Genomic DNA, 56039 nt, shown 5'->3' with positions numbered 1-56039 from the left:
TGCTGCTGGCGCACGATTACGTAGTCGCCGTCCAGGATACCGGCGTCGATCATGCTGTTCCCGGAAATCCGCAGCATGTACACCTTGTCTGAAGTCACGATATTTTCTGGAAGCGGGAAGTACTCTTCGACGTCCTCAATCGCGGTAATCGGCTGCCCGGCGGTTACTTTCCCGATGACGGGAACGCGAACGACAGAGTCCTCGAAGTTGTCCTGGAAGCGGTCTTCCTCAGACAGCAGTTCGATGGCGCGAGGCTTGGTAGGGTCGCGGCGGATCAGCCCTTTCTTTTCCAAGCGCGCCAGATGACCGTGCACAGTAGAGCTGGAGGCAAGTCCGACAGCTTCGCCGATTTCGCGGACGGATGGAGGATAGCCTTTGTCCCGGACTTCCTTGCGAATAAATTCGATTATGGCTTGTTGTCTGCTGGATAATTTTGACATAGAGAGACACCCCTGATTTCTCGAACATGTTTTCCTATATTATACCATGGGAGCTTGCGTTCGACAAACATAAGTTCGATTTTGATGCGAACAGGAATTTTTGACAGGGTAAATGCATTTGATTCGACAGCATCGGCCAAATCTCGAAAAAAGCGCGGGCGGGCGGCCGGAGCCGTAAGTTGCAGCCGTTCCATTGTAATAGAGCCGGGCTAACTCCAAGTCGGCAAACAGTTCCATCGTCGCGGAGCCGGGCTTACGTCGAGCCACAAGCCGCTCCACTGTCGCAGAGTCGAGCTCACGTCAAACCGCCAGCCGCTCCAGTACCGAAGAGCCGAGCTTACGCCAAGCCACAAACCGCACCAACGCGGCACACTTGGACTTCTGTTCAGGCAGCAAGCAACCAGCTAGAAACGAGCTAAATCCACCCCAATAGAGTCGCCCGGCAGCGTCATCCGAAGCAAAAACGGCTGCGCACAGCAGCTCCGCGCGAATTTGCGAGACGGCGGTTTTTGTATTGACATGAACATATGTTCTCATTTATGATAGGGATACGAACTTATAGAACGTATGTTTGCAGGGGGTCATATTATGAATGCCATGTCTATCCATAACCGTTTCGAGAAAAAGCAGCCTCGCCGCGTCCGTTTGGGCATCACGAGAGGACAAGCTATTTTGTTTTTGCTGACGTTCTCTCTCTTTTTTTACTTGCTTACCGAACTGGTGTTTGCCTCTTCTGCGCATAAAGAGCCGTTAAAAGGAAAAGAAGTGACCGTTCGCTCCGGCGACAGTCTTTGGACGATTGCTGTGCGCCATCATCATTCGGAAAAGGTGGATGTGCGCGATCTGATTTTCGATATCAAAATGGCGAACAACCTCGACAGCAATCTCATTTATCCGGGGCAGACCTTGTTCATCCCGGAAACGGACTGATTCGAGCACTTGCCCGCCATCCGCTCTCTTGCCAGTTCCGACTGATATGATATAATAAAGCGGCATTACTACAGAGTGGGAGGAACCGGAACGTGGTATCTGACGCGGAAATTAAACGAATCAACGAACTGGTCAAGAAATCTCGCGAGGTTGGCTTGACTGACGAGGAGAAGCAGGAGCAAAAAGCTCTGCGCCAAAAGTACATCGATGCGGTCAAGATGTCGCTTCGAGCGAATCTGGATTCCATCCGCTATGTGGAAGATCTTGAGGAAAATCGTCCAAAACAGTAAACTTACTTGTATTGATACGGCAGACATCCTTGCTTGACGCTCGGGTGTCTTTTTGTTCCTGACGACTTCTGCCAGTTTTGCAATTGAGGAGGGGGACCAATGGCATGGGTGGCTGTAGCGGTTGGGGGAGCAGTCGGCTCGTTGCTTCGTTATGTGCTGGCGCTGGTTGCCAATCAGCCGGGCTGGCCTGTAGGCACGTGGCTGGCGAACATCATTGGCTCGTTTGCCATCGGCGTTTTGTTTGTGATCGGCAAGGAGCGGGGAGGCTTCTCGCCTGAGCTGTATCTTTTGTTTACGACAGGTATTATGGGCGGATTCACGACGTTTTCCACATTTTCGCTGGAAGTGGTTTCGTTCTGGGGAGAGGGACAATGGCTGCGCGGGCTCGTTTACGCCCTGCTCAGTATCGTGGTCGGCCTGCTCTCTTGTGCCGCGGGAATCTGGCTTGCCAGACAAATGCAATAACGACCATCACATTGATAAAAGACGAGAGGGGGGATGGGTGTGAGTACCCAACACCGCGATTACGAGGCAGAACAAAACAAGCTGGATGAGACGATTGCATTGATCGATGGGGAGATCGCTCGGCTGCGCGAAGAGATTCGGGAAGCGACCGACGATTACGTCAAGCAGGTCGTGAACGCAAGCAAGGCAAAAGACCTGCGTTATTTGGAGGATCACGGACGCGACAAGCCGTACTTTGGCCGAGTCGATTTTCTCAAGGACGAGGTTTACGAGCTTGACCAGGTGTACATCGGAAAAAGAGGGATCGTCCGCAGCGATACGTTTGATTCGATCGTCGTGGATTGGCGAGCGCCCATTGCCAGTCTCTATTATTCCGGAGAGAGCAAGGATGCGTTTTACCGGATGGGGCGCGAGATCGTGCGCGGCGAGGTGAGATTGAAGCGCAACTTCGCAATTGAGGACGGAAAAATCGTCGGGATTTACGATGGCGCTGTAAAAGAGACGATCAACCGCGAGATGGGGCACCCGGACGAGTTTTTGCAGGAAGGCTTCATCGACGAATTTTTGAACGCCAATCTGAACTTGACGAATGACAGCCGCTTAAAAGATATCGTCGCGACGATCCAGTCGGAGCAAAATGACATCATTCGCGCGGAAAAAGATCGGCCGATCGTCGTGCAAGGGGTTGCGGGCAGCGGAAAGACGACGATTGCGCTGCATCGGCTGTCGTACCTGATTTACAACTACCAGGATACGATGATGTCGAAAAAATTTATGGTGTTCGCCCCGAACCGGATGTTTCTGACGTACATATCAGAGGTGCTACCCGAGCTTGGCGTCGACGATGTTCAGCAATCGACGTTTGTAGACTGGGCGGCGCGGCTCGTGAAGCCGCTCATGCCCAAAGGCTGGCGGATCGTGAGCCCGGACAAACCGCTGCAGTTGTTTTTTGAAGAAGGGCAGGACGAGCGGGAGCAGGAAATCACCCGCCATCGGCTGCGTTTCAAAGGCTCGCTGGCGTGCCGGGAAGCCATGGAAGAGTACATACGCTACGTGATCGAGACGAGAATCCCGTTCAAAAAACTGAGTTTTCTTTACAACAAGACGAAGCAAGTGTTCTCCATCCCGGGCGAGACGATCCGGCAGTTTTTTCTGGAGCAGTTCGGGTCCTTGCCGTACCATCGACGCGTCGATGCGCTGCGCAAGCATTTGAAGCAAGAGATGAACAAGCAACTATTTTCGCATTTGCGCGAGCGAAAAGTCGACCTCGACAAGCAAGGGCTGGCCAAGTTTGAAAAAATGCTGGAGCAAATTTTGGATACGTACCTCGTCTCCTTCCCGCGGCTGGACATTTTCGAGTCGTACCGCGAGCTGATCGCAGAGGAGGAGCTGTTGCGCAAGCTTGTCCCTGCGGACATTTCCGACGAAGTGGTCCGCGATGTGAGCCGGTCTTCTGCGGCGCTGTTTGCCCAGGAGCGGCTGGAAGCGGAGGATATCGCGCCGCTGTTGTATTTGCAGCATATCATCGAAGGGATGAACAAGGCCGGGCATTTCGACCATACCGTCGTGGATGAAGCGCAAGACTTGAGCGCGTTGGAGATTGCCGTGATTGCGCTCGCGACGAAGCGCCACTCGCTGACGATTGTCGGCGACATCGCCCAAGGCATTCACAGCTACCGCGGCATTCACGCGTGGGAGGAGCTGACCCAGGGTATTTTCGAACAGCTTCGTCCCGCCTACTACACGCTGGCGCAAAGCTATCGCTCGACAGTTGAGATCATGCTGTGCGCCAACGAAGTGCTGCGGCAGATTGAGCTGCCGGAAGCCGTCTTGGCGAAGCCCGTCTTGCGCCATGGCGAAAAGCCAATCATGGTCGAGGCCGATTCGCGCGCCAAGCTGTGGACGGAAGTCAGCTCCCGGGTGGCCGCTCTGCAAAAGGAAGGGTTGCAAACGATCGCGATCGTCACCAAGACGATTCAGGCGAGCAAAAAGGCGCACAAGGCGCTTGCAAAGAGCATTGCCGATTTGACGCTGCTCGGCAGCAAAGACAACCAGTTTCCGGGCGGCGTAACCGTGATGCCTGCCTATTTGACAAAAGGCTTGCAGTTTGACGCGGTCATCGTGGTCGATGTGGATGCGTATCAAAACAACGAGTGGGACGCGAAGCTGCTCTACGTGGCGATGACCAGGCCGGTGCATCGCCTCGTGCTGACGAAGATGGCAGGGGAGCAGGCGCCACTGCTGGCTGAGCTTTCGCCCGAGCTGTACACGCAGGCTTGAACGTGGCAAATAGTAAAAACCCCTCTGGCTGAATAAGCAGCAGAGGGGTTTTTGCGTGTGTGGCTCAAAGCGATTAATGGTCGCCTGTGTTTCCTTTGGACGGGTTGGTGATGACGAAGCCTTCTTGCGGCAGATACAGGTAGTCGACGATGATGCCGTCCAGAAGCGGCTCGTCTTTTTTCACGACAACGTCGATTTCCTTGTCAGTGGAGACTACTTCATCCTCTTCGGTCGGTTTGTCCAGCGCCAGGCCGTAGTGTGCATGATCGCCGTGCGCGTGAGTGATATAGACACGCAGCTTCAGGTCTTTGTCTTCTTCCTGCTCCATGATCGTGGTCAGTTGCTTCGCTGCATTGCGAGTGATCTTTACCTTCATCGGTCAAGTCTCCTAACTGTATGTATGTGAGTTTCTTCTCCATCTTAGCAAAGAGGGAATTGCAGTTGCAATGTGGAAAGTGTTCTGGAACATAGAGTTGCTAGACGAACATGCGGAAGGGGACGCTTTTATGAAAATGGATTTGCGCAGCGATACCGTCACGAAACCGACTGAAACGATGCTTCGCGCGATGGCGGAAGCCGAAGTGGGCGATGATGTTTATCGCGAAGACCCGACGGTAAACCGACTGGAGCAGCTTGCAGCGGAACGGCTCGGGAAGGAGGCGGCCTTGTTTGTCACCAGCGGCACACAAGGCAACCAGGTCGCTGTGCTGACCCACTGTGTCAATGGTGACGAGGTGATCGCGGAAGCGGAATCGCATATTTTTTATTACGAAGGGGGAGCGATGTCGGCTCTGGCTGGCGTGCAAACCCGGACACTCGCGGGAGAGCGCGGTGCCTTGCGCCCGGAAGACGTGGAAAAAGCGATCCGCGGCAACAACATTCATTTTCCGCGAACGAAATTGATTTGCCTGGAAAATACGCATAACCGGGCTGGAGGCGCGGTGGTCACTGTCGAGCAGATGAAGGGCGTCTATGACGTGGCGCAAAAGCACGGGATTCCGGTTCATCTAGACGGGGCGAGGCTGTTCAATGCGGCGGTCGCCCAAGGAGTCGACGTTTGCGAACTGAGCCAATACACGGATACCGTTCAAGTTTGCCTGTCCAAAGGGCTGAGTGCGCCCGTAGGCTCCATTTTGGCTGGGGACCGCGCTTTTATCGAAGAAGCGAGATGGTGGCGAAAAAAGCTCGGCGGAGGCTTGCGCCAAGCGGGCTATTTGGCTGCGCCGGGAATCATCGCCTTGACCGAGATGGTCGAGCGGCTGCGTGAAGATCACGAGCGGGCACAGCAGTTGGCCGCAGGCTTTCGCAAGCTGTCCCTGACTGTCGAGCCTGTCGAGACGAATATCGTGCTGGTCAGGACCGATTCGATCCAGGAGACAGCGGTTGACTTTTTGCAGCGGCTCGCAGACAGAGGGGTGTTGGCGGTCGACTTCGACGAATACGTGATCCGCTTTACGACGCACCGTAATATCGACGAGCAAAGCGTCGCCAAAGTGCTGGAAGTCGTAGAGAAGCTGCTGGGAGCAGCGAAGTGTTCCGGGTAACGATACAGGCTGTTTGAGCGAGAGCGAAAAGCCAGTCCAGCACCAGACAAGGGGCGGACTGGCTTGTTGCTTGGGAAGCGCCGAAGAAATAGAACGAATTTTTTGGCAATATGTATAAAAATCTTTCGCCGCTAGCACATGATTTTCTACCAACTCGTCCGATTCCTTTTTTGCGGTGATGCGATAGCATGGTGGAGAGTAAAAGACTGTCAATCAGTCATCTTCGCGAACTCGACACAGACGAGGAGGACGCGAGAGTTGAAGAAACGAACAGGCGCGCTATTGATTGGGTTTCTGATTTTTCAATTCGTTGCAGGCTGTAGTTCGTCCCAGCCGTCGGCAACTGACAACCAGGGCACAGAAACAACGAAATCCGAGCAAGCCAAAACGCAAGAGATGGTCTTGAACTGGAATGCGGAAGGGGGAGAACGCCGACGGCAGACCCGGGCCTGGCATCAGACGGGACTTCCTTTGACGTGATTACGGCCTGTTTTGAAGGGCTGACGCGCTACGGGCCTGACGGAAAGATTGCGGGAGCGCTGGCCGAGAACTACTCCGTTTCCCCCGATATGCTGACGTACACGTTTCAATTGAAAAAAGACGCCCTCTGGTCCAACGGTGATCCCGTCACCGCGCACGATTTTGAATTTGCCTGGAAGCGCAATCTCGACCCGCAAACAGGCTCGGAGTACGCCTACATGCTTTATTTCATCAAAGGAGCGGAAGAATTTAACACGGGAAAAGGAAGCAAGGATGCCGTCGCGGTCAAAGCGCTCGATGACCACACGCTGGAAGTGCAGCTCAATTCGCCCGCGCCGTTTTTTTACGAGCTGACCGCTTTCCCGACGCTGTTCCCGCTGCACCAAAAAACGGTCGAGTCCAATCCGGGCTGGGCGGCTTCTCCTGAGAACTACATCGGAAACGGCCCGTTCAAGATGGATGTTTGGGAGCATAAAAACAAGCTGGTGCTGGTCAAAAACGACAAGTACCATGACAAAGACGCGGTGAAGCTGGACAAGATCGTCTGGAGCATGATTACCGACACCAACACGTTGCAAGCGCTGTTTGATTCCGGCGATCTCGATTGGGGCGGCCACACTGCCTATACGCTGCCTGTCGATTTGCTGCAAAGCTTGCAGGATGAGGGCAAAATTGTGCTCGACCCGTATCCGAATACCGTAGCGGTTACGTTTAATACGACCCAGCCGCCGTTTACGAACAAAAAAATTCGCCAGGCGTTTTCCTACGCGATTGAGCGCCAGCCGTTGGTCGACGGAATTGTCCTGCCGGGTGTTCCCGCTGCCTACGCCTGGGTGCCGCCCTCGATGAAGCTCAGCAGCAACGATTACTTCAAGGAAGATGCCGCCAAGGCGACGGAGCTGCTCGCAAGAAGGCTTGAAAGAGCGAAAAATAAATCCAGAAAGCCCCCGTCTGTCCAAGAGCGGCTCTTGCGGCATGGCGGGGGTTTTTCTCCGTCGTTCGCGTGTATTTCCCTTCTTCCAAAGAAATACTATAGCCATTGACTCTTGAGGGAAAAGAGGGATGAACATGATATCGGCCAAAGAGCGTGAGCGGCTGCAAAACCAGATGAAGCGCGACGAGAGCAAGATCGTCAACATCGTTCTCCAAAATGCGCAGCAGGTAGCAGGAGAAATTGAAAAAGCCACCCACCAGGGCATTTACATGGTAGATGGCCGTTATTACGGATACGAAGAGATCAAGGAAATCAACGGCTCGCTCTAGCCGAAAACGGACACGTCGCCAAGCCAGCCGAGTCTGGAAGCGGCTACAGGCGCGGCGGCGGGAAAAAGTGGCGAAGGGCATCCGGCAGCTCCTTTTGCCACAGGCCCCAGACGTGATTGCCCGGCTTTTCGGCATAGGACAGGTTGGCCTGTTTGGCCGTGAGCAGCTTTTTCGCTTCCCGGTTCCATTCGACGAAGTCAAACGTTCCGATATGCGTCTCCACGGCGGTTTCGTCCAGTCCCACGACCATCCAGATGCGCAGCCAGGACAGGCTCTCGCGGCTTTGGATGGCGTCGAGCGTCGGCTGGAAAAAGGCTCCCGACAGCGCAAGCACCTGCGAAAACAGCTCAGGCTGGTCCAGGGCGAGATGCAGCGCCACAGTGCCTCCGAGCGAATCGCCTGCAAGCACGCGGGACGCTTTGTCGCGCCTAACGGGATAGCGCTCCTCGATGTACGGCAGCAGCTCTTCGCAAAAAAAGCGTTTGTACGCTTCGTTTCTTGCGCCGACGGGGGAGTATTCGCTCGTCCGCTTGCTGCGGTCTACCGAGACGCCGACGACGAGGAACGGCTCGATGCCTTCCTCCAAAATGAGCTGGTTGGCGATGGTAGCGATTCGTCCCATCGTAAAAAAGTCATTCCCGTCCTGGCAGTAGACGACAGGATAGGACAGAAGCTCGTTGTAGCCCGGCGGGAGGTACACTTTGACCGAGCGGGGAGTGTCCACATGAATGCTTGGCACTTCTTCTTTTATGATCGTTCGTTTTACATATTCAGACATCGATTTACACTCCTGTTTGCTCAAATGTAAAACTAAGCCTTGAAAAAAACTGATACAGCTTTTATAGTAAATGATAACAGAGAGGAAATAAACCCTGTAATATCAATACTATAACACATTAAACAGACAATTTGTCTGCAGTATAACAGGGTGGTGCAAACGGCGCTGTAAGCCCTTTCTTGCACGAGACAACTTTTCTTCTGCTTTTTCCATTATTGGGGACACTTCCGACATCGTTCGCACTCGCCGCCATTGATTGAGCATCTGCTCGGTGAAACGCGGCAGGGCGCACGGCAGGCAGGAAGCCCCTTATTCTAGTGACGAGGTGAATGAGATGAGCGTAACCACTGCTGTTGAACAAACAGAGAACAACGCCCCGCTGCAAATTCTTGCACCGGACGGTACGGTTGTTCGTCCTGACTTGATGCCTGAGCTCTCTGATGATGAGTTGCGTGAACTGATGCGTAGAATGGTCTTTACCCGCGTGTGGGACCAACGCGCTATCAGCCTGAACCGTCAAGGTCGTCTCGGCTTTTACGCGCCTGTAGCGGGTCAAGAAGCAAGCATGATCGGCTCCGAGGCAGCGCTTTCCAAAGAAGACTTCATCCTGCCAAGCTACCGCGACATTCCGCAAATGGTATGGCACGGTTTCCCTATGCACAAAGCGTTCCTCTACTCCCGCGGACACATCGAGGGTGGACGGATTCCGGAAGGCGTCAACGTACTGATGCCACAAATCATCATCGCTGCGCAATGTACGCAAGCGACAGGTGTGGCGATGGGCTACAAGCTGCGCGGCGAAAAGCGCGTGGCGATCAACTACTTCGGTGACGGGGCAACCTCCCAAGGTGACTTCTACGAGGGCATGAACTACGCAGGCGTTTACAAGCTGCCTGTCATCTTCTTCTCGCAAAACAACGGTTACGCGATCTCCCTGCCGTTCGAAAAGCAAACGGCTTCTGAAAACATCGCCGTAAAAGCAGTGGCTGCCGGTATCGCCAGCGAGCGTATCGACGGTATGGACATCCTCGCTGTTTACTACGCGGTGAAAAAAGCGAGAGAACGCGGCGTGAACGGCGAAGGCGCGACACTGATCGAAGCGCTGACCTACCGCTATGGTCCACACACCATGGCAGGTGACGACCCAACCCGCTACCGCTCTGGCGAAGAGCAAAGCGAGTGGGAACTGCGCGATCCATTGATCCGCTTCCGCAAATTCCTCGAAGGCAAAGGCCTCTGGAGCGAAAAAGACGAGGAAGCTGTCATTGAAGAAGCAAAAGCAGCAGTTGCGGACGCGATCAAAAAAGCGGACGAAACGCCGAAAATGAAAGTGACCGAACTGATCGATGTAATGTTTGAGACACTGCCGCCTGCACTCGAAGAGCAAAAGGCAGAATTCCTGGCGAAGGAGTCGAAATAAGCCATGGCACAAATGACAATGGTTCAAGCCATTACGGATGCAATGCGCGTAGAGTTGAAGCGCGATGAAACCGTACTTGTCTTCGGGGAAGACGTAGGGAAAAACGGCGGGGTATTCCGTGCGACAGAAGGTTTGCAAGCTGAATTTGGCGAGCAGCGCGTATTCGATACGCCGCTCGCTGAGTCCGGAATCGGTGGACTGGCTGTAGGCTTGTCCATCAACGGCTTCCGTCCTGTAGCGGAAATTCAGTTCTTTGGCTTCGTTTTTGAAACATTCGACGCGATCGCTTCCCAGGCGACTCGTATGCGCTACCGTTCCGGCGGTCGCTTTTCCAGCCCGGTAACGTTCCGCTCCCCATTTGGTGGCGGCGTGAAAACACCTGAGCTGCACGCTGACTCCCTGGAAGGCTTGATGCTGCAAACGCCGGGTCTGAAAGTGGTTATCCCTTCCAACCCGTACGATGCAAAAGGTCTGCTGATCTCCGCGATTCGCGACAACGATCCGGTCGTGTTCCTGGAGCACATGAAGCTGTACCGTTCCTTCCGTCAAGAAGTGCCAGAAGGCGAGTACACCATCCCGCTGGGTAAAGCGAACGTAGTAAAAGAAGGCAGCGATGTTACCATCATCACCTATGGTGCTATGGTGCATACCAGCCTGAAAGCCGCAGAAGAAATCGAAAAAGCGCGCGGCGCGAAGGTAGAAGTCATCGACCTGCGCACCATCAGCCCGCTCGATATCGACACCATCGTCGCATCCGTGAAGAAAACAAACCGTGCGATTGTCGTGCAGGAAGCGCAAAAAACTTCCGGTGTTGCTGCGGAAATCATCGCGCAAATCAACGAGCGCGCCATTCTCCACCTCGAAGCGCCTGTGCTGCGTATCACTGCGCCGGATACAGTCTATCCGTTTGCACAAGCAGAGGATATCTGGCTGCCTGACGTGAAACGCGTGGTAGACGGACTCACGCAAGTGCTCGATTTTTAATCGGAAACAGACATAATGGCGGAAAAGTTGAGAGCTTTCCGCCTTCTTTCCGAAATTTGCAGGCTGTTCATTGAAGCGTAGTGTTTAAAAGGAGGAGATACTGTGAGTCGTTTTACATTCAGACTCCCGGAGCTCGGCGAGGGTATCCATGAAGGCGAAATCGTCAAATGGCACGTACAGCCCGGAGATTCCGTAGAAGAAGACCAAGTCATTATGGAAGTGCAAAATGACAAGGCGGTAGTAGAAGTTCCATCGCCTGTAAAAGGAAAAGTTGTCGAGCTGAAAGTGACAGAAGGGACTGTTTCTGTCGTCGGCGATCCTTTGATCGAGTTCGAAGTAGAAGGCGAAATTCCGAACCTGCCAGACCACGGTCACGGCGATGCGCATGGGGCTGAAGCTGCACCAGCTCCTGCTGCTGACAAAATGGAGCCAGGCTGCGACATCGGCTCCCAGGTGAGCGCAAATGCAAACCAGGCGCTGGAAACGCCAATGGCGCCGCAAGCGACAGCGACAGCGGTTGCCGCTCCAATCGACCGCAAGCACGTGTTGGCTACTCCTTCCGTGCGCAAATACGCGCGTGAAAAAGGCGTGCAGTTGACACTGGTACCTGGTACGGGCAAGCTCGGCCGCATCACCCGCGAAGACGTAGACCGCTTCGTAGCGGGCGGCGCTGTCGCATCCGCTCCTGCCGCACAAGCAGTAGAAACGGCTGCTCCAGCAGCAGTCGAAGCTCCGGCAGCGGCTCCAACTGGTGTTGCCCAAGCAGCATCTGCGCCAACCGTTCACTACAGCGCACAAGCTGGCGAACTGGAAGAGCGCGTTCCGCTGAAAGGCATCCGCAAAGCGATTGCCAAAGCAATGGTGAAATCCGCTTACACAGCGCCACACGTAACGATCTTCGACGAAGTGGACGTAACCGCACTGGTTGCGATGCGCAAAGACGCGAAACCACTCGCAGAAGAGCGCGGCGTGAAGCTGACTTACCTGCCAATGATCGTGAAAGCAGTCGTAGCGGGTCTGAAAAAGTTCCCAGAGCTGAATGCTTCCATTGACGATGAAAAACAAGAAATCATCTACAAAAAATATTACAACATCGGTATCGCGACTTCGACAGAAGACGGCCTGCTCGTTCCTGTCGTCAAAGCGGCTGACAGCAAGTCGATTTTCCAAATCGCTGGCGAAATCAGCGAGCTGGCGAAAAAATCCCGCGAGCGCAAAGCGAGTGCTGACGAGCTGAAAGGCTCTACCTTCAGCATCACCAACATCGGTTCCGCTGGCGGCATGTTCTTCACGCCGATCATCAACTACCCAGAGGTTGCAATCCTCGGCGTTGGTCGCATCAGCGAAAAACCAGTGGTGAAAAACGGCGAAATCGTGGTTGGCCAAATGCTGCATCTGTCCTTGAGCTTTGACCACCGCTTGGTTGATGGCGAACCTGCGCAGCGTTTCGTCAACTACGTGAAGCAGCTTCTGGAAAACCCGACGCTGCTCGTCATGGAGGGATAAGAGACAATGGTAGTAGGTGAATTTACGACAGAAGTAGACGTGCTCGTCATCGGTGCGGGCCCAGGCGGATATGTGGCGGCGATTCGCGCCGCCCAACTGGGGAAAACCGTAGCGGTTGTGGAAAAAGCAGAGCTGGGCGGCGTGTGCCTGAACGTAGGTTGCATTCCTTCCAAAGCGATGATCCATGCGGCACACACGTATGAGCACGCTCAACATACCGAATCCATGGGGATCACCATGGAAAACGTCAAAGTGGATTTTGCCAAAGTCCAGGAATGGAAAAGCGGCATCGTGAAGCAGTTGACAGGCGGCGTTGGCTCCCTGTTTAAAGGTAACAAAATCCAGGTAATCCCAGGTGAAGCGCTGTTCGTCAGCGAAAACGAAGTGCGCGTCTTCCACGGTTATGACGTGAACCGCTATCGCTTCGAGCATTGCATCATCGCGACCGGGTCCCGCCCGATCGAGCTGCCTGCCTTCCCGTTCGGCAAGCGCGTGCTGTCCTCGACAGAAGCTCTGTCCTTGACCGAGCTGCCGAAGAGCATGGTCGTGATCGGCGGCGGCTACATCGGCATCGAGCTGGGTACGGTGTTTGCGAAATTCGGTACCAAAGTGACGATTCTCGAAGGCTCCGATCAAATTTTGCCTGGCTTTGAGCCAGACATGCCGCGTCTTGTGGAGCGCAAGCTGAAAAAGCTCGGCGTGACCATCCATACCAAAGCGCTGGCGCAAGGCATGGAAGAGACCGAAAACGGCGTGATCGTGAAAGCCGAAGTCAAAGGCGAAGCGCAACAAATCGAGGCAGAATACGTGCTCGTCACCGTTGGCCGCCGTCCGAACACCGATGAGCTGGGCGTTCGCGATATCGGCATGAACTTGACCGATCGTGGCCTGATCGTCGTTGACAAGCAAGGCCGCACGAACATTCCTAACGTGTACGCGATCGGGGATATCGTGCCAGGTCCTGCGCTCGCCCACAAAGCTTCCTACGAAGGAAAAGTGGCTGCCGAAGCCATTGCCGGACATCCGGCTGAGGTGGACTACAAAGCGATTCCTGCGGTTGTCTTCTGCGATCCGGAAATCGCAAGCGTGGGTATCAACGAACGAGAAGCAAAAGAAAAAGGCATCGATTATGTGGTGGGACGCTTCCCGTTTGCTGCAAACGGCCGCGCTCTGTCTGTCAACGCAGGCGAGGGCTACGTGAAGCTGATTGCGGAAAAAGGCTCCAACCTCGTCCTTGGCGCGCAAATCGTAGGTCCGGAAGCTTCCAACATCATCGCGGAAATCGGCCTGGCGATCGAAATGGGCGCTACGCTTGAGGATATTGAGCTGACCATCCACGCTCACCCGACACTCGGGGAAGTGACGATGGAAGCGGCTGAGCTGGCGCTGGGTCGTCCGATCCACGTGATGAAATAACAGCGGCACCTGCGAAAAAAGCCTTGTTCCTATACGGATACAAGGCTTTTTTCTTCCACATCTTACCCTTTCCACCTGTTCTTATATAATGTAAAATAGTGGGAGACTGACGTGGGTGGAGGCTTGGCAGCATGGAAACTACGAGTAAGATGATTGATGACTTGCGCCAAAAGCTGGAACGTGCAGCCAAAGAAGCAGGCTACAATTTTCTTGACCCAGAAATCGTGAAAATAAGTCAGCAACTGGATAAATTGATCGTTGCGCATATGTTGCATGAAAAACGCCCTTCTTAAAGGGCGTTTTTAGTGGAAAAGCTCAGGAGAAGGAGTACAGCAGGTGAGCGTTCGTTCCCTTTTTGCTGAGACAAGGCTCCTGGGCATAATAATAGCTGGGATACAGGATTAACTGCTGCGCATGGTCGTCTGGGCCATGGCTCGGATATGTCAGGTGGCAAGTCTCTTCATCCAGGGAGAAGGCGGGAGAGAGCGACTGCAGGTAGGAAAGCAGGGCAGGAACGCTTTGCACGGCATAGTAAATGCGCTCCGCCTCTTTCACAAACTGCGGCGCGATGCTCTCCCAGTTCTCTTCAAAAAACAGTTGCCAGTAAGACGAGACGAACAGGCTGAAACGGCCTTTTACATAATCAGAGTCTTCCTTTATGTCCAAATACACTTGCGGAATCTCGTGCTGCTGCATCCATTGGTCGAGCATCGGAGTCACACTGCGGACAAATTGCTCGGTCGGCAGCGACACGAAGTATTCGTATTGATCGTCCACTCCCATCACGCCTTTTGTCTGGACGGGATCGAAGGAGTCGGGGAGACCATAGCGGAAGAGCGGGAGCAAATACTGCCATTCTTGCTTGAGGCGAGCGGATTCAAATTGCTCCAGCTTGTCCTCTGACCATGAAAAGAAGCGTTCAGGGGGAGTCGGCTTGGCGAGAGTGTGCAGGCTGGCTGCCAGCTCGTACAAAGGAGAGACGCTGTAGCTGATCGCGTTCGAAAGCGGGCCGTTGCCCGGAAGTGGAATGGTAATCATATTGGGCTAAACCTCCATTATGGATACTGCATCCATCATAGAGCATCCCTGTGGGACAATTCAATCATTTTGTTGTAAGAAAAAGGAAAACCCGAACGGACTGATTCCGCTCGGGCCTTTTAGCCAACAGCTTACCCTTCCCGCGTTTTGATGGAGCGGGAATGATTTTTTTGCTTGACTTTTTTGGAGCCAGCCAGCGGTTCGCCGGTCTGCTCCTGTGGCTTTGCCGCATTGTTGTATGTTTGGTGCGGATTTTCGTCGAGAATATGATCCTTTTCCATCAAATCATCTCCTTCTTTTCGTAGTTTGTCGCAATCCGATGGTGACGAACCATAGGAATTGCTGGTATTCTATAAGGAAGCGTGTCTGCGATTAGTAGGAATTGATATGTTGTCAAAAGAGCAGAAAGGCACGATACTGTTTATGTAGCGTCCGTTTGATTATGTAAACAAGAACCGCGCTTTTTTACGGATCTGAAAGGAGCAGCCAATGCCACTGTTGATTGCGCCCGTGTTTAATTCGATGACGACACAGCCCATTCGGATCGAGCTGCCTAATGCGTATTACTTGATCTCGGGGGCTGAGCGGCCGTACGAGATAGCTTCGCGTTATTTGCGAAACGAGATGGACGAGAACAAGCGCATTTTCGATTCGCGGGTCAACCGCAACAGCCTGTTTTTGGTTGCGGAGCACGCGGAGATGAAAGTGACGGATGACCGTCCATGGATCGAAGAGATCGAAAACAAGCTGAATTTGTCCGCCATAGATGGGACATGCTCGATTCCGTACGTCCTGACGATCAATGGCAACATGTGCGGGATCACGTACTTGAAGCGCTCCCTCGACGGAAGCAAATTCGAGTTTGACGAGGCGACCCAAAACGTGTTCGAGCGACTGATAAATCATCAACTGCCGTCGCTTGCTTTTCGCCGTTATTCCCTGTCGCTGGAGAAAAAAAGCAACGAAGACCAACTGCTCGATTTGTGGATTGCTCTGGAGTCGCTGTTTGCTCCCGACGGAAAAAAGGGCGAAATCACCTATAAATTGCGGGTGCGAATGGCGTATTATTTTGGAGAGTCGTACGCGCAGCGGCAAAAAATTGCCCAGTTTGTAAAAAAATCGTACAATCATCGTTCAGAGATCGTGCACAGCGGAAAAATGTTCGGCAACAAGCTGACAGATGAAGTCAATACGCTGCGGTTGATGGCGAGAGCGACGATTCTGAATACGGCGATGCACGGCATCAGCCTGCAGGATATGCGCGTGAGATTGGACGAGTTGATATTGACAGGCGAAACCTATGCACAACGGTATGCGCCGTCTTATTTTGAAAGTATTATTTTGTAGACCTCACAGAGGAAACAGGAGGAAGCGTTTGCATGAGTGTTTTGATTGTGGAAGATTTGTCCCATGGCTTTGGGGATCGCATTTTGTTTCGGGACGTGTCCTTTCGCCTGCAACCGAACGACCGCGAGAAGACGATTCGCGACGTACTCAAGGATGCGTTCTTGCCGCTGTTGGAGCAGGAGCAGGAGCTGATGGCGATCGGCGAAAAAATGGCCGAGGCGTCGCCGGAGGAACTGGAAGAACTGCTGGAGCGCATGGGAGAAATTCAGGATAAGCTGGAGACGAGCGGGTTTTACCTGATCGACGCCAAGGTGGAGGAGATCGCCAACGCACTTGGACTGAGCGCGATTGGGCTGGAGCGCGACGTCGCATCCTTGTCCGGCGGTCAGCGCACAAAAGTGCTTTTGGCGAAGTTGCTGCTGGAGCAGCCGACCGTCCTTTTGCTAGATGAGCCGACGAACTACCTGGACGAAGAGCATATCGTCTGGCTGAAAAACTACTTGCGGGAATATCCGTACGCCTTCATCCTGATTTCCCACGACACGGCGTTCATGAACGAAGTCGTCAACGTCATTTACCATCTGGAGTTCACGAAGCTGAACCGTTACACGGGGAACTACGAATCGTTTCTGGCGCAGTCCGAGATGAAGCGCAGCCAGCATTTTGACGCGTTTGAAAAGCAGCAGGAAGAAATTGCGCGCATGGAAGACTTTATCGCCCGCAACAAAGCGCGTGCGTCCACGACAGGCCGCGCGAAAAGCCGCCAGAAGCAGCTTGACAAAATGGAGCGGATCGACAAGCCGGAGACAGCGGCGAAGCCTTCCTTCATTTTCAAGGAAGCACGCGCGAGCAGCCGCTTTGTCATCGAAGCGGAAGACCTGGAGATCGGGTATTCGCATCCGCTGCTGCCAAAGCTGAGCGTGAAGCTGGAGCGCGGCGAAAAGGTAGCGATTGTCGGGATGAACGGCGTGGGGAAATCCACTCTGTTGAAAACGTTGCTCGGCATCATTCCGCCGCTCGGAGGCAAGCTGGAGCAAGGCGATTTCCTGCACCCGGCCTACTTTGAGCAGGAAGTCAAGCCGAAGCCGATCACCGCACTGGACGACGTCTGGAACGAGTTCCCGTCGATGAACAACCACGAGGTGCGCGGAGCGTTGGCGCGCTGCGGCCTGAAAAACGAGCATATCAACCGCAACATGAACGCCCTGTCCGGGGGCGAGCAGGCAAAGGTGCGCCTCTGTAAGCTTTTGCAGCGCGAGAGCAACTGGCTTGTCTTTGACGAGCCGACGAACCACCTGGATGTAGTCGCGAAGGAAGAATTGAAGCGGGCCTTGAAAGAATTCAAAGGCACTGTCCTGCTCGTCTGCCACGAACCTGAGTTTTACGAGGATTGGGTCACGCAGACGTGGGATGTAGAAAAATGGAGTCTAGAGCAAGCGAAAACTCCGATTAAACTGTAAAAACAAACAGGCAGCCACATTCGTGTGGACTGCCTGTTTCATTTGGCAAAAAACTACGTGGAAAGCGATCAGGTAACGGCGTTTCGCATGCGAATCATGGAAAATTGCAGGCTGCTGTCGAGCAGCGCTGCTTTTAGCGGCATCAGGGACGGGGTGATCCGCAGTTCAATGTTCGCCTGCGCGAGCCGGGCGAGCAAGTTGCCCATCGCGGTGACCTCCACAGGCTGAACGGACTTGCTGGAGACGAAGTAGCCCGCCCCTTCGTCGAGACAGGAAAACAGATCGGCAGCAAACGTGTACTGGTAAAGCACGGTCGTGGCAAGCGTACTGTACCAGCGGCTTTCTATCGCAATGACCATCCTGGCACTGCCAAGGCCGAGAAAGCGCTCCTTGTCTGCCGCAGTCGAATCCGCTTTGGCATAAAAAGCAATGCGCGGCCAGTCGCGCGGGAAGTAGTACATCGGCGCGCGTTCCGCGTCGATTGCCCAGACCGAAGGAGGCAGGCTGGGATGGCTGGGATGCGCGCGCGGGTGAAACGTCGCAATCGAAGGGTCTTCACTGTAATGAAAGACGTAGTCCATGGCAGCTCCTTTCGTCGACCGTCTGACGAGGGCTAAATCACCGCCCAGGCGTTCGGGAGGTAGCGGCCGCGGTAATACGGGCAAGACGTTTTCGTAATCGCCTCGCCGTTGTACAGCATCATCGAGCTGGAGCCGCCGTCCATCGCCATGGCGGTTACGATGCCGCGCTCTTCCAGCAATTCTGCCAGGTCGTTCATGCTCGCGCCGATTGAGTGGCCAGGCTGGCGGCCGTCGATGACGACGAAGACGATCGTGCCGTCCGCTTTTTGCCCAATCGCTGTTCGCGGCTGGATGCCCCAGCTTTTCGCAGGCTTGTCCTTGAACAAGTTTTTCCCGTTCACAATCAGTTGCGGGCGGAAGCTCATCGCATCGCGAACGCCCATTTTCACCAATTGCTCGGCCGTATAGCTGCCGGTAATCAGTTTGCCGTCGTAGGTGATGCCCAAGGCAGTTTCTCCGCTTTTCGGATTGTAGCCCTGGAGAATTTTCCCGTCGTGGATCACCACGCCGTATGCTTTGGCGCCTTTTCCGTAGCCATCCGGGTCGGAGAAGCCGCTCGCGTTGACGATGCCGATGGCGTTTGTCTTTTTGACGAACTCGTCGAGCAGATCGCCGCGGTCCTTGCGGTTGGTGACGACTAATTGTACCCGTTTCGGGTCGCTGATGTACATGATTTTTCCTTTGAAGTAGTAATTGCCTTTGGAAACGTCGATGTCTTCCACCTCGATCAATTGTTTCGGCTTTTCCGGTGGCGTTTCGACCACGGGCTGCTCCTGCGGCGATTCTTCCGGCTTGGCTGTTTCATCCGGCTCGGAGTTGATGACTTCCGGGTTGCGGATTTGTTGCTTCAAGGCGTTGAGCTTTTCTTCCGGCAAAAACGTGTACGGTGCCCAGTAGTCGTGCTGCGTCGTCAGGAGCGTCCCTGCCGCCCACTCGCGCAGCTCCTCGCCGCTTCTGGTGCCAAACAAAAAGATGATCCCGATGAGTGCAAGCGTAGTGCAAGTCAAGGCCGACACCAGTATCAGGCGCTTTACCCAGCGCCAAGGTCTTTTTCGTGTTGCGAGCTTGCGCGATCGCGCGCGTGACAAGGTTTGCATGAGTCCTCCACATCCATCTGACAATATGATTGGTTATTCCTTATAAAAGGACGAATGAATGGGTAAAAAGTTTCAGCAAAATAATAAAGGATCACCAGGGGAAAAATAGAAGCGGGAGGTGATGGCTGTGCGCGGCTATGATGAAGCTTTTCAACAGGAAGTAGAGGAGTATCGGAACAATCCCGACAAGGGCACACGCAACCAGACGACGAGTCGGGACCGTCACGACCTGGCCGAAAAGCAGGAAACCCGTAAGGACTCGAACAACGGGTAAAGCACGCCAGGCGAAGTCCGAAACACGGATTTCGCCTGTTTTTCCACATCCGGGACTTGCAGCCTGGGCAAGCGGTCATTCGTGAGCCGGGCCCTCTGTTATACACGGGCAAAGTGTGGTAAGCTTACCCAATGTACGAATATACGCCAGGAGGGTTCTTGTGAGCACCACGTTTGCTGATTTACAAATTAGCGCGCCGCTTGTTGCGATTTTGCGCGAACGAAAAATGGAGACGCCGACCCCCGTGCAAGCAGAAGCGATCCCGTTGATCGCAGCCGGGCGGGACGCCTTGATCGAATCTCCGACTGGGACAGGCAAAACATTTGCCTATTTATTGCCGCTGCTGACAAAAATGGATCTGGATAAAAAGGACGTGCAGGCGCTTGTGCTGGCGCCGACGCATGAGCTGGTCGTTCAAATTGCGAAAGAAGCCGAAAAGCTGTTGCCAGGAGCCGATCATGCGGTCGTTCCGATCATCGGCGGTGTCGATGTCAAGCGCCAGGTAGAGCGTTTGAAGAAAAAGCCGGTGCTGGTTGTCGCCACGCCAGGCCGTCTGCTGGAGCTGATCGAGCAGCGAAAGCTGAAGGTGCACGAAGTCAAAACGGTAGTCGTGGACGAAGCGGACCGAATGCTCGATGCGGGCTTCGGCAAGCCGGTCCAGGAAGTGATGAAAAAAACATTGCGCGACACTCAGCGTCTGCTGTTTTCCGCGACGATTTCCGAGCAAATTGTCGAGGCGGCCAAAGCTTTTACAAAAGACGCTGTGCTTGTGCGGGCGCAAGCACCAGAAGGCGCAGCCGGAGTCGCCCATCTGTACCTCGTCTCCGATCCGCGCAAAAAAGTGGACACGCTCAGACGCTTGCTGCGGCTCGTCAATGTTCGCTCCTCGATCGTGTTTGTCAACCAGATCGAAAAAGTGGACGAGATTGTTTCCAAACTGAACTACCATCATCTGGCCTGCCGACTGCTGCATCGCGATGCGTCCAAGGAAGAGCGGGCGCGGACGCTCCAGCAGTTCCGGGACGGCGTGTTCCCGGTATTGATTACGACAGACGTGTCCGCACGCGGCATTGACATACCGGAAGTGGAATGCATCGTGCATTACGACCCGGCACCAGACGCAGATACGTACATTCACCGCAGCGGACGCACGGGACGGATGGGACGCGCCGGGCTCGTCTTTTCGATCATCAGTCCGCAGGAGCGGTTTATCATCCAGAAGTTCGCCAAACAGACAGAGCTTGCCATCGCAGAAAAAGTGATGTCGCACGGCGCCCTGGAAGATCCGCGACCGGAGCGAAAGCCAGCAGGCAAGCCAACGGCAAAAGGCAGACCGCAAAACCGCCAGCCGGAAGCGGGCAAGCCGGTTGCCGCGAAAAGCGGCTCCTCCTCAAAACGCGTACATAAGAAGGGCGGCTTTGGAACAAAGTAGGACAAGAGGTACACATCTTGTCTGCAGGAGGTTTCCATGCGCAAAGATCGCTTGTATGAAGAGGATTTGCTGGTGAACGGCACGGTCGGCGGAGAGGTTTTGTCGAAGCAGGAGCGGCAGGTGCTTCGCCGCGAAGCAGGAGAATTGAAGGAAAAGATGGAAGCGGCCAAGCAGGAGCCGATTTCCGAGTAACCAAAAACAAAGGAAAGAGCAGAGCAGCCGACGCAAGCGGTGCCCTGCTCTTTTTGCCTAATGCTCGTCGCGGGTGAGATTGCACTGCTGCAAAGGAATCACCTTTGTCTTTTTCACGAATTTATAGCCGAGCCAGAGCAGGAGGAACATGGGCAAGCCGATGTAGGAGACGAGAATGCCGTTCCAGTCGATCGTCTCGCCTGTGAATGCGCTGTAGTTTTGCCCGACGATAATCACCGTACAGAGAATGAAGGCGAACACGGGGCCAAACGGATACGCTTTTGCCCGATACGGCAAGTCGTTCAGATCGCGGCCTTGGGCGACATACGCCTTACGGAAGCGGTAGTGGCAAATAGCGATGCCGACCCAGGTGATGAACCCGGACATGCCGCTGGCGTTGAGCAGCCACATGTACACGACGCCGTCGCCAAACAGCGACGCCAGAAAAGCGAGCATGCCAACCGCCGTAGTCGCGTACAGCGCGCGTGTCGGAATGCCTCGCGCGTTGATTTTGCGCAAAAACTTCGGGGCTTTGCCTTCCATCGCCAAAATCCACAGCATCCGCGCCGAGGCGTACATCCCGGAGTTGCCACAGGATAAAACGGACGTGAGAATTACCGCATTCATCACGGAGGCCGCGAACGCCAGCCCCGCTCTTTCATAGACGAGCGTGAAAGGGCTTACAGAAATGTTTTCCAAATCGCCGCTCATCAGGTTCGGGTCTGTGTACGGGATGAGCAGGCCGATGATTGCAATGGACAAAATGTAAAACAGCAAAATGCGCCAAAACACTTGCCGGATAGCTCGCGGCACGTTCACCCGCGGGTTTTCGCTTTCGCCAGCCGCGACACCGACCAGCTCGGTTCCCTGAAACGAGAAGCCCGCGACCATGAACACGCCGATCATCGCCATAAAGCCGCCGTGAAACGGAGCGTCGCCGACCGTGAAGTTTTTAAAGCCGACCGCTTCGCCGCCCATGATGCCGACGATCATCATCAGCCCGATCGCGATAAAGCAGATAATCGCAATCACTTTGATGAGTGCAAACCAGTATTCCCCTTCGCCGTACGCTTTGACGGAGAGGAAGTTCAGCGCGAACAAAAGTGCGAGAAACAACGCGCTCCACAGCAAGGAAGAGCTTTCCGGCAGCCAGAACTTCATGATGAGCGCGGCAGCGGAAATCTCCACGGCGATCGTCACCGCCCAGTTGTACCAGTAGTTCCAGCCGAGCGCGAAGCCAAGCGCCGGATCGACGAAGCGGGAAGCGTACGAGCTAAACGACCCTGAAACGGGCAGGAACGTAGCCATCTCGCCCAGGCTTGTCATCAAAAAGTAAATCATGATGCAGATCAAGCCGTAAGCCGCAAGCGCACCGCCTGGCCCTGCGGAGTGGATCGTCGAGCCGCTGGCGAGAAACAAGCCTGTACCGATGGAGCCGCCGATGGCAATCATCGACATGTGCCTTGCGCGCAGCCCTCTTTTCAACTCATACTGCTCTTTGTTCTCTCGTGTGTGCAGTGGAGTATGACTCAATATGATGCCCCCTTTTTTACAGCGAATGAAAATTTATAATATTCAGGTTACAAATAGGATAGTTGATTTGGAGCCGATAATCTATTCGACGGGGTGTCATAAAAATGGGAGTGATTATTATCCAACATGTACAAAAATCCCCTTTTTCCTCACTGGGAATTGGCTGCTGTCCATGCACATAAAAAAGCAGAGCAGCCGTTGTCGGGACGGCGCTCTGCTTTTGCCGGGGTCATGTTTGCTGCGGGCGACTCTCGCTGCGCTCGTGGCGTTGCAAGTACAGCGCAAGCTCCTGCAGCCATTCGCGAACGCTGCCATAAGGCTCGTCCATCTGGAGCAGCTTGCGAATCATGCTGCGGATTTCTGGAGACAGCGCTAGCTCCTCCTCCCAACTGCGTTCCGGCGCGCCTTCCTCGGGAGAGTAGCCGGAATAGAGCAAAAACAGGAAAAAGTGCCCAAGCGCATACAAATCGCTGGCAGGCGCCACTTCGCGCTTCAACTGTTTTTCCGACGGATAGGCGCTGAGCGATTCGGCCATGTACGTCGGCTTGTCGCCGATGAACCGCGCCAGCCCGAAGTCGATCAAATACGGCTGTCCGTCCTGCCAGATGACGTTTGGAATGCGCACATCGCGGTGGATCAGCCCCTGGTCGTGCAGATGGGCAACGAGTTGGCCGATCTGCTGCATGTAGCGGGCGCACTCGTACTCATCCACTGCGATGCCGCGCTCGAACAGCATCTCCTCCAAAGTAGGCCCTGACAAATACGTCATCACGAGAAACGAGTCTTTGCGATACGTAAAGGCGTCCAGGCAGCGAGGAAATTGCGGATGGGACAAAGAGGACAGCACCTTGCGCTCATACGCTTGCATGGCCGCTCCCTTTGGCGTATGGCGCAGGCTGGGCTTGACCTGCTTGAGCACGACCTGTTCTCCTGTAGGCGTGTGGGTGGCGAGATAGGCGATTCCGTAGCTGCCCATCCCGAGTACGTGCTGAATGTTATAAGCGCCGATCGTCGTGCCCGGGCGATAGGGCTTGTCCAGGAAGGTGTTCATCCACCATTCTTTTACGTGCGTCCACATAGCCGCTTCTCCTCCTGTTGTCATCTTACCACGAATGGAAAAAGCCTGACCTTTTTTCGTGCAGGTTTGCTATAATCAGGTTCGGTACATGTAGACAGGAGCGACGAGTATGAATTTTATCATTGACTGGTTATCCTTTTATTTGATTGAACAGCCTGAGGAAGAAGACGGCATCAAGCAGGTGCGCATGACGCGCTACCTGGGCCATGATGAATATCAGCGCAGCGAGCTTCGCGACTTTTTGGACGGGGAGTTTGCCCGCATCGCCAAACGCAAGGTCGAAATGAATCCGAAGACGGAAGGGACGCCGACCAAGCTCGGCCAATTCGTGGTGGAGCCGGGACATCCGCTCGACTCCAATCCGAACTACGCGCTGCTGAACCGCTTGCTCGCAGCCGAGACGCCTGGCGAGAGCAAGGAGCCGTGCCAGGAGCTGGTGCAGTCGTACTTGCGAACCTCGCAGGTGCGGGGCGGCGTGCTGATTGTCGTGCGCACGCGCCTGGAGCTGCTTGATGAGCGCTACGTGTTTATTTTGAAATGCGATTTTGAACAGAAAACAGCAGTCATTACGGATGAAAAGAGCCTGATTTCCAATGTGCGTATGGCAATCAATGCGAAAAACATGAAGTCGCTGATGTATCCGTACATGATCGAATCCGGGATGAACGATCCGTATCATGTGAAAATCCATCAGTTTTCCCATGCGCGCTACTTCGAGGAATTTTTGCGCTTTATTGAATATCCGCAAACGGTGACGCAACTCGTCTCCGATGAGGTCATTTCCTTGGCGCGTCAGCATATCGAATACACGTATCCTGAGGAATCCGAGGAAAGGGTGCGGGAGGAAGAAGCGATCGAACTGATCGCAGCAAGCCCGAAGCGGGAGCTGGCGGAGAAGTGGGAGCACGAGACGGTCATGGAAGCGATGCACATCATTACGGACCGCCAGCCGGAAGTCGAACTGAAATTCAAGCTCGATCACATGCAAATTCGCACGCTGCTCGCCGATTACGGCTCGAATTTGCACATTGCCAAGGTGAACGGACGGTATTTGGTCGTGTTGGAGGGGGAGCAGCTCCAGTTTGAGCGGGGAGTGTCTCCGGTGGAGTTTGCGAAGCCAAAATCATTGGCCGAGGTCGTCAAGGAGATCGAGGAGCGCAGCAGCCACTACGCAAAGCCAATGGTCAGCATGCCAAGCGCCGTCGACGATACACCGCCTTGGGACTAAACGAAGAGGGGGACTACCGCCATGCAGGAAAAAGGACTGACTCTGATCGGGCAGGAAAAAAACGTGTATCCTGTCCTGCGCCATGTCTCTATCGCCGAGAAGTTTCCCGGTCGCTTTGTCGTCCGGGAGCACACAGCAGATACGCGCGTGCTGTATGCGCTTGACCGTGGCGAAGGCTACGCGCTGATTGAGACGGACCTGCTTACTCAGGCTGGTTGGACGAACGAACAGCTTCACCAGTACGCGATGGACAACTTGCAAAAGCTGCCGTACACGGTGAAAACGCAGGAAGTGGCGGGCAACCGGATTCATTTTATCAGCCCGCCGGACGGCTACGCGGCAAGCCGGATTCTCCTGGACTCTCTGCTGCGCCGGTTTGACCAAGAAAAACGTGGAGACTCGCTCGGCGTGGCCATTCCGCATCAGGATGTGCTGATCGTAGCGGACATGACCGGGGAAGTCGGCGCGAACTTGCTCGCCCGCCTGACCTACGATTTTGCCTCCAAAGGCCAGGTGCCGATTGCCGTGTTGCCGTTTTTTTGGGAGGATGGAGAGTTGACGCCGTTTCTCGTCGTCTCGCACGACAAAGACAGCAAGCCGAATAACAAGTAGAAAGCGCGAGGGGCTCTCGCGTTTTTTGTTTTGCAGCCGGGCAAGCAGGGGTTAATGCAGGCTCTAGCGGTCGAAGTTTGTTGCTTTTTTTGTCTGAGTTATCTTGTGGTAGAATCTGACTGGAAGCAAAAATTGCCAGGCAGGTCTGAAAAAGGGAGCGTCACTATATGCACATGCGCAACTTCATGATTGGCCAATACGGTCAATTCGATCACAAAAAGTACAAACGAGACTTTAAAAAAGGGTTTTACGGAATCGAGGCGTGTCTGCTTGCCGCAGAAGAAGACGTTCAAACCTTGCAGCGGGAAGCGCAAGTTAACGGTTTTCAGATCGGCGTTCATTTTCCCCTCAGGGCGGGAGAATCTCCATTCAGGGACGCGTTGTTCATGCACCCCGATGATGGACTGCGAAGCGAAGCATTTGCGCTTGTCGAGCGCGAATTGCAGTACATGCAAGTGCTCAAGCCCGTTTATGTTTTGTTCCATTATCCAAAGCCCGTCATTTTGGACGATCGCGTCGACTGGCAAGAGTGGCGCTTTGCAGACGCCAGCGAGTACGTTTTTGAATCGGAATATTCAATTTCCGCTTTTGTGGAAAGAAGCGAGAGGTTGTTTGCTTGGCTAAGCGAAAAGGGAGAGGCGTATCAGTTTGTCCCCGTCTTGGAATTTGATGCGCTCAATCGGTACGTATATGAGACAGATGTGGTAGAAAAACTGCTTATGAAATATCCGAAGATCAAGCTGTGCCTGGACAGCGGCCGACTATTTTTGCAAGACAAAATCGACCCGCACTTCGATTCGAGGCGAGTGGTGAAGTCTCCATCTGTGGACGATGAAAGCGACGGATGTTTTTTCCCACAATCATTATCCTGTGCTGCCAGCCTATAAGCCTGAATTTGGCTGGGCGCCAATCGAAGACTACTTGCGGATTGTGAGGGAGATAAACTCGGATGTCAAAATTATGTTCGAGCATCGCTCCGAGCTGATCGACGACAAGCAACTGATGACCTGCTACACCTGGGTGGAACAACTGCTGTACGGGGAACGGGAGCGGGCCGATAGCTAAGCCAATCTACTCGCCAAGCAACAACTCCACAAACCGTCCCGCCTCGTGAATCAGCCAGTAGGGCTGCCGCGGTCCGTATATGTACAGGTCTGTCGCAACAGTAAGCATGTTGCGCACACGCTGCTCATCTCCCATCATGCGGGCACACACGCCCATGACCATCCACGGATACGTGTCGCCAGTCACAAACGCATCGAAGCGAGGAAATGCTTTCGTTATCCGCTCATAGAGCATGGAGGGGACTGTAGGCTCGCACAAGCTGTACACAATTGGAAACGCCTGTGAGGTGACATCTGGATACCATTTTCGCCAGCCGGGATGGGAGCGGTCGTACATTGCGTACGAACGGCGCAGGCGGCTGTACATGCCGGCAATTCCGGCCTTGCAGGCGGCGGCGCGCACAGAAGCCTCCTGTGCCAGCAGCGCATTGCCGAGCGAGGCAAACAAGTAGTGCGCGTCATCCAGTCCTTTAGCGACCTCGCAATTGTCCATCAAATATTTGACGCGAAACGAATGTTTGGCCCAGGTCAGGCCGTCTGTTTGCTGCAGCCGGGCAATCCCTTGCAGCAAGTACGCGAGCACGTCCTGATTGGCTGCGAGCCAGGAGCAATCGCCTGTGCTGCGGGTCCACTCCGCGACGACAGAGAAAAAAGTCGCGTGGTAGCTGTCTTCGCTGTCGGCTGCCCCCGTGTCGAGCTCTTGTCCGCGATCGAGGCGAAAGTCGTTGATGTAACCGTCCGCATTCAAATGCTGCACATACCAATCCATGTAAGCGCGGACCGCCTCCCACTCTTGTAGCCGGACAAGCGCGATCAAGGCCAGATTGGTAAAATACGGATTGATCTGATCCCGGCCAGGTCCCAGCAGAAAAGCCCCGCCAGGAAGCTGGCAGGACAAAAGATAGTCACGTTGATGGGCAAGCAGGTCGCTGCGGGCGTCGTACATAGAGGTGTGGCCTCCATTCTCAGGTGAACGTTGTCACCAATTTTACGCCGTATTCCATCCAGTGCAAAGCCCGCATGTACGAGGCGGCGTCAATCGCAGGCAGTTGTGCGGGCTTTTCCACCTCCTGATGCCATTTTTCGTCCCGGAACCAGTCGACGCCATCGGCGGGCGCGTGCTCGACGTCAGCCCAGACGGCGTGCAAGGAGGGACTGTACAGCTTGGGCTGTCCGGGCATTAGCTGGTCGCCCTCCAGTCGCAGCTCGTAGCCTTTGTCCGCTTGCCTAGAGCGGCGGCGCGGGGTAAACAGATGCGGCCAATAGTCTGCGCGCGAGCCGGTATGCCGGATGCGCGTGCAAAACGTGCGCATTTTTTCCAGCCGCTGGCGATCTGCGAACAAAAGCTGGTACAAAGTCTTCCCGATGGCGATGCGCTGGATGAGATCCGGAAAATGATGGACGTTCACTCCGGCGATACTCAGTCTTTTGTCAGTAGGGTGCGCCTTGTAGGGAAACAAAATCTGGTTGAGAGAAAAAAGCGATTGCGTAAAAAACGCATACGTGGAAAAAATGCGTTTCATCGTAAACGGTTTATGTACGACGCGCTGCTCAATGTACTGCTGTTCGTTGACGATCAGGGCGCGCGTGAGCCGCGAGCTGTCGCCTGACGCGAGGAACTCCTGCCAGTACGGCTGCATGAATACGGAGACGCCAAGTGGTGCGAGCAGTGAAGTCAAATCCTCGCCACGCCGCTTCATCTCGGCATACAGGAGCAGTTGCGGGTAGGCATCGTAAAAAATCAGCCAGTTGCTTCGTTCCAGCATCCAGAAAAACGGCTCGATTTCCGCTTCGTCCAAGATGGCGGGAAGCCATTCGCCTTTCAAATCGGTCATGTTCCAACCGCCGTTGCGCGAGACGAGGTGGGCGAGCAGCGCCCAGTGGACTTCCTCATGCTGGCGGTAAAAATTGAGATACGCCTGGGTGCGGGTGACGTTGTTGCGGTTGGCGATGTCCGTTTGCCGCCTGATCTGGGCGACGAGTCCTTGGTGGTCGAGAGAAGTAATCGTTGTCATGGTCATGAATGCTCCTTGCCCTTTGCCATTGGAACAGGCCAGCGAGGGGAAATGGGGAAATGCTTTAGTTGTTGAGAGGGTGAAAAAAGCAGGTCATGAAAAACGACCCGCTTTCGTTTCAACCAATCATTTCCAGGACCAGAAGCCGAACGAGCAATTTTTCCTTGGCTTCTTCCCACGATTTGGCGAAGATGACAACATGCTCGGATTGAAACTGGGTTTCTGCGACAAACATGCCGTCCTGTTCGTAAATGTTCATAGATGATCGTCCTTTCCGCTGCCTTTCAAGCATTGTATGCTATCATCAGAGAGATGATGCATACAAAAGTGCTGGAAAAAGCAAGCAGGAAGGTGGAAACACGGTGAGAATCAAGCTGACGAAGGAAGCTGTAGACCAATTGCAAAAAGCGACGCGACCGGTGCGGATCAACGGCGAGCTGGTAGGCGGCTGTGGAATGACGGTCGAATACGCGCTCTGGCTCGATGAGGTGACACCGCAGGATCAGGTGATACAGGTCGAGGGGATGACGCTGTTGCTCGACCCGGAGACGATCGCGTACATCGGCTCGGAGGCGCTGACGATTGACTACCGTCCGCAGCAAGGCTTTCGCCTGGTCACGCCTGAGCAAATAGTGGCTTACGGCCTGTCGCTCAAAGAGCGCTGGGGCTGACGTTTTTATTTGGGCAAAAATTGCAGGATGAACGCGAGAATCCCGGCAGCGATGAGCGGGCCGACTGCGACGCCGCGGAAAAACGTGACGCCGATGATCGTTCCGAAAAGCAGTCCCGTGACGATCAACGGATTGCCAGCCATCAGCGCCGTTCCTTTTCCCGCCAGGTAGGCGACGAACACGCCGATGACGACGGCCAGCACCGTTTGCCAGTGGGTGAACAGATCCAGCATGGAGGCGGGAGTGATTTTTCCGCTCGCAAGCGGCGTGAGAATGCCGATCGTCAAAATGATGATGCCAATCTGCAAGCCATGCTGCTCAAGCACCGGGAAAAACCGTTCCAGCGACAGAAGCCGCATCAGCAAAAGCAGCGCTACCGCGATCGAGACGGTCGCATTATTTCCCACGATGCCGAGCGCAAGCAAAAGCAGCAGCGCAAGATTGATGACGTCCATGGCGATTGTGCTCGCTTTCGTTTTTGCCAGTAGTATATCCAGACGCGGCAGGGTTCGTGTTCGGCCAACAAAAAAAGAGATCAGCATGCTCGTCGGCGCTGATCTCTTTTTTCGTTAGTCGTACCAAAGTTCCAGCATGCCGACCGGAAAGCCGGTCTGCTCGTCCGAATCAGGAAAGCGGCCCCAGGCAAACACGCCGTTGAAATAATCAATGGTAAACGGCTGATCGTAGTTGGCGACACTGTACTTTCCGCCAATGCGAAATTCTCCCGTCCCCAAGTAATACGACTTCGCCATGAAATACTTTTGCGTAATAATGGCAAGCTGTGACTCGTCACCCAGTTTCTTTTTCTCCTCGGCTTCCACGTGCAGGCGTTCCATCTCCTCCTGCAGCTCAGCGAGAGTCATTTGACTGTACAAACGCAACGGACTGCCTCCTTTCCATACAGGTATATTGTAGCAAAAGACAGGGGAAAAGGCGATGGATGGAGAAAGCTCTAACGGGAATGGAGGAGAAGAAAACAATGACACGATTTGACTTGACTGGAAAAAAAGCAATCATTACCGGAGCGGGCAGGGGCATCGGAAAAGCGCTGGCTGTCGGTCTGGCGGAGGCAGGCGCACAGGTTGCGGTCGTCTCCCGAACCGAGTCGGACTTGCAGGAAGTCGTGCAAGCGATTGAGGCAAATGGCGGGGTAGCTTGTCCGATCGCAGCGGATGTGACGGAAGCAGGGGCGGCGGAAAAAGTCGTAGCCCAAGCCCTGGACGCTTTGGGCGGCTTGCATATCCTCGTGAACAACGCAGGCATGAACATCCGGAAAAAAGCCCATGAAGTGAGCGAGGCAGAGTGGGATCGCATCATGGACCTGAACCTGAAGGCGGCGTTTTTCTTGAGCCAGGCTGCCGCGAGGACGATGTGCGAGCAGCGCTACGGACGGATCGTCAACATCGCGTCTGTCGCAGGGCTTGTGGCGCTGCGCACGGGAGTGGCCTACGGAGCGAGCAAGGCAGGCGTCATTCAGATGACGCGCGTGCTTGCGCTGGAGTGGAGCAAATTCGGCGTCAATGTCAACGCGATTGCGCCGTGGTATTTCCGCACGCCGCTGACGGAAGCGCTGTTGAATGACGAGGCGTTTGTGCAAGAAGTGTTGCAGCGGACTCCAAGCGGACGGATTGGCGATGTGGAAGATTTGGTTGGCCCTACGATTTTCCTTTCGTCCGATGCGGCTGCCTACATATCCGGTCAAACGATTGCGGTAGACGGCGGAATGTCCGTGTACGGCTTTTGACGATTCGCAATGAAAAAGGAGACGGCAACCATGAATATGCGCATCGCAAGCGCCAAAGACGCACCGATTTTGACTTCGCTCATGCACGCCGCGTTTCAGGCGGCGGTTCCGCCATCGAGCGCCCTTTCGGAGACGGTGGAGGATGTCGCGACACAACTGGCAGAGGGGAGAGAACAAGCGGCCATTTGCTGGAGGGACGATCATCCGGCAGGGATGGTGCGGTTTTTAGTGGAAAGCTGACTCGCTTTACTTTTTTTCGGCTCTCCGTCGATCCTTCCCGGCAAGGCAGAGGAATCGGCCGTTCGATCATTCGCTGGCTGGAAGCGTGGGCGGCCCAAAACGGAAAAGCAGCGTTGACTTGCCGAGTGAGGATGGAAATGGAAGCAAACATGAGGCTGTACCGTTCGGAAGGCTTCGTGGTGACGCAGGAGGAAATCGTGCAAAGGGAAGGGACGACAGGCATCCCTACTGCGCATATGCGAAAAACCATCCTACTGCGCATATGCGAAAAACCATCGGTAACTAGCAAAAAAAAGGGGCATTCCCGCAGGGGGAATGCCCAATTATTTGGGGGCGATTGAGAAAAGGCACGATTGGCGCATGTGACTGGATTGCTCTCACCCAATACAGTCAATCAGCCAGCTACTGTTAGCGTAGGCATACGTAGATGGAACACTTCGATCTACCCATGCTTACGTTAAAGAAGTCATTCTAGGAAGAACATCGTACTTTTTCTCAATGCGTTGAAAAAGTGCTTACACTGACAAGATATCAGCTAAAAGTAAAATTGTGATAAAATGAAAATAAAGTATTATTAAATTTTTCGCGATTAACGGGCAAAACGGTGGTTGCCGATCACGACTGTCTGGGGCCTGGACCAGATCCATTTGGATGTGGCGGTATCAGGATTGAAGAAGTAGAGGGAGCCATTGGTCGGATCCTTTCCATTCACCGCATCCGCGACTGCCCGTCTGGCGCTCTCATTTGTTTGGGACGAGAGTCTGCCGTTACGGACTGGCGAAAACGCGTTGGGAGCGAAAATGACCTCCCGTACCATATTTGGAAATTGTGAAGAAGCTACCCGATTCAATACGACAGCGGCAATCGCTACCTGTCCCTCATACGGTTCACCCCGGCCTTCCGCATAGACCAACCGGGCAAGCAGTTCCATATCCCTATCTGAAATTTTTCCTTTTCCATGCCGAATCACTTTGCGGCGATCGTCCCGGCTGACCTGGACAGAATCGCGCTTTACTTGTGTGGTAGGGATAGCAGTTTTTGTTTCCTTTTTGGCAGCCTGTACGGGAGCCGCTGTGGCTTGTACCGGAACAGGCGCTGTTTTCTTCACGTGAGGTGCCGAAGCGCTCGTCGGCGTGACGAACAGGCACAGAAGAAGCAAGGCAAAACTGTTGAGAAAGAAGAAAAAGCGCATTCGCGCTTCTCGTGTCTTCATGGTGAGAACCACTCCTTTTCGCTTTTTGCTTTTGATTGCGGAAGCGAATCAGGTCTTTAGCAAGTCTAGCGGGAATGGTTGGATAGCGCAAGAGGAAATTGGTCCCACGGTACTATTTACTAAAACAGAAAGTTGTGAAAATGAGAGGGGCGAAAAGCAGCAGATGCTTGTATCTCCTGTGCTCTCAAAGCAAAACACCACTGTGCTTGCACAGTGGTGTTTTGCTGTTCTAGTCTGAAAGTCTTACTTTTCGGTAATGGTTACGGTGTTGATTTTGATCGGTTGCTCCGGCACGCTCAGTTCGCCCGTTTGCGGATTTTTCTTCACTTTCGTGCCCGCAATTTTTTGCACGACATCCATTCCGCCTACGACTTTTCCGAAAATGGTGTAATTCGGTACGTTTTCCAAACCTTCTACATCTTTTCCGGAACCGATGAAAAATTGGCTGCCGTTTGTGTTGCGTCCAGCGTTAGCCATCGCGACCACGCCGACTTCGTATTTGTGGCCGTTTTTCAGCTCGTCCTCGAACGTGTAGCCAGGGCCGCCGGTTCCGTTGCCCAGCGGATCGCCCGTCTGGATCATGAAATCTTTGATGACGCGGTGGAAAGTCAGACCGTCGTAAAACTTGTCTTTGGCCAAAAAGACGAAGTTGTTCACGGCAATTGGCGCGTCTTTGGCGAACAGATCAATCGTAATGTCTCCCATTGTAGTGGAGATTTTCGCTTGATAAGTCTTGTTTTTGTCGATCTGCATGGCAGGAGCTTTGTCGTACTTTTTCTCGCCAGTAGGGCCTGGAGGCTGGGCAGGCTCCTTGGAATCAGGTTTTGCAGTTGGCGTAGTCGGCTGAGTAGGCTCTGTCGGAGCCGTTTCGTTGCTTGCACTGGAACAACCCGTAACCAAGGCGATTGCCATCAGACATGTGAACAGGGTCATGAAAAACTTTTTCATCTTGTGCACCTTCCTTTGTTTCTTACCTATTGGGTAGTTCGGTTTCGAATTATAGCACAAATGGACAGGCAAATGCCAATCAGCTAGTCTGTCCAGCTTCTGGCATGGTATGATGGTAGAAAAAGGGTGATCGACGTGGGCGAACGATTCGAAACGACTACCGTGCATATTGGACACGCGCCTCTGAGGCAAGCGGAGAGCAAGTCTACCCCGATTTACCAGACATCTGTTTTTGCCTTCGATAGCCTGGAAGAAGTCGAAAAGTACTACGCGGGCGAAGGCGAATATTTGTACACGCGCAACGGCAATCCGAACCAGGCCGAGCTGGCTTTTGCCGTTGCCCGTCTGGAGCAAGCGGAGGCGGGGGTCAGCGCGGCATCCGGCATGGGGGCGATCATGGCTGGCTTGCTTTCGATCCTCTCCCCCGGCGATCACGTTCTCGCCTCTCACGAAATATACGGAGGCACTTACGCGTTGCTGCAAAAAGAACTGTCGCGTTTTGGCATCGAGCTGGAGTGCATCGTGCTTGACGAGGGGACCCATTTGGCGAGCCGCGTACGGCCTACGACAAAGCTGTTTTTCTTGGAAACGATTACCAATCCGCTGCTCACGGTGGTCGATCTGCCTTCCTGGATTCGCCAGGCAAAAGAACTCGGCCTGTTTGTCATGGTCGACAATACGTTTGCGACGCCGTATCTCGTCCAGCCGATCACCTTTGGCGCGGATTTGGTGGTGCACAGCGGAACCAAGTACATCGGCGGGCACAGCGACGTGACGTGCGGTGTGCTGGTCGGAAGCCGTCCGCTCATCGAGCGCGCGACGGAAATCGTCGTCAATTACGGCGCGTCCCTCAGTCCGTTCGAAGCGTGGCTGGCGGCGCGCGGGCTGAAGACGTTGGCGGTCCGAATGGAGCGGCAATGCGACAATGCGCGCGAAGTGGCCAGGTTTTTGCAAAGCCATCCGGCTGTCAGCCGCGTCTACTACCCGAGCCAGGAGGCGACATCGTTTTTCGCCAGACCGAAGCAAGGGGCGATGGTGTCGTTTGCGCTTCGGGATGAGAGTGAGATTTACGAGTTTTACCGGGCCCTGGACTGGATCCAGTTCGTGCCGTCTCTGGCCGGAGTAGAGACGAGCGTTTCCCATCCGGTTACGACCTCGCATCGCGCTTTTTCCGAGGAACAGCGGCAGGCGACCGGGATTACGATGGGACTGGTCCGCATATCTGTCGGGATCGAGGCCATCGACGACATTTTGAGCGAGCTTGGCCGTGCTTTAGGGAAGTAATTGAAAAAAGGATGGTCCGTTGTAACTTCTTGACGGGCCGTTCGTATAACTTAAATAGGATGGAGCCGGGAGGAATGGCGTGCTTGTATCCCGGCTCGATGCAACAAAATGGGAGAAACCGAGGAAACCGCAATGGGAATGGCGATAAAGCGTTCCGCGCAACCATCGGACCCAGCATCTGGAGACTATTACGAATCTCGTCCTTTTACCGAACTGTACGACGAGTATTTCGACCGCGTGAACCGTTATTTGCGCTGCCGTGTCCAGAGTACGTGGGATGCCGATGATCTGACCACCGTGGTCTTTTTGAAAGCGCTGGAAAAATTCGATCAATACAGCAGAACGAGTCCGTTTGCCTCCTGGATATTCCGTATTGCTCACAATACATACGTGGACTTTATGCGAAAAAACAGGGAGCTTCCCGTCGACCAGGAGGACTTTTTGGGAAGCGAACCGGATGATACGTGGCAGCCGGAACGGCAGGCGTTGACCAACGAGGAAATTCGCCTGCTTCGTGACCGGCTGGACTTGTTGTCGCAGGATCAGAAGGATGTCCTCATGCTTCGCTATTTTGCCGACCTGAAAATCAGTCAGGTCGCTGAAGTGCTTGGCAAGACAGAATCGAGCATCAAAATGATCTCCTATCGGGGCTTACAAAAACTTCAGAAGATGTACGAAAGGGGGGACTCCGAATGAGAGAGGAGGAGAAATACCCCCAAGGTCACAATGACGATCAGACTGTAGCTCAACTCCTGACCCATTTGAAGCGTATGCGCCGTTCTGTCCCTGTCAACTACCAGTTGAAGGCTGATTTGAGAAAGCAGTTGCTGGAACGAATGAAAGAACTGGAAGCAAAAAAAGGGCAGGCCCAAGGAGGACAACAGCCGTGGAAGAGACGCAAGCTGCTCTGGATTAGCTGTGCGGCGCTGGTTGTTGCGCTGTCCGTCGGGGTTTGCCTGTGGTGGGGCAGAGGTGCCGTGACGATCCAAAAGCATGAGGTGCTCACTTTGCCTGCCGAATCGTCTGTGGAACAGGTGGATATCGACAGGTCCGCGACACAGATTGCCTACATCGCCCATCAGTCCGAGCTGCGGACGCTTCCGATCGACGGCGACACAAAGCCTGCCACTGTCAAATTGCCTCCGACAAAAGGCAAGTACGTGGCGGTGGCCTGGTCGAACCAGGGCAAGCAAATCGCGGTTGTCGAGCAGGCCGAGCAGATGTCCCGGCTGTGGATCGTGGAGCTGCCAACGGCGTACAGCATGGGCAGCAGTCGTCTTTTAAAAGAAGAAGAAGGCGTCGCCTACAGCTCTCCAAGCTGGTCGCAGCATGACGACTCGATTGCCTATACCCGCTCGAAAGGCGGCAATGACGAAATTTGGGTCAGCAGCACCATTTCCTTTCAGGAATGGAAGCTGACCGAGGGCTCGCAGCCGGAATGGTCCCCAGATGGACGCTTTTTGGCGTTTCGCAAGGAAGGGGCCGTGCAGGTCATGGAAATGCGTACAGGGCTGATTTCGATGCTCGGACAAGGCCAGTGGGCTTCCTGGCGCTCCGAGCAGGAGCTGACCTATACGCAGCCGGACGGCCAGTTAATGGTAGCCAACGTGGGAGACGAGCCTTTCGTGACAAAAGAGCTGCAACTGCGCAACCAGCATGCTGCCGAGCTGATCCGCGGGAATTGGGCGGCAAAAGGAAAGCAAATCTTGCTTATTTCGCGTGAAAGTCAGCCGCTGGAGCTGGTTGTTTCACTGGCGTCACGATAACGAGCGGAGGAACAAGCATGAAATGGAAATGGATGTTGGTCTTTGCGGTCGCCTGGTTCGGCCTGGGCTTTGCGGGACAGCCGGCGCTGGCGGAGAACAACATGGATATAGAAGTGAATTTGCCTTTGGGCGGCATCGTCAAGTACGAATCATGGGTGCGGCTCGGTGTGACGATCACCAGCCAGGAAACAGACATCTCGGGCTTCGTGGAGCTGTCGCGAAAGCCTCTGTCCAAAAATTTGCGGCAATCGAACTTTCGTCGGCCAGTCAAGCTGGAACAAGGCAAGAGCACGACGCTGTTTTTCGACTTGCCGATGCAAATCTTGCTCGATAACTGGTACGTTCACGTCACGCAAAACGGACAGGTCCTAAAATCCGAAAAGCTGCGCCTCCCTTATCCGAAAGACGGGCAGACGATCGGCGTCGTGGATGAGGGCGGAAACGCGTTTCATTTTCTCGCGGTGAACGCCTCCCAATCGAAAATGAATCGGCCGATCTCGGTGCAAAACTTGACTCCGGACATGCTTCCGGACCAGTCGTGGATGTACGAGAGTCTCGACGTGCTGGCGATTAGCGGCAAGCAAGGAGCGTTGATCGACGACGCGCAGCTTGCCGCGATCAAGGAGTGGATCAAGCTGGGAGGAGTCGTCATCCTGTCGGCAGGGCCGGGGCAGGATGGACTAGTGCAAAGGTTCGCGGACATTTTGCCGATTCAGGCGGGACAAAAAGGGAGCGTGCCACTTGCAGAGGCGCTACGCACGTATGCAGGTGACAAGCCCGCCCCGCCCGGCAAGCTGGGCGTGTACAACAAGGAGCTGCCGCTATATGTCGCGAAAAAGAGCGGCCAAGGAGTTTTTCTGTTCGTCAACTACGATGTGACCGCTGAGCCGCTGGCTTCCTGGCAGCACAATTTGCCGTTGTGGCAAAACGTCATGGTCCAGCAAGGCGTGACGACTGTGTTGGAAAACAAGCGCTATTTCGACCAGATGTCGCGTTCTTTGTTGGAGCTGAGCAAAAAAATCCCCGACGTGCAAACTCCGCCTCCTGTCTGGATGGTGGTCATGTGGGGCGGCTATGTGCTTTTGGTGGCGCCGCTGGCTTATTTCGTGCTGAAAAAAGCCGGCAGACGGGAATGGGCGTGGGGAATCATTCCGGGAGCGGCCATTCTGCTGACGGTCGGGATTTTCGCGATCGGAAAGCCGCTCGTAGTGAAAACGAACGTCAGCTACACGATTTCGGAAATCAGCGTTTTGGATGAAAAGTTGGCCAAAGTGCGAACCGGGACTACTTTTTTGGCAGTCGACAAGGACGGCTATGACGTGATCGTGGAGCCGTCGATTGTCGCTGTTCCGTTGACGCAGGGCCGAAACGACTACGAGCCGGAAGGAATAACAGACGGTTCACGGCTGTTGTCTTACCGCAATCTGCCGTACCTGACTCCGAAACAGGCAATCGGCTTTGGCGTCATGCACGACATCGGCGCGTTTGAGGTGGATGTGCATGTCGAGGAGAACAGGCTGGTCGGACAGGTGAAAAACAACACGGTGTACTCCTACGAGCAGTCGTTTCTCGAGGTCGGCTTGCAGCGTATTCCGATTGGCGCGCTGAAAAAAGGAGAAGAGAAACAGATTGACGCCGTGCTGGAGTCGCTGTTTATGCCGCGGGATCAGCAGCAGGACGAACAAGATTCGCCCGAAAAACGGCGCAAAGAAATGCAGGAGAACATCATCGGCTATGCCCAGGGCGGCCAGGTGCGGCTGATCGGGATTACGACAGAGCCGGTTCCGCTGATGAAAATGCAGGAGCCGCATCAGGCTCACTACTGGAATGTCGTCAACCAGACGGTCCAACTCCAGCCGCAAGCCGAAGGAGATGTGATCCTGCCGTACGGACTGCTCAATGCAGAGCTGTTTGAAGCGAGCGGCGACTACGAATCGAACTCAGGCTACCTCTGGCAGCTCGGAAAAGGAAGCATTACGTTTGAATTGCGGACGGACGCGACGAACCTGGAGTTGAAGCGGTTGCTTGTTCCGCTTGACCACAGTTCGTACCGCCCGTTCCGAATCGAGTACTTCCACCAGAAAAGCGGGAAGTGGCGGACGGTGGAGCACGGGACAAAGCTGGTGCTGGAGCAAGAACTTCAGGATGCCTTGACAGCCAACCGCACGCTGTTGCTTCGTTTTTCCAACAGCACAGCTTCGCGCCTGTCGCTGCCAACGCCGTTTTTCCAGGTTGAAGGGGTGAGAAAGTGGTAATTGAAACCGTGCATCTGGGGAAGCGCTACGGTACCCTGCAAGCTTTGTCAGACTTGAATCTGTCCATCGCGCCGGGAAAAGTGTTCGGCTTCATCGGCCCGAATGGCGCCGGAAAATCGACGACGATGCTGATTTTGTCCACGCTGCTGGAACAGAGCGAAGGCGAAGCGTACGTCTGCGGCTACAACGTTCGCAAGGACCCGGCCAGCGTGCGCCAGTCGCTCGGCTACATGCCCGACTTTTTTGGCGTGTACGACAACTTGACGGCTGTGGAATATTTGGAGTTTTACGCGGGCGCCTTTAAAATCCCGGCGCGCAAAAGACGCTCGCTCGTAGCCGACCTGCTGGAGCTGGTCAACCTGGCGCACAAGGCGGATGCGTTTGTCGATTCCTTGTCGCGGGGGATGCAGCAAAGGCTGGGGCTGGCGAGATGCCTCGTCCACGATCCGGCGGTCCTGATTCTCGACGAACCGGCGTCTGGCCTGGACCCGCGGGCGCGCATCGAGCTGCGGGAGATTATCAAGCAACTGCGCGAGATGGGCAAAACGATTCTCATCAGCTCGCACATTTTGCCGGAGCTGGCCGAGCTGTGCGATGATATCGGCGTGATCGAAAACGGGAAACTGATCGCGTGCGGCTCTGTCCACGAAGTAAGCAGCAGAGAGACAGGCGGAAGCGTCATGCAGCTTCGCGCGCTGCGCAACCTCGACAAAGCGGCGCTGCTGTTGGAAAGCTCGCCGCATGTGAACCATCTGGAGGAATACATGGGCGGCTTCCGCTTTTATTTTCAGGGCGCCGAGCAGGAAAAGGCCGACCTGTTGCAAGAGCTGATCGACGAGCAGGTGGCGGTCGTCTACTACGGTGACGCGAAGAAAAACTTGGAGGACGTTTTCATGGCGATTACGGAAGGAGTCGGTATGGAATGAACGGCTTCCTTTTCAACCCGATTCTCGTCAAGGAAATGCGCGAGCGGTTTCGCTCCCGGAAAACGGTGTGCATCCTGGCGATTTACCTGCTCATCATGGGCGGGATTCCGCTTGGTTTTTTGCTGACAGATACGTTGCGGGCAGAGGCGCTGGGCGAGAATCGCAACCTGTTTCTCATATCAGCGGCGATTCATTATGCGATGGTCTGCTTTGTCGCGCCTGCCCTGACGGCGGGGGCCATCAGCGGCGAGCGCGAACGGCAGACGCTGCACATTTTGCTGACGACGCAGTTGTCGCCTGCCACGATTGTGTGGAGCAAGCTGATTACGTCGCTGGCTTTTTCCACGCTGTTGCTCGTCGCCTCCATGCCGCTGTACAGCATTGTCATGCTGTACGGCAGCGTGTCGCCGGAGCAGATGGCGCAGTTGATTCTGTTTCTGGCCGTCAACATTTTCTTTTTGGGCTCGCTTGGGCTGTTTTGCTCGACATGGATCAAACGCACCTCGATTAGCACGATTACTTCGTACGGGATCGCTTTCTTTTTCGTCGTCGGAACCGGGCTGCTCTTTTTCTTCATCGGCGAATGGCTACAGCAAAGCTACCCGGACATGTACCCCGATCAAGGCGTCTGGAATTTGCCGGAGCTGCAAGTGCTGGCGGGAATGAATCCGATCATCGTCCTGTTTGGCATACTGGGAGAGACGCTGGACCACTCCGAGCAGTTCGCCTTTTCGCCGTGGCTGTTTTTTTCCTGCTTTTACGTCGTGCTGGCGCTATTGCTGATGGTGTGGAGCGCGTATTTGCTCAAGCCGATCCGGCGAAAATGGTGGAGTTGGAAGAAATGGTCTGTTCGTGTAAAATGAAGGGTGTGTGTCGGAAAAGGGAGGGCTTTTTGTGAGCAAACAGGAAGAAGTGCAAATTATTGATTTTGAAGAATTGCTCAGATCGATTGAGAGTCGTCTCGCTTCTGCGGGCATGTACGTGCAGCGTGAAGCGATCATTACGATTCTGCAAGCCGAGGAAGCGTTTTTGCTGGAAAAAGGCGTGCTTCAAGAGTACAGCGAGTAAAAAGCGGACAACCTGCCATGACGGTAGGTTGTTTTTTATAGCGGGAAGGTTTGCCCGGAAAAAAGAGGAAAAGCGTCTTCTGTGGTGAATTTGTCCATATCCTTATGACAGAAGAGGTGAATGGTTGTTGCGTGCACAAGGCGTCGAGGCTGGGGTGCTTTCACCCAAAGAGGAATGGTTCCACATTATTCAAAACGTACATAATCATATTTTTACCTTTATCCGGAATGAACAAGACGAATTTGTCCTGGATCTGTCGGAAGGCAAGCTCGCGTATGAGTTTGGCGTTGACACGGAAAAATTAAAAGGAATGCGCGCAGAAGATATTTTACGCCAGTACGGGATCGAATCGATCATGCCTTACTACCAGCTCGCTTTCGCTGGACAGACGATCGAATACGAGCTTGCGTTTGGTGAACGCTACTTTTCCTCCGTCCTGACGCCGATTTGCCGCAATGGCATCGTCACTGAAATCATAGGCTCTGCCACAGAGATTACGGAATACAAGCAGATGAAGCAGCAGATGCAGGAGGCAGAAGAGCTGTACCGCAGTCTGGTCGAGGATACACTGGTCGGCGTCTACATCGCGTATGTGGACGAGCCGGGGTTTGTTTACGTCAACCCGAGGCTCGGCGATATTTTCGGCTACAGTCAGGAAGAACTGGTGAAAATGACCGCTTCCGACCTCGTCATCGAGGAAGAGCGGGACATTGTTCGCACGCATCAGGAGCGCAGAATCAACGGGGATCGCTCGAACATTCACTACCAGTTTCGCGGTCTGTGCAAAAACGGCAATCGGATTGATGTCGAGGTGCTGCAAAAAACGAGCACGTACAAGCAAAAGCCGGCTGTGATCGGGATTGTGCAAGATATTACCGAGCGTAAACAGGCAGAAGAGCTGGTGCGCAAGTCCGAGCTGCTGTCGGTGATCGGGCAGATGGCCGCGGGGGTGGCCCACGAGATTCGCAATCCGCTGACGTCGCTGAAAGGGTTTGTCCAACTGCTCCGGGCGCACTCCGGCGGCAAGGACGAGTATTACCGGATCATGTTGTCCGAGCTGGATCGGATCGAATTTATCATCAGCGAATTTCTCGTGCTCGTCAAGCCGCAGGTCGTATTCCAGCGGAAAAGGGAGATGCAGCCGCTCCTGGAGCAGATCGTCATGATTGCCGACACGCATGCGATCATGTACAACGTCCAGATACTCACCAGCTACGCCGACAATCTGCCTGCCATCGTCTGCGAGGAAAACCAGTTGAAGCAAGTGTTTCTCAATTTGTTGAAAAATGCAGTGGAAGCGATGCCGAATGGCGGGGTCGTGACCGTGTCGGCGAGTGTCGAGGACGGGATGATGCTGATTGCCTTTACCGACCAAGGCTGCGGCATCGCCGAGGAACAACTGCTGAAACTGGGCGAGCCATTTTTCACCACGAAGCCGAACGGGACGGGACTCGGGCTTATGGTCAGCTACAAAATTATCGCCAATCACGGCGGGACGATTTCTGTGTGCAGCAAGGAAGAGACAGGGACGACTTTCGAAATCAGATTGCCGGTGCGATAGCGCCATTCACCTGTTTGCTTCTGCCGGAAAAAAAGGTATGATGGTGTAGAGAACCAATATCAGCATAAGGACGTGAACGCATTGACAGAAGATAGCAAAGACCTCGAATTGGGCGATATCATTACGCTGGACGATGAAAACGGTGAACCGTTGGGTGATTTTGAAGTAGTGGCGATGTTCGACCTGAACGGTAAAGAATATATTGCCTTGACGGAAGCGCTCGAAGACGAGGAGGCCGAAGAAGAGCTGGATGAAGAAGTAGACATCTTCGTATTCCAGATCGACGGCGGCGAAATGGTTCCATTGGAAGAAGACGAAGAAAGCGCTGTGTACGCGAAGCTGAACGAGGTTCTGGAAGGCATTGAACTGATCGACAAAGGCGAATAATCGTGTGCCCGCGTTGTTGCGGGATGCTCGCAAGCGTAAAAAAGCCACTGCCTGGTTTGAACAAACCGGCAGCGGCTTTTTTGATGGGCAGATCAGTCGTTCATTTTGATGATGTTGTCTTTCAGGTCGCGGACGACCAAAAGGCAGGTGTAGTCCGTTTCTTGCAGCTCCCTGACCAGCGCGGAGCATTCATCCTTGGTCAACCCGAGCTTTTCGAGCCGGGTGCGCAGCTCCTCGCCGCCGTTGTCGAAGAAGTGGGCTTTGCTGTCGATGTCGCCTACAGCACTTTCAAAATGCGTACTGTATTTATAAAAATTGTCGCGTTGATTCGAGTGGTTTTTATCGGGATTCCACTTCAGCACCCAAATGTCATCCTTATGATAGCCAGACGAGTTCAACGCCTGAATGTCCGAAACCAGCTCCTGATCGTACCGATGAAACTTGACAAACGGCTTGGTCGCACTTATCAACGTTATTCCCCCCTATGTCGCCTCAGGAATCGATGCTCTAATAGGTTGCCCGCCCGCGCGGTATAGATGAATGGAAATAGTTGCGTGCGCGATGTCGGAAGAAATTGTTTGAACGAGCAGGGATTTTCCAAAACGAGCAAGAAATAAAGTAAAGAGCGCAGGCGGGGACTGGTTTCGCTTTGACCTCGCTTTGCTGCAAATGCTACACTAATGACGAAGCGTCATATGCTTGGGCTAAACGGTTTCGGCCTGACGCCAGTGGATACGGGGAATACTGTGCAGGATCGGCCATCTCGCTAGGGGCGGGGTGGTTTTTTTGCCCCATTTTGTGACTAGCGTTGAATACTATGGGAAGCATACGGTACAATAGCGATTAAGTGTTCGCTTTTTTTGTGAAATATTCCCTTTCGGACGGAAAGGATGTTTTCCCAAGAGCAAGGCGATGACCTGTGCGGTTACCAAAACGAAAGCCTGTTTTGGACGCTTTTTCGAAAAGTAGAGGGGAGAGCGCGATTGAAGGAAACAGACACACTACATACACTGACCTATACCGAGGAAGATATCCAGGTACTGGAGGGCCTGATCGCCGTCCGCAAGCGCCCTGGGATGTACATAGGCTCGACCGGAAGCAGAGGTTTGCACCATCTCCTGTGGGAAATCGTCGACAATGCCAAGGATGAGGCGTTGGCTGGCGTCAATGATACGATCATCGTCACGTTGTACAAGGATGGCAGCGTCAGCGTCGAGGACCACGGTCGGGGAATTCCGACGGGGATGCACAAGACGGGACGGCCCGTTCCGGAAGTCATTTTTACGACGCTTCACGCCGGAGGAAAATTCGGCGGCGGCGGCTATAAAAAAAGCGGCGGTTTGCACGGCGTAGGCTCCAGCGTCGTCGTGGCCTTGTCCAAGTGGCTCGAAGTGGAGATTCACCGCGAAGGCAAGATTCACAAGCAGCGCTTTGCCTACGTAGTCGACGAAAAAGGCATCGAGCACGTCGGCAAGCCCGTTACAGACCTTGAAGTGACCGGAACGACCAAAAGGACAGGTACGACTGTGCGCTTCCTGCCGGACGAGGCAATATTTGGCAGCGCGCGCTTTGACTACGAGACGATTCGCGATCGTTTCCGGGAAACGGCGTTTTTGCTCAAGAAACTGCGCATGGTGCTGATTGACGAGCGCGGCCCGGAGAAGAAGCGGGAAGAATTTTACTTCGAGGACGGTCTGAAGTCGTACGTCTCCTATTTGAATGAGGGGAAAAACACGCTGCACCCGATCGTTTATTTTGAAGGGGAAAAAGACAACGTCTACGTCGAGCTGGCTTTTCAGTACAACGACGGCTACGCGGAAACGCTCGTCTCCTACGTCAACTCGATCGTCACGACAGACGGCGGTACGCATGTCACCGGATTTCGCAACGGAACGACCCGGATTTTCAACGAGTTCGCGCGGAAAAAAGGGTATTTGAAGGACAAAGATCCCAACTTGACAGGAAATGATTTGCGGGAAGGTTTCCTCGGTGTGCTGTCATTGCAAATGGCTGATGTCCAGTTCGAGTCCCAAACCAAGGACAAGCTGGGCAACGAAGAAGCGCGGGCGATCGTCGAGCAAATTGTCTCCGAGAAGCTGGGCTTCTTCCTCGAGGAAAATCCGGAAATAGGCAAGCTTTTGATCGACAAGGCGTTGCGCTCCGCTGAAATTCGCGAGGAGCTGCGCAAACAGCGCGAAGCTCTGCGCGGAGACAAAAAAGGCAAGACGGCGAAAAAACGCAAATCCATTTCGGAAAAATTCACGCCGCCGCAATACCGGGATTCCAAACGCAATGAACTGTTTCTCGTCGAAGGTGACTCTGCGGGCGGCTCTGCGAAGCAGGCGCGCAACTCCGAGTTCCAGGCGCTGTTTTCTCTGCGGGGAAAACCGTTGAATACGGAAAAGGCCAAGCTGTCTGAAGTGTTGGCGAACGAGGAGTTCCGCACGATTCTGGAAGTGCTGGAGACGGACATCGGGGAAGACTTCGACATCGAAAACTGCGCGTTTGACAAAGTCATCATCATGTCCGATGCGGACGTCGACGGCTCCCACATCCAGACGCTTTTGCTTACGTTTTTCTTCCGCTACATGCGCCCGATGATCGCCGCCGGTCATCTGTACATCGCCCAGCCGCCTTTGTACCAGGTGAAAAAACAGGTGAAGGGCAAGCAGACGGAGTCGATCTACTGTTGGAGCGACCACGAGCTGGAGCAGGCGTTAAAACGGGTCGGACGCGGCGCAGAAGTACAGCGCTACAAAGGCTTGGGCGAGATGAACGCCGATCAGTTGTGGGAAACTACGATGAACCCGGAGACGCGAAAACTCATTAAAGTCGAGCTAGAAGACCTCGCTCACTGTGAAAAGCTCGTGACGGTTCTGATGGGGGACAAAGTGCCTCCGCGTCGCGAGTGGATCGAGAACCACGTTACCTTTGAAGTGGGAGAGGATGAATAAACATGTTGTCCAATCAGATCATTAACCAGAGCTTCGCGGAAATCATGGGCAAGCGGTTTGGGGATTACGCCAACCTGGTTATCCTCTCCCGCGCGATTCCCGACGCCCGCGATGGCCTGAAGCCAGTGCAGCGCCGGATTTTGTACGCGATGTACCAGGAAGGCAATACGCACGACAAGCCGTACCGCAAATCGGCCAAAACAGTCGGGTACGTCATGGGTACGTACCATCCGCACGGCGACTCGGCGATTTACGAAACGATGGTGCGCATGGCGCAATGGTGGAAAATGCGCCAGGTGCTCATTCAGGGACACGGCAACTTCGGAAGCCTCGACGCCGACCCGCCAGCGGCGATGCGTTACACGGAGTCGAGACTGTCCGCGCTCGCTAACGAGCTTTTGCGCGATATTGAAAAAGATACGGTCATCTTCATCCCGAACTACGACAACTCGGCGCAGCAGCCGGCCGTGTTGCCGTCGCGCTTTCCAAACTTGCTGGTGAACGGCGCTACCGGGATTGCCGTCGGCTTTGCCACCGATATTCCTACCCACAACCTGGGCGAAGTCATAGACGCGGCGATCGCGCAGATGAAAAATCCGAACATCTCGCTCGACGAACTGATGAAGCACGTCAAAGGCCCGGATTTTCCGACCGGGGGCATCGTCCAAGGGGTGTCGGGTATTCGCAAGGCGTTTGAGACAGGCCGCGGCCAGTTCATCATTCGCGCGAAGACCCACATGGAAGAGCCAAAGGGCGGGAAAGTGAAAAAGATCGTCATTTCGGAAATTCCTTACGAAGTGGTCAAGTCCAAGCTGGTCGCGCAAATAGACGAGCTGGTGATGGACCGCAAAATCGAAGGCGCGATGGCCGTCCGCGACGAGACAGGGCGCAAGGAAGCGGAAATGAACAAGGTCCGCATCGTCGTCGACATTCGCAAGGAAGCAGATGAGCAGGCGATTCTGAATTACTTGTACAAAAACACCGACCTGCAAATTTACTACAACTACAACATGAACGTGATCCACGAAGGAACCATCCGCCAGATGGGACTTAAAGCGCTGCTCGGTGCGTATATCGACCACCAGAAAGAAGTCGTGACGAATCGCTGCAACTACGACCTTGAGCGCAAGAGCAAACGCAAGCACATCGTCGAGGGGTTGATTCGCGCCAAATCCATTTTGCGCGAAATCGTCGATACGATTATGGATTCCGAAGACCGGTCCGACGCCAAGAAAAACATCATGGAGAAGTACGGCTTCACGGATGAGCAGGCCGATGCGATTTTGAGCATCCAGCTCGCCTCCCTGACCCGGCTGGACATCGTCAAGCTGGAAAAAGAGCTTTCGACTTTGGCCAAAGAGATCGAGGAGCTTGAAGCGATTCTCGCCAGCGAGAAAAAGCTGATTCAGGTCATCACAAGCGAGCTGAACGAAATCAAGAAAAAGTACGCCGAAGAGCGCCTGACCGAAATCCAGGGAGAGATCGAGGAAATCAAGATCGACATCGCGATGCAGATCAATGCGGAAGACTGCATCGTCACGCTCACCAACGAAGGATACATCAAGCGGACGAGTCCGCGCTCCTTCAAGTCAGTGGGCGGAACCCTGGAAACGTGCGGGGTCAAGGAAGGGGACAAGGTTCGCTACTTCGTGGAGACGAATACGTCCCATACCGCCTTGTTTTTCACGCAGGACGGGAAGTATTTCGCCACGCTCGTCAATGCTTTCCCGGACGACAAGTGGAAGGACATCGGCTCCGCGCTGGTCAACGTCATCCCGCTGGAAAAAAATCAGCGCATTGTCGGCTTTACGATCGTGGAAAACTTCAAGCAGCCGCTGTTTGTTTACCACGTCAGCAAAAACGGGCTGATTAAAAAGACCGCGCTGTCCGAGTACGAGACCAATCGTTCGAGCGCGTTGGTGGCTGCCAAGCTGAAATCAGAAGATGACGAATTTGTGCATGTATTTGTGACAGGCGAAGCAGGCGGCATTTTAGGGGCGACCCGAGACGGCATGGGCATTCGCTTCCCGCAGGGAGAAGTCAGCCCGACCGGCCGCGCTTCCAGTGGCGTTAAGGCGATTACGCTCGCGCCTGACGATGCGGTCGTCACCATGCTCCCGATTGAGGAAGAGGACAGCCGCGCCTTCACGCTATTGACAGCCGAAGGTGTGGTCAAGCGGACAGCGATTGCGGCCATTCCGCTGCAAGGCCGGGCCGGAAAAGGCGTACAGCTTATTCGCAAGCGCAAAAACCACCCGCACCAGCTTGCGGCAGTGTTCATCGACGAGACGGTGTACGCGTGGACGGCGCAAAACGAATGGACGCTGGTCGACACGAGCCTGGTCAACGTCAACGAGCAGGGCGGAATTGGTCGCCACCTGGTAGAAGGCGGCGTCAAATCCGTTGTGTTCGAAACCGTCCTGCCGACAGAGGAAGCAAAAGAAGAACCAGCAAAAGGCTCTGGAGAGGGCGAATCCGCGAGTGTGCAACCGAAGTCGACAGCGGCGCCTGTCACTTTGTTCGATCTCGAACCTGGCGAAGAGAAGGAATGATGGAAAATGGCAACTCCGTTTGAAGCTTTTGTATCCCCATTGAGCTGGCAGCAGGTGTCGCTTTTGCTCGATACCGTCCTGTATTTTGAAGACGCGCCCAAGCTGCTTTCGCTTCCGCAGGAGGAAGGCCCGAGCGTGCCTGTTCCGGTGACGGCAGACACGCTGAAAAAGATGCTGGCGAGTCTCGATGAGAACGACGCTTTTGAGCGCAAGCCATTCGCGCTTCGCTGGGAAGGCGGCGAGGATGCGGACAGCGGCCACCTCATCGTGCAACTGCCGAACAACGAAACCGTGAGACAACCCGCCGTCCTGTCGGCGTTCTCGCCTGTGTAGGCAAAAAGAGCGGATGAAGCAAACGCTTTGGCTCTCGTCCAGGCACCTGTACATGTTTTTTGTACAAGTGCCTGGACGTGCCAAAGCGTTTTTTTACGTTTTCTTACAGTTCAAAGGATTGCCAAAAGATTGGCAGATATGATACAGTTTGAACACTTCCGTTTTTTTATAAACAAAGGTTAGTTACTTACTGATTGGAGGAGTAAGGAGATGGAACAAGTCATGAACAAAAAGGCTTTTTTTGACGTCATTTCTGAACGGCGATCGGTGCGTCATTACGATCCAACGGTGAAAATTTCCCGCGACGAGCTGAAAGAGATGCTGGCCGAAGCTACGTTGGCGCCATCCAGCTCCAACCTTCAGCCTTGGCGCTTCCTCATCATCGACGAGCAGGAGCTGAAAGAAAAGCTGCTGCCGATTGCGTTCAACCAGAAGCAAGTCGTTGAGGCTGCGGCGATCGTCGCCGTGCTGGGCGACTAAGAGGGCTACAAGCAGGCTGAGCAAATTTACCAGAAAGCCATCGACGCAGGCTACATGACCGAAGAGGCGAAGGCGACGATGATCGCCAACATCAATCGCCGCTACGAAAATCGCGAGCGCAGTCTGATTAAGGAAATTGCTCTCGTGGATGGCGGGCTTGTTTCCATGCAGTTCATGCTCGTGGCAAAAGCGCGTGGCTACGACACGGTGCCCATGGGCGGCTACAACGCCGAATTGTTCAAAGAGGCGTTCAACATTTCCGACCGCTACGAAACCGTCATGCTGATCGCCGTGGGCAAAGCGGCGCAGCCAGGTCATCCGACCACCCGGCTCGATGTGGACGACATTACGTTCTGGAACGAAATGCCAAGCAAATAAACGGGCGTACGCACGACAGTCACGGGTCTTTTCGACCGTGGCTGTCTGTTTTTTGCCAGACAATCTTGCCCGCAGGGTAGAAATCGGGCGGGAGGGAGCGTACAATGAAACAGAAAAAGCGGAAGCGTACAGACAGAAGAAAGAAGGGTTAGGATGAATCGGATATTGGCAATCAGCGATATTCACGGGGAGCTGGACAAGCTGGAGTCGCTGATGGAGCTTGTGAATTACGATCCGCAGCACGACCAGCTCATTTTGCTCGGCGATTATGTCGACCGCGGGCCGAAGTCCAGAGAAGTCGTGGAAAAAGTGAAGCAGCTTCATGCGCAAGGGGCGATTGTCCTGATGGGCAATCATGACCATATGATGGTGAAATCGTTCGAGCAGGACCCGGTATTTATCGAGCGCTGGTTTCGCAATGGCGCCCAGGCGACGTTGGCCAGCTACGGCCACGCGGCTGCACAGACCGAACCGGGGGCGCCAGCGTCTCTGGAAGTGACGCCGGAAGTGCAGGAGCACCTCGATTTTTTGGGCGGACTGGCCCATTATCACGAGACGGATGAATACATTTTTGTCCACGGTGGCGTGCATCCGCAGACGCCTGTGGCGGAAACCGACCCGTACAAGCTGATGTGGATTCGCGACGAGTTCCACAAAGGCTACCAAGGGGAAAAGACCGTCGTGTTCGGGCATACCCCGACGGAAAATTTGCACGGGAAGCACGACGTCTACTTCGGCGAAAACAACATCATCGGCATTGACGGCGGCGCTGTTTTCGGCGGGCGGTTGCATTGCCTGGAGCTGCCCAGCCGCAAAGTGTACTCGGTCGAATAAAACAACCAGTGGGAAAGGACGGCAGGCCCCAGGAAGGGCTTGCCGTCTTTTTCAGTCGCATGCCACGACAAAAAAGCGGGCCGAAGCGAAGTTTTCCAATGGAGCAAATATCTGTATAATGAGAATATTGCGAAATGATTTACCGACAAGCTGGACAACCTGCGACTTCAGCCTTGCTTCTGTCAAAAGGCGGACAGGAACCAGGAAAAAGGGGAGAGGATACCGTGACATTGAAAGTCGGCATTATCGGCTGCGGTTCGATCGCTACGCATCGCCATGCGCCTGAGTACAGCAGCAATCCGTACACACAAATCCACCTCGTCTACGACCCCAATCCCGAGCGCGCGCAAAAACTGGCAGCCCAGTACGGCGGACAAGTAGCTGGCAGTTGGGAAGAAGTCGTCCACCATCCGGAACTTGCAGCGATCAGCGACTGCTCGACAAACGAAATGCACCACATCATCACCACACAGGCGCTGCTCGCCGGGAAGCATGTGCTGTGCGAAAAGCCGATGGCGACGACGAGCGAGGGGGCGGAGACGATTCTCGCCGCAGCGCGCGCTTCGGGGAAGATTTTGATGGTCGACCACAACCAGCGCCTCGTACCCGCCCATCAAAAGGCGCGGCAACTGATCGCGGCAGGCGAGCTGGGAAAAATTCTTTCGTTCAAGACGAGCTTCGGGCATAAAGGTCCGGAGTATTGGAGCGCCAATCGGACAAAAGGCACGTGGTTTTTCAAAAAAGCGCGCTCAGCGCTCGGAGTGGCAGGCGATTTGGGCATTCATAAGGTGGATCTGCTGCGCTATTTGCTCCAGGACGAGATCGTTCAGGTCAGCGCGTTTGCAGACGTCCTGGACAAAAAAGACGAACAGGGCCAGCCCATCGAGGTGTGCGACCATATGGTATGCCTCCTGAAAACGCAGTCGGGCGCAGTAGGCACGGCGTCGTTCAGTTGGAGCTATTACGGCGATGAGGACAACAGCACGATTTTATACGGCGAGCGCGGCATCATGAAAATTTTTGCCGACCCGCAAAAGGACATCGAGGTCGTGACCGCAGGCGGCGAGCGAGCGGTTTACCAGATCGGTGCGATGCAGACCAATGACGCACAGACCAAAAGTGGCGTCATCGACGCGTTTGTCGAGGCGATTCGCACGGGAACTGCTCCGGCGGTGACAGGAGAAGACGGGCTGTACGCCTTGCGCATTATCGAAGCGGCGATGGAGTCCGCTGCGACGGGGAGAAGCGTCGAGCTTTTTGTCTGATCGTAGCATGAGGGAGAAGAGCGTTGGTCACACTAGGAGGGGAGGTGTGACCGCTGTGGAAGGAAACATTCAGGTCAACGGCAAGGACTATCAGTGCGAATGCACATACGATGGCGATTCGCAGTACAACGTGCAGGTGCGAAACGGCAAAAAGGTGGTTGCGAACTATAAAATTTCGGCAGGCTCGGAAGGCGAAGTGCTGGAGTCTGCGCGCGCCCATTTTGCCGCCGACGTGGAATTGGGAAATGTGCAAGGGTAACGCTCAAGCAAGACCGCAGCTCGGGACGGCAGGGCTGCGGTTTTTTGCTTGCCACTTGTCTTCAAACGTGATACAGTGAAAATGTTTCCGAGGAAACAAAAAGGCGATTGGCAAAGGAGCTGACTTCTGAATTGGATCAGAAAACGAAAATTTGGAATCAGTGGCTCGCGCTTCTCCATAAACAGGAGGAGCAGAGCAAACGCCGCGAAGCGCTGCTCTTGCGCCTCATCCAGAACAGCATTCCCGAATACCAGCATCTGGGCAGCCTCTCGGTCACGGAGCTGCACGTCATTTCCGCGATTGGCCGAGATACCCGGATGAACGTAACGACGATTGCGCAAAACATCGGGGTCACGAAAAGCGCGATTTCGAAAATTACGGTGAAGCTGCTGAAAAAAGGGCTGCTGGAGCGCTACCAACTGGAAGACAACCAGAAGGAAGTTTTTTTCCGCCTGACCAAAGTGGGCGAGCTGGTGAACAGCATTCACGATAGCTTTCACGCGCGGCTGGAGAAAAACGTGTACCGCTTTTTGGACAACTACAGCGAAGCAGAGCTGGCGTTTGTCGCGCGGTTCATTGGCGAAGCGACAAAAGAGCTGGAAAAGAACTGGGCAAAGACGTGAAGGGAGACGGATTCGGGTTCTCCCTAACGTTTTCGCAAATTGTTTCCTTGGACACAATTATGAGAATGAGGTGAAACCGCAAATGGATGCGAAAAAAGTACTCGTCTTGTTGGGCGTGACCATTTTGCTCGGAACGTTTGCCCAAAATTTGTTTATGCCGATTCTGCCCGCCATGCAAAAGGCGTTTGCGACGAGCGAATACTGGATCAACCTGACAATCTCGCTGTTTACGGTCATGCTGGCTGTGATGCAGATCGTCTACGGGCCGCTCGTGGATCGGTTCGGCCGGAAAAAGGTGCTGATTCCGGCACTCGTCCTGTATGCGCTTGCTTCCGTCGGCTGCTATCTGGCTGATTCGATTGCTTCCTTGCTCGTTTTTCGCGCGATTCAAGGCGCAGGCTTCGCCGCGATCCCGATTGTGGCTGCCACGATGATTGGCGACCTGTTTGCGGGCAACGAGCGGGCGAATGCGATGGGAACGTACCAGATGATGCTGGCGGTAGGACCAGCCATCGGCCCGTTGCTCGGCGGCTGGATCGGGGGAGTGGGCGGACATTCGGCTGTCTTTGCATTTTTGGCCGTAACCGCAGTTCTTTTGCTCATCGGGAACGGACTGTTGCTGCCGGAGACGAAAAACAGCCAGACAGCCGCGAGAAGCTTTCACTTGCGCGCCTACTGCGATATTTTCCGGCAGCCGACGGGAGCGGCCGTGATTTTGCTCGGCTTTGCGCAAATGTTTACGTATTACTGCTTCCTGCTGTTCATCCCCGTCGAGCTGACGCACCGCTACCACTTGTCCAGCGAGCGAATCGGTCTGTTGTTTTTGCTCACATCGGTCGTCTTTATGATTAGCAGCAAGCTGGCTGCCCGTGTGCAAAAGCGGTGGGGATCGCGCAAAGCACTCGTCTGGACAGCCGGAATGCACGCTGTTGCGACTTTTTTGTTCATGGCGGCAGCAGATGCATCGCTCGTCTTGCTCGTCGTGACAAGCGCGCTGTTCGTTCTGGCACTCGGAATCGGGATGCCGGTGCATACTACGCTCTTGTCGGAAGTGTTTGAACAGGAACGGGCCACCGCGATTGGCGTCTACAACCTGATCCGCTACATGGGCATGGCGGCGGGACCCGTAGCGGGAGCGGCGATGTACGGAGCGGGCGGCACCTGGCTGGAGTTTGGCGCAGCGGGACTTCTGCTCGTGCTCGCGGTTCTGTTTGCCGCGAAAAACGCGGGCGGGCTGCGCCTTGGCAAAAGCGCATAACGGCAAGTTTGCCGCATCACCTTTTCTTCCACCTGCAAATGTGCTACAACAAAGAATGACACAAGAGCGGGAGGAGCAAAAAGCATGCAACAACAACACGAGCGAGATCGGCAGCCTGCCAGAGAGGGCGCGCTGGTCGACCCCGCACAAATTCAAGCATACACAGAGGCCGAATGTTTGGCCCTTTTGCAAAAAATAGAAGAGGCACGTACCGACAGTCCGGACGAGCAGCGCGATCGGGCAGAAGCGGCGGTCCTGACCAGGCTGTCCGTTTTGCGCATGGCGAAAAAAGGCGGCTATGCGCTGGCGCAGGAGTGGCTGGAGCGGGCGCTGTCGCTTAAGCCGAACGATCTGTACGCACTGGGTGTACAACTGCGGCTCGCCTTTTCGCAACTGCGCAGCCATCCGTTTGAAACCGGGTTTCCGACCGTTCGCGAGACGGATAATGTCGTCGCCAAAAGACGAGCCGTAGAGGTGCTGCGCGAAAAAGCGCTGCTCGCCCAAGCGGAAATCGAACAGTGGCAGGCGATTGCCAAAGAAGCGCTGCATACGGCACATAAGCTGGGGGACGAGCAGGCGAGAGCGACAGCGGAACGTCTGGTCGACCTGTACGGCAGGCGGCAGAGGCTGCTGGCCGAGCTGCTGGAGCGCGTCCAATCGTACGGGGCATCGCTCTCCGGCGTGTTTTTCTCGGCAGAGATGTTGAACCAGTTGCAGGAGACGATTCGCGCCCTGAATTTGCAGGCACAGGAAAAGGCGCAGCTTTTGCCGGAAGACGAGCCGGACGTCGCCAGCGAAGCGCCTGCAGCCGAGCGCCATAGCAAGCTGTCAGCGCTGGAGCAGTTGGAGAGCCTGATCGGACTGCGTGACATCAAGCAGCGAGTGCGCCAGCTTGCCCAGTTTTTGCAATACCGGAAACTGCGCGAGGAAAAAGGCTGGCACATGCACGATCAACTGCCGCTGCACCTCGTGCTGATGGGCAATCCGGGCACGGGCAAGACGACGCTGGCCCGTTTGATCGCTCGCCTGTACCACGAGCTGGGGCTGCTTGCCAACGGGCAGTTGATCGAAGTGGACCGCTCTCATCTGGTAGGCGGATACGTCGGGCAGACGGAGCAGCGGGTGATGGAGGCGATCAAGCAGGCGGACGGCGGAGTGCTGTTCATCGACGAAGCGTACAGCTTGAAGCGGCCGGACAGCTCGGGCAGCGACTACGGGCAAAACGCGATCGACACGCTGGTGGCTGCGATGACGAGCGGGGAGTACGCCGGACGGTTTGTGGTCATGCTCGCCGGCTACCCGGAAGAAATGCGGCAGTTTTTGTACGCCAATCCGGGCTTGTACAGCCGCTTTCCGCAGGCAGGCCACTTTGTTTTGCCGGACTACGACGCAGACGAGCTGGTGCAAATTGCGGACGCGGTAGCGGCGCGAAACGACTTTACGCTGACGGATGCTGCCAAGACGGCGTTGCGGGAGCGCATCGAAAAAGCGCAGGTGGACGATACGTTCGGCAATGCCCGCACCGTCACCAATCTGGTGCTGGACGCGATATTCGCCAAAGGGCGGGCGACCGCGGGCAAAGCGCTGCAATGGGACGACTTCACGATTTTGCGGCCGGAGGATGTCAGCGAAGCGCCCCAGCCGACTGCGGAATCGTCCGCCGAAGCACAGCTCCAGTCGTTGATCGGGCTTGAAGCGGTGAAGGCCGAGCTGAAAAAAATCGCCGCCTATGTCGCCGTGCAGCAGGAGCGGGCGGCCAGAGGCTTGCCCAAGAACGCGATTGAGCTGCACGCCGTGTTTACAGGCAATCCGGGCACGGGGAAAACGACGGTAGCGCAACTGTACGCGCAAATGTTGCAGGAGGTCGGGTATTTGAAGCGCGGTCACCTCGTCACGGCAAGCCGTGCGGATCTGGTCGCAGGCTTCGTCGGACAGACGGCGGCGCTCACCCGCAGAAAAGTGCGCGAGGCGTTGGGCGGTGTGCTGTTCATTGATGAAGCATACGCCCTGCTCGGACCGGGCCAGCAAGACTTCGGCCAGGAGGCGGTCCACACGCTCGTCGAGGAAATGACGAGACACGCGGAAAACCTGGTTGTGGTGCTGGCAGGCTACTCCAGGGAAATGAACGGGCTGCTCCTGAGCAATCCGGGACTTTTGTCGCGATTTAAAAAGTACATCCACTTCCCCGACTACTCCGTGGAAGAGCTTGTGCAAATTTTAGAGCAGGCGGCACAGAAGGCGGGCTATGTGATCGAGGACAACGCCGTGGCGGCGATTCGGCAAAGGCTGGAAA

At 54.7% G+C, this 56039-nt stretch carries 60 protein-coding genes and 1 pseudogene (2 of these 61 only partly in view); 44 read left to right on the top strand and 17 right to left on the bottom strand.

Translation table 11 applies throughout. The features are described 5' to 3' along the window. Positions 1 to 440: the 5' portion of a transcriptional repressor LexA gene (gene lexA, locus AC3WQH_RS00600; RefSeq protein ID WP_005835798.1), read on the bottom strand. 184 nt of this gene lie to the left of the window's left edge; the window shows 440 of its 624 coding nt (coding positions 1-440); the start codon lies at positions 438 to 440; the stop codon falls past the left edge of the window. Positions 441 to 1028: 588 nt separating this feature from the next. Between lexA and yneA the strand changes: the two genes are divergently transcribed. The 4 genes from yneA (at position 1029) to AC3WQH_RS00580 (ending at position 4405) form a co-directional block, all read left to right on the top strand. Next, positions 1029 to 1370, top strand: a complete 342-nt coding sequence (gene yneA, locus AC3WQH_RS00595) for a cell division suppressor protein YneA (RefSeq protein ID WP_005835797.1) — start codon at positions 1029 to 1031, stop codon at positions 1368 to 1370. Between the two features lie 92 nt (positions 1371 to 1462). Further along, the gene (locus tag AC3WQH_RS00590; protein ID WP_005835795.1) at positions 1463 to 1660 is read left to right on the top strand and encodes a DUF896 domain-containing protein; all 198 of its coding nucleotides are present in this window, start codon (positions 1463 to 1465) and stop codon (positions 1658 to 1660) included. A gap of 99 nt (positions 1661 to 1759) precedes the next feature. Beyond that, positions 1760 to 2125: a fluoride efflux transporter CrcB gene (gene crcB, locus AC3WQH_RS00585; RefSeq protein ID WP_005835794.1), complete on the top strand. Its 366-nt coding sequence runs from the start codon at positions 1760 to 1762 to the stop codon at positions 2123 to 2125. A 39-nt stretch (positions 2126 to 2164) separates the two neighbouring features. Further along, positions 2165 to 4405, top strand: coding sequence for a UvrD-helicase domain-containing protein (locus AC3WQH_RS00580; RefSeq protein ID WP_197186888.1), 2241 nt, complete (start codon positions 2165 to 2167; stop codon positions 4403 to 4405). A 73-nt stretch (positions 4406 to 4478) separates the two neighbouring features. Here AC3WQH_RS00580 and AC3WQH_RS00575 read toward each other — a convergent pair whose 3' ends face one another. After that, positions 4479 to 4781: a HesB/IscA family protein gene (locus AC3WQH_RS00575; protein WP_005835790.1), complete on the bottom strand. Its 303-nt coding sequence runs from the start codon at positions 4779 to 4781 to the stop codon at positions 4479 to 4481. Between the two features lie 130 nt (positions 4782 to 4911). On the opposite strand from AC3WQH_RS00575, the gene ltaE reads away from it, so the two are divergent. The 4 genes from ltaE to AC3WQH_RS00555 all read left to right on the top strand — a co-directional run bounded on the left by ltaE (position 4912) and on the right by AC3WQH_RS00555 (position 7692). Next, complete coding sequence (ltaE, locus tag AC3WQH_RS00570; protein WP_492331872.1) at positions 4912 to 5949, top strand: low-specificity L-threonine aldolase; 1038 nt, start codon at positions 4912 to 4914, stop codon at positions 5947 to 5949. A 258-nt stretch (positions 5950 to 6207) separates the two neighbouring features. Continuing rightward, complete coding sequence (locus AC3WQH_RS00565) at positions 6208 to 6429, top strand: hypothetical protein (RefSeq protein WP_005835787.1); 222 nt, start codon at positions 6208 to 6210, stop codon at positions 6427 to 6429. Continuing rightward, on the top strand, positions 6426 to 7472 hold the full coding sequence (locus tag AC3WQH_RS00560) for a peptide ABC transporter substrate-binding protein (protein ID WP_492331871.1): 1047 nt from the start codon (positions 6426 to 6428) through the stop codon (positions 7470 to 7472). Before AC3WQH_RS00565 ends, AC3WQH_RS00560 begins: the two co-directional genes overlap by 4 nt. 19 nt (positions 7473 to 7491) lie before the next feature. Beyond that, positions 7492 to 7692 (top strand): hypothetical protein, encoded by a 201-nt coding sequence (locus tag AC3WQH_RS00555; protein WP_007786962.1) that lies wholly within the window; start codon positions 7492 to 7494, stop codon positions 7690 to 7692. Positions 7693 to 7735: 43 nt separating this feature from the next. Here the strand turns inward: AC3WQH_RS00555 and AC3WQH_RS00550 are convergent, their stop codons facing one another. Then, complete coding sequence (locus AC3WQH_RS00550; protein ID WP_005835785.1) at positions 7736 to 8470, bottom strand: alpha/beta hydrolase; 735 nt, start codon at positions 8468 to 8470, stop codon at positions 7736 to 7738. 334 nt (positions 8471 to 8804) lie between these two features. On the opposite strand from AC3WQH_RS00550, the gene pdhA reads away from it, so the two are divergent. The 5 genes from pdhA to AC3WQH_RS00525 all read left to right on the top strand — a co-directional run bounded on the left by pdhA (position 8805) and on the right by AC3WQH_RS00525 (position 14089). After that, positions 8805 to 9890, top strand: a complete 1086-nt coding sequence (pdhA, locus tag AC3WQH_RS00545) for a pyruvate dehydrogenase (acetyl-transferring) E1 component subunit alpha (protein WP_007786964.1) — start codon at positions 8805 to 8807, stop codon at positions 9888 to 9890. A 3-nt stretch (positions 9891 to 9893) separates the two neighbouring features. Beyond that, complete coding sequence (locus AC3WQH_RS00540; protein ID WP_005835781.1) at positions 9894 to 10874, top strand: alpha-ketoacid dehydrogenase subunit beta; 981 nt, start codon at positions 9894 to 9896, stop codon at positions 10872 to 10874. A 102-nt stretch (positions 10875 to 10976) separates the two neighbouring features. After that, complete coding sequence (locus AC3WQH_RS00535) at positions 10977 to 12380, top strand: dihydrolipoamide acetyltransferase family protein (RefSeq protein ID WP_122952629.1); 1404 nt, start codon at positions 10977 to 10979, stop codon at positions 12378 to 12380. Positions 12381 to 12386: 6 nt separating this feature from the next. Continuing rightward, positions 12387 to 13796 carry a dihydrolipoyl dehydrogenase gene (gene lpdA, locus AC3WQH_RS00530; protein ID WP_005835777.1) on the top strand — a complete coding sequence of 470 codons (1410 nt, stop codon included), beginning with the start codon at positions 12387 to 12389 and terminating at the stop codon, positions 13794 to 13796. A gap of 131 nt (positions 13797 to 13927) precedes the next feature. Beyond that, a complete protein-coding gene (locus tag AC3WQH_RS00525) occupies positions 13928 to 14089 on the top strand; it encodes an aspartyl-phosphate phosphatase Spo0E family protein (protein ID WP_007786969.1) in 162 nt (53 codons plus the stop codon). Positions 14090 to 14111: 22 nt separating this feature from the next. Here AC3WQH_RS00525 and AC3WQH_RS00520 read toward each other — a convergent pair whose 3' ends face one another. Together AC3WQH_RS00520 and AC3WQH_RS00515 are read right to left on the bottom strand one after the other, a co-directional pair. Continuing rightward, entirely contained in the window at positions 14112 to 14834 is a 723-nt protein-coding gene (locus AC3WQH_RS00520) for a hypothetical protein (RefSeq protein ID WP_492331870.1), read from the bottom strand. A 131-nt stretch (positions 14835 to 14965) separates the two neighbouring features. After that, a complete protein-coding gene (locus AC3WQH_RS00515) occupies positions 14966 to 15115 on the bottom strand; it encodes a small acid-soluble spore protein P (protein ID WP_005835773.1) in 150 nt (49 codons plus the stop codon). Positions 15116 to 15323: 208 nt separating this feature from the next. On the opposite strand from AC3WQH_RS00515, the gene AC3WQH_RS00510 reads away from it, so the two are divergent. Together AC3WQH_RS00510 and AC3WQH_RS00505 are read left to right on the top strand one after the other, a co-directional pair. Continuing rightward, a complete protein-coding gene (locus AC3WQH_RS00510) occupies positions 15324 to 16181 on the top strand; it encodes a HEPN domain-containing protein (protein ID WP_005835771.1) in 858 nt (285 codons plus the stop codon). 32 nt (positions 16182 to 16213) lie between these two features. Further along, on the top strand, positions 16214 to 17641 hold the full coding sequence (locus AC3WQH_RS00505) for an ABC-F family ATP-binding cassette domain-containing protein (RefSeq protein ID WP_492331869.1): 1428 nt from the start codon (positions 16214 to 16216) through the stop codon (positions 17639 to 17641). A 68-nt stretch (positions 17642 to 17709) separates the two neighbouring features. Here AC3WQH_RS00505 and AC3WQH_RS00500 read toward each other — a convergent pair whose 3' ends face one another. Next, positions 17710 to 18222, bottom strand: coding sequence for a DUF6886 family protein (locus tag AC3WQH_RS00500; protein ID WP_122952631.1), 513 nt, complete (start codon positions 18220 to 18222; stop codon positions 17710 to 17712). Positions 18223 to 18254: 32 nt separating this feature from the next. After that, complete coding sequence (locus AC3WQH_RS00495; protein ID WP_290426160.1) at positions 18255 to 19319, bottom strand: phosphodiester glycosidase family protein; 1065 nt, start codon at positions 19317 to 19319, stop codon at positions 18255 to 18257. A 127-nt stretch (positions 19320 to 19446) separates the two neighbouring features. Between AC3WQH_RS00495 and AC3WQH_RS00490 the strand changes: the two genes are divergently transcribed. The 3 genes from AC3WQH_RS00490 (at position 19447) to AC3WQH_RS00480 (ending at position 21217) form a co-directional block, all read left to right on the top strand. Then, the gene (locus AC3WQH_RS00490) at positions 19447 to 19593 is read left to right on the top strand and encodes a hypothetical protein (RefSeq protein ID WP_165328990.1); all 147 of its coding nucleotides are present in this window, start codon (positions 19447 to 19449) and stop codon (positions 19591 to 19593) included. A gap of 160 nt (positions 19594 to 19753) precedes the next feature. Next, the gene (locus AC3WQH_RS00485; RefSeq protein WP_005835763.1) at positions 19754 to 21025 is read left to right on the top strand and encodes a DEAD/DEAH box helicase; all 1272 of its coding nucleotides are present in this window, start codon (positions 19754 to 19756) and stop codon (positions 21023 to 21025) included. 36 nt (positions 21026 to 21061) lie between these two features. After that, a complete protein-coding gene (locus AC3WQH_RS00480; protein WP_005835761.1) occupies positions 21062 to 21217 on the top strand; it encodes a hypothetical protein in 156 nt (51 codons plus the stop codon). Between the two features lie 57 nt (positions 21218 to 21274). On the opposite strand, the gene AC3WQH_RS00475 is transcribed toward AC3WQH_RS00480, so the two are convergent. Together AC3WQH_RS00475 and AC3WQH_RS00470 are read right to left on the bottom strand one after the other, a co-directional pair. Further along, entirely contained in the window at positions 21275 to 22750 is a 1476-nt protein-coding gene (locus AC3WQH_RS00475; RefSeq protein WP_327920050.1) for an amino acid permease, read from the bottom strand. Positions 22751 to 22979: 229 nt separating this feature from the next. Then, positions 22980 to 23828 (bottom strand): serine/threonine protein kinase, encoded by an 849-nt coding sequence (locus AC3WQH_RS00470; protein ID WP_197186908.1) that lies wholly within the window; start codon positions 23826 to 23828, stop codon positions 22980 to 22982. Positions 23829 to 23937: 109 nt separating this feature from the next. Between AC3WQH_RS00470 and AC3WQH_RS00465 the strand changes: the two genes are divergently transcribed. From AC3WQH_RS00465 to AC3WQH_RS00455, 3 genes are all read left to right on the top strand, one after another. Next, positions 23938 to 25056, top strand: a complete 1119-nt coding sequence (locus AC3WQH_RS00465) for a DUF3900 domain-containing protein (protein ID WP_005835755.1) — start codon at positions 23938 to 23940, stop codon at positions 25054 to 25056. A 21-nt stretch (positions 25057 to 25077) separates the two neighbouring features. Further along, positions 25078 to 25668, top strand: a complete 591-nt coding sequence (locus tag AC3WQH_RS00460; protein ID WP_429787665.1) for a DUF1444 family protein — start codon at positions 25078 to 25080, stop codon at positions 25666 to 25668. Positions 25669 to 25835: 167 nt separating this feature from the next. Then, positions 25836 to 26555: an apurinic/apyrimidinic endonuclease family protein gene (locus tag AC3WQH_RS00455; protein WP_310670308.1), complete on the top strand. Its 720-nt coding sequence runs from the start codon at positions 25836 to 25838 to the stop codon at positions 26553 to 26555. A gap of 184 nt (positions 26556 to 26739) precedes the next feature. Here the strand turns inward: AC3WQH_RS00455 and AC3WQH_RS00450 are convergent, their stop codons facing one another. The 3 genes from AC3WQH_RS00450 to AC3WQH_RS00440 all read right to left on the bottom strand — a co-directional run bounded on the left by AC3WQH_RS00450 (position 26740) and on the right by AC3WQH_RS00440 (position 29006). Then, entirely contained in the window at positions 26740 to 27678 is a 939-nt protein-coding gene (locus AC3WQH_RS00450) for a hypothetical protein (protein WP_221843343.1), read from the bottom strand. A 19-nt stretch (positions 27679 to 27697) separates the two neighbouring features. Further along, complete coding sequence (locus AC3WQH_RS00445; RefSeq protein WP_026557280.1) at positions 27698 to 28753, bottom strand: DUF2515 family protein; 1056 nt, start codon at positions 28751 to 28753, stop codon at positions 27698 to 27700. 112 nt (positions 28754 to 28865) lie between these two features. Next, complete coding sequence (locus tag AC3WQH_RS00440; protein ID WP_007786995.1) at positions 28866 to 29006, bottom strand: hypothetical protein; 141 nt, start codon at positions 29004 to 29006, stop codon at positions 28866 to 28868. A gap of 103 nt (positions 29007 to 29109) precedes the next feature. Here AC3WQH_RS00440 and AC3WQH_RS00435 point away from each other — a divergent pair, with 103 nt between their 5' ends. Next, the gene (locus tag AC3WQH_RS00435; RefSeq protein WP_025845973.1) at positions 29110 to 29418 is read left to right on the top strand and encodes an iron-sulfur cluster biosynthesis family protein; all 309 of its coding nucleotides are present in this window, start codon (positions 29110 to 29112) and stop codon (positions 29416 to 29418) included. A 5-nt stretch (positions 29419 to 29423) separates the two neighbouring features. Here the strand turns inward: AC3WQH_RS00435 and AC3WQH_RS00430 are convergent, their stop codons facing one another. Both AC3WQH_RS00430 and AC3WQH_RS00425 read right to left on the bottom strand, forming a co-directional pair. Next, positions 29424 to 29873, bottom strand: a complete 450-nt coding sequence (locus AC3WQH_RS00430; RefSeq protein ID WP_025845972.1) for a DUF441 domain-containing protein — start codon at positions 29871 to 29873, stop codon at positions 29424 to 29426. A 114-nt stretch (positions 29874 to 29987) separates the two neighbouring features. Further along, the gene (locus AC3WQH_RS00425; RefSeq protein WP_005835742.1) at positions 29988 to 30299 is read right to left on the bottom strand and encodes a YfhH family protein; all 312 of its coding nucleotides are present in this window, start codon (positions 30297 to 30299) and stop codon (positions 29988 to 29990) included. A 98-nt stretch (positions 30300 to 30397) separates the two neighbouring features. Here AC3WQH_RS00425 and AC3WQH_RS00420 point away from each other — a divergent pair, with 98 nt between their 5' ends. From AC3WQH_RS00420 to AC3WQH_RS00410, 3 genes are read left to right on the top strand one after another with little or no spacing between them, the layout of a single operon-like run. Beyond that, positions 30398 to 31162, top strand: coding sequence for an SDR family NAD(P)-dependent oxidoreductase (locus AC3WQH_RS00420; RefSeq protein WP_005835740.1), 765 nt, complete (start codon positions 30398 to 30400; stop codon positions 31160 to 31162). Positions 31163 to 31192: 30 nt separating this feature from the next. Then, positions 31193 to 31402, top strand: coding sequence for a hypothetical protein (locus tag AC3WQH_RS00415; protein WP_197186892.1), 210 nt, complete (start codon positions 31193 to 31195; stop codon positions 31400 to 31402). Beyond that, complete coding sequence (locus AC3WQH_RS00410) at positions 31348 to 31743, top strand: GNAT family N-acetyltransferase (protein ID WP_429787666.1); 396 nt, start codon at positions 31348 to 31350, stop codon at positions 31741 to 31743. Before AC3WQH_RS00415 ends, AC3WQH_RS00410 begins: the two co-directional genes overlap by 55 nt. A 248-nt stretch (positions 31744 to 31991) precedes the next feature. Here the strand turns inward: AC3WQH_RS00410 and AC3WQH_RS00405 are convergent, their stop codons facing one another. Beyond that, positions 31992 to 32615, bottom strand: a complete 624-nt coding sequence (locus AC3WQH_RS00405; protein ID WP_290426157.1) for a cell wall hydrolase — start codon at positions 32613 to 32615, stop codon at positions 31992 to 31994. 243 nt (positions 32616 to 32858) lie between these two features. After that, positions 32859 to 33563, bottom strand: coding sequence for a peptidylprolyl isomerase (locus tag AC3WQH_RS00400; protein WP_005836293.1), 705 nt, complete (start codon positions 33561 to 33563; stop codon positions 32859 to 32861). Between the two features lie 135 nt (positions 33564 to 33698). Here AC3WQH_RS00400 and AC3WQH_RS00395 point away from each other — a divergent pair, with 135 nt between their 5' ends. From AC3WQH_RS00395 to AC3WQH_RS00355, 9 genes are all read left to right on the top strand, one after another. Next, positions 33699 to 34847: a trans-sulfuration enzyme family protein gene (locus AC3WQH_RS00395; protein WP_290426156.1), complete on the top strand. Its 1149-nt coding sequence runs from the start codon at positions 33699 to 33701 to the stop codon at positions 34845 to 34847. 132 nt (positions 34848 to 34979) lie between these two features. After that, positions 34980 to 35543: an RNA polymerase sigma factor gene (locus AC3WQH_RS00390; protein ID WP_007787010.1), complete on the top strand. Its 564-nt coding sequence runs from the start codon at positions 34980 to 34982 to the stop codon at positions 35541 to 35543. Continuing rightward, on the top strand, positions 35540 to 36613 hold the full coding sequence (locus AC3WQH_RS00385; RefSeq protein WP_007787012.1) for a TolB family protein: 1074 nt from the start codon (positions 35540 to 35542) through the stop codon (positions 36611 to 36613). Before AC3WQH_RS00390 ends, AC3WQH_RS00385 begins: the two co-directional genes overlap by 4 nt. Positions 36614 to 36630: 17 nt before the next feature. Beyond that, positions 36631 to 38868 carry a DUF8725 domain-containing protein gene (locus AC3WQH_RS00380; protein ID WP_005836302.1) on the top strand — a complete coding sequence of 746 codons (2238 nt, stop codon included), beginning with the start codon at positions 36631 to 36633 and terminating at the stop codon, positions 38866 to 38868. Further along, positions 38862 to 39794, top strand: a complete 933-nt coding sequence (locus tag AC3WQH_RS00375) for an ABC transporter ATP-binding protein (RefSeq protein ID WP_005836304.1) — start codon at positions 38862 to 38864, stop codon at positions 39792 to 39794. Before AC3WQH_RS00380 ends, AC3WQH_RS00375 begins: the two co-directional genes overlap by 7 nt. Then, positions 39791 to 40657, top strand: coding sequence for an ABC transporter permease (locus AC3WQH_RS00370; protein ID WP_007787015.1), 867 nt, complete (start codon positions 39791 to 39793; stop codon positions 40655 to 40657). Before AC3WQH_RS00375 ends, AC3WQH_RS00370 begins: the two co-directional genes overlap by 4 nt. A gap of 31 nt (positions 40658 to 40688) precedes the next feature. Next, the gene (locus AC3WQH_RS00365; protein WP_005836307.1) at positions 40689 to 40862 is read left to right on the top strand and encodes a hypothetical protein; all 174 of its coding nucleotides are present in this window, start codon (positions 40689 to 40691) and stop codon (positions 40860 to 40862) included. A 124-nt stretch (positions 40863 to 40986) separates the two neighbouring features. Continuing rightward, complete coding sequence (locus tag AC3WQH_RS00360) at positions 40987 to 42423, top strand: PAS domain S-box protein (protein WP_081774626.1); 1437 nt, start codon at positions 40987 to 40989, stop codon at positions 42421 to 42423. An 81-nt stretch (positions 42424 to 42504) separates the two neighbouring features. After that, positions 42505 to 42810, top strand: a complete 306-nt coding sequence (locus tag AC3WQH_RS00355) for a DUF1292 domain-containing protein (RefSeq protein WP_005836311.1) — start codon at positions 42505 to 42507, stop codon at positions 42808 to 42810. Between the two features lie 92 nt (positions 42811 to 42902). On the opposite strand, the gene AC3WQH_RS00350 is transcribed toward AC3WQH_RS00355, so the two are convergent. Beyond that, positions 42903 to 43280 carry a YflT domain-containing protein gene (locus AC3WQH_RS00350; protein WP_005836313.1) on the bottom strand — a complete coding sequence of 126 codons (378 nt, stop codon included), beginning with the start codon at positions 43278 to 43280 and terminating at the stop codon, positions 42903 to 42905. A 513-nt stretch (positions 43281 to 43793) separates the two neighbouring features. Between AC3WQH_RS00350 and AC3WQH_RS00345 the strand changes: the two genes are divergently transcribed. From AC3WQH_RS00345 to AC3WQH_RS00300, 10 genes and pseudogenes are all read left to right on the top strand, one after another. After that, positions 43794 to 45764, top strand: a complete 1971-nt coding sequence (locus AC3WQH_RS00345; protein ID WP_035317597.1) for a DNA gyrase/topoisomerase IV subunit B — start codon at positions 43794 to 43796, stop codon at positions 45762 to 45764. 2 nt (positions 45765 to 45766) lie between these two features. After that, on the top strand, positions 45767 to 48316 hold the full coding sequence (parC, locus tag AC3WQH_RS00340) for a DNA topoisomerase IV subunit A (RefSeq protein WP_025845952.1): 2550 nt from the start codon (positions 45767 to 45769) through the stop codon (positions 48314 to 48316). Between the two features lie 6 nt (positions 48317 to 48322). Next, entirely contained in the window at positions 48323 to 48649 is a 327-nt protein-coding gene (locus tag AC3WQH_RS00335) for a hypothetical protein (protein WP_005836319.1), read from the top strand. Positions 48650 to 48859: 210 nt separating this feature from the next. Next, positions 48860 to 49507: pseudogene (locus tag AC3WQH_RS00330) on the top strand (nitroreductase family protein). 153 nt (positions 49508 to 49660) lie between these two features. Next, on the top strand, positions 49661 to 50341 hold the full coding sequence (locus AC3WQH_RS00325) for a metallophosphoesterase family protein (RefSeq protein WP_025845948.1): 681 nt from the start codon (positions 49661 to 49663) through the stop codon (positions 50339 to 50341). Positions 50342 to 50565: 224 nt separating this feature from the next. Continuing rightward, on the top strand, positions 50566 to 51606 hold the full coding sequence (locus tag AC3WQH_RS00320) for a Gfo/Idh/MocA family protein (RefSeq protein WP_025845946.1): 1041 nt from the start codon (positions 50566 to 50568) through the stop codon (positions 51604 to 51606). 46 nt (positions 51607 to 51652) lie between these two features. Beyond that, complete coding sequence (locus tag AC3WQH_RS00315) at positions 51653 to 51865, top strand: hypothetical protein (protein WP_005836325.1); 213 nt, start codon at positions 51653 to 51655, stop codon at positions 51863 to 51865. A gap of 131 nt (positions 51866 to 51996) precedes the next feature. Further along, positions 51997 to 52488 (top strand): MarR family transcriptional regulator, encoded by a 492-nt coding sequence (locus tag AC3WQH_RS00310; protein ID WP_039971944.1) that lies wholly within the window; start codon positions 51997 to 51999, stop codon positions 52486 to 52488. Positions 52489 to 52570: 82 nt separating this feature from the next. Next, positions 52571 to 53746, top strand: coding sequence for an MFS transporter (locus AC3WQH_RS00305; protein WP_483072741.1), 1176 nt, complete (start codon positions 52571 to 52573; stop codon positions 53744 to 53746). Between the two features lie 84 nt (positions 53747 to 53830). Then, on the top strand, positions 53831 to 56039 hold the 5' portion of the coding sequence (locus AC3WQH_RS00300) for an AAA family ATPase (protein ID WP_492331868.1). Its footprint extends 200 nt past the window's final position; only the first 2209 of its 2409 coding nucleotides appear in the window; its start codon is at positions 53831 to 53833; its stop codon lies beyond the right edge, outside the window.

This window comes from Brevibacillus sp. FW301-21C12A (assembly GCF_058788915.1).
This window is presented reverse-complemented; position numbering and strand designations above follow the sequence as displayed.

Coding starts and splice junctions, on each gene's coding strand:
- yneA (WP_005835797.1), top strand. CDS start 1,029: ATGAATGCCATGTCTATCCATAACCGTTTCGAGAAAAAGCAGCCTCGC.
- crcB (WP_005835794.1), top strand. CDS start 1,760: ATGGCATGGGTGGCTGTAGCGGTTGGGGGAGCAGTCGGCTCGTTGCTT.
- AC3WQH_RS00575 (WP_005835790.1), bottom strand. CDS start 4,781: ATGAAGGTAAAGATCACTCGCAATGCAGCGAAGCAACTGACCACGATC.
- ltaE (WP_492331872.1), top strand. CDS start 4,912: ATGAAAATGGATTTGCGCAGCGATACCGTCACGAAACCGACTGAAACG.
- AC3WQH_RS00555 (WP_007786962.1), top strand. CDS start 7,492: ATGAACATGATATCGGCCAAAGAGCGTGAGCGGCTGCAAAACCAGATG.
- AC3WQH_RS00550 (WP_005835785.1), bottom strand. CDS start 8,470: ATGTCTGAATATGTAAAACGAACGATCATAAAAGAAGAAGTGCCAAGC.
- pdhA (WP_007786964.1), top strand. CDS start 8,805: ATGAGCGTAACCACTGCTGTTGAACAAACAGAGAACAACGCCCCGCTG.
- AC3WQH_RS00540 (WP_005835781.1), top strand. CDS start 9,894: ATGGCACAAATGACAATGGTTCAAGCCATTACGGATGCAATGCGCGTA.
- lpdA (WP_005835777.1), top strand. CDS start 12,387: ATGGTAGTAGGTGAATTTACGACAGAAGTAGACGTGCTCGTCATCGGT.
- AC3WQH_RS00525 (WP_007786969.1), top strand. CDS start 13,928: ATGGAAACTACGAGTAAGATGATTGATGACTTGCGCCAAAAGCTGGAA.
- AC3WQH_RS00520 (WP_492331870.1), bottom strand. CDS start 14,834: ATGATTACCATTCCACTTCCGGGCAACGGCCCGCTTTCGAACGCGATC.
- AC3WQH_RS00515 (WP_005835773.1), bottom strand. CDS start 15,115: ATGGAAAAGGATCATATTCTCGACGAAAATCCGCACCAAACATACAAC.
- AC3WQH_RS00510 (WP_005835771.1), top strand. CDS start 15,324: ATGCCACTGTTGATTGCGCCCGTGTTTAATTCGATGACGACACAGCCC.
- AC3WQH_RS00505 (WP_492331869.1), top strand. CDS start 16,214: ATGAGTGTTTTGATTGTGGAAGATTTGTCCCATGGCTTTGGGGATCGC.
- AC3WQH_RS00500 (WP_122952631.1), bottom strand. CDS start 18,222: ATGGACTACGTCTTTCATTACAGTGAAGACCCTTCGATTGCGACGTTT.
- AC3WQH_RS00495 (WP_290426160.1), bottom strand. CDS start 19,319: ATGCAAACCTTGTCACGCGCGCGATCGCGCAAGCTCGCAACACGAAAA.
- AC3WQH_RS00480 (WP_005835761.1), top strand. CDS start 21,062: ATGCGCAAAGATCGCTTGTATGAAGAGGATTTGCTGGTGAACGGCACG.
- AC3WQH_RS00470 (WP_197186908.1), bottom strand. CDS start 23,828: ATGTGGACGCACGTAAAAGAATGGTGGATGAACACCTTCCTGGACAAG.
- AC3WQH_RS00465 (WP_005835755.1), top strand. CDS start 23,938: ATGAATTTTATCATTGACTGGTTATCCTTTTATTTGATTGAACAGCCT.
- AC3WQH_RS00460 (WP_429787665.1), top strand. CDS start 25,078: ATGCAGGAAAAAGGACTGACTCTGATCGGGCAGGAAAAAAACGTGTAT.
- AC3WQH_RS00455 (WP_310670308.1), top strand. CDS start 25,836: ATGCACATGCGCAACTTCATGATTGGCCAATACGGTCAATTCGATCAC.
- AC3WQH_RS00450 (WP_221843343.1), bottom strand. CDS start 27,678: ATGTACGACGCCCGCAGCGACCTGCTTGCCCATCAACGTGACTATCTT.
- AC3WQH_RS00445 (WP_026557280.1), bottom strand. CDS start 28,753: ATGACCATGACAACGATTACTTCTCTCGACCACCAAGGACTCGTCGCC.
- AC3WQH_RS00440 (WP_007786995.1), bottom strand. CDS start 29,006: ATGAACATTTACGAACAGGACGGCATGTTTGTCGCAGAAACCCAGTTT.
- AC3WQH_RS00430 (WP_025845972.1), bottom strand. CDS start 29,873: ATGGACGTCATCAATCTTGCGCTGCTGCTTTTGCTTGCGCTCGGCATC.
- AC3WQH_RS00420 (WP_005835740.1), top strand. CDS start 30,398: ATGACACGATTTGACTTGACTGGAAAAAAAGCAATCATTACCGGAGCG.
- AC3WQH_RS00415 (WP_197186892.1), top strand. CDS start 31,193: ATGAATATGCGCATCGCAAGCGCCAAAGACGCACCGATTTTGACTTCG.
- AC3WQH_RS00405 (WP_290426157.1), bottom strand. CDS start 32,615: ATGAAGACACGAGAAGCGCGAATGCGCTTTTTCTTCTTTCTCAACAGT.
- AC3WQH_RS00400 (WP_005836293.1), bottom strand. CDS start 33,563: ATGAAAAAGTTTTTCATGACCCTGTTCACATGTCTGATGGCAATCGCC.
- AC3WQH_RS00390 (WP_007787010.1), top strand. CDS start 34,980: ATGGGAATGGCGATAAAGCGTTCCGCGCAACCATCGGACCCAGCATCT.
- AC3WQH_RS00385 (WP_007787012.1), top strand. CDS start 35,540: ATGAGAGAGGAGGAGAAATACCCCCAAGGTCACAATGACGATCAGACT.
- AC3WQH_RS00380 (WP_005836302.1), top strand. CDS start 36,631: ATGAAATGGAAATGGATGTTGGTCTTTGCGGTCGCCTGGTTCGGCCTG.
- AC3WQH_RS00370 (WP_007787015.1), top strand. CDS start 39,791: ATGAACGGCTTCCTTTTCAACCCGATTCTCGTCAAGGAAATGCGCGAG.
- parC (WP_025845952.1), top strand. CDS start 45,767: ATGTTGTCCAATCAGATCATTAACCAGAGCTTCGCGGAAATCATGGGC.
- AC3WQH_RS00335 (WP_005836319.1), top strand. CDS start 48,323: ATGGCAACTCCGTTTGAAGCTTTTGTATCCCCATTGAGCTGGCAGCAG.
- AC3WQH_RS00325 (WP_025845948.1), top strand. CDS start 49,661: ATGAATCGGATATTGGCAATCAGCGATATTCACGGGGAGCTGGACAAG.
- AC3WQH_RS00305 (WP_483072741.1), top strand. CDS start 52,571: ATGGATGCGAAAAAAGTACTCGTCTTGTTGGGCGTGACCATTTTGCTC.